This window comes from Pseudomonas sp. UF-293 (assembly GCF_058245595.1).
In genome coordinates this window covers 57672-112883 of the sequence record NZ_JBSICA010000005.1, presented here as the reverse complement: position 1 = coordinate 112883, position 55212 = coordinate 57672, and the positions used below count along the sequence as shown (strand labels likewise).

Sequence of the window (55212 nt, the reverse complement as noted above, 5' to 3'; positions counted from 1 at the left end):
TTATGGCTGCCCGGCTGGCTGAGGGCGGCGGCGAGTACCTGTTCCTGGGTCAGCTCATGGTTGACGAAGTCGCCGCGCAACTGGCCTTCGCCGATCACCAGCACGCGGTCGGACACGCCGAGTACTTCGGCCAGTTCCGACGAAACCATGATGATCGACACGCCTTCGGCGGCCAGCGCGCCCATCAACTTGTAGATTTCATACTTGGCGCCGACATCCACGCCTCGGGTCGGCTCGTCGAGAATCAGCACGCGCGGTTTGGCCAGCAGCATTTTCGCCAGCACGGCTTTCTGCTGGTTACCGCCCGACAGGCTGGTGATCGGCAGGGACGGACTTGCGGTCTTCAGATGCAGCCGGGAGATTTCCCGGTCGATGCAGCCCAGTTCGGCTTCAGCATCGATGCGGGTCATTTTCGAATAACTCTCGAGCACGGCGAGGGTGATGTTCTGGCCGACACCGAGATCCGGAATGATGCCCTGGCGCTTGCGATCTTCAGGCACCAGGCACAGGCCGGCGCGGATCGCTTTCAGCGGCGTGCGCGTGTCGATCGGCTGGCCGTCCAGCCAGACTTCGCCTTCGTGGCGGCCGGGGTAGGCGCCGAACAGCGCGGTGACCAGTTCGGTCCTGCCGGCGCCGACCAGCCCGGCAATGCCAAGAATTTCGCCGCGCTTGAGGCTGAAGGAAATGTCGTCGACCCGTTTGCGCTTGGGGTTGTCGACGTCGTAGCAGGTGATGTGGCGCGCTTCGAAGATCACCTCGCCAATCTCGTGTGGCTCGCTGGGATAAAGGTTGCTCATTTCGCGGCCGACCATTTGCGTGATGATCTGCGGAATGTCCATGTCGGCCATGGCGGTGGTGGCGATGTGTTTGCCGTCGCGGATCACCGAAATGGTGTCGCACACGGCGGCGACTTCATCGAGTTTGTGCGAGATGTAGACGCAGGCGACGCCCTTGGCTTTGAGGTCGCGGATGATGTCGAGCAGCACTTCGATTTCCGATCGGCTCAGGGCCGAGGAGGGCTCGTCGAGGATCAGCAGACGCGCCTGTTTGTTCAGCGCCTTGGCGATTTCCACCAGTTGCTGGTAGCCGCCGCCGTACTGCGAAACCGGCAGCGACACGTTCATGTCCGGCACTTTCAATTCACGCATCAACGCTTCGGCGCGGTGGATCATCGCCGGGTAGTTCATGCGCCCGCCGGGCAGCGTCAGCTCATGGCCCATGAAGATGTTTTCCGCCACCGACAGGTCGGGAACCAACGTCAGCTCCTGATGGATGATGACGATGCCGGCGGCCTCGGTTTCGCTGATCGATTGCGCCCGGAGCGGTTGTCCGTCCCAGAGGATTTCGCCGTCCCAGGTGCCATGGGGATAGACCGCCGAGAGGATCTTCATCAGCGTCGACTTGCCGGCACCATTCTCGCCGCACAGGCCCACGCATTCACCGGGGCGGACCTTGATGTCGATGCCGTTCAGCGCTTTGACACCGCCGAAGGTTTTGACGATGCCGTTCATTTGCAGCAGATAGTCGGACATGGAAAAGGCTCGTATATCGAAGACTCACACACCACGAGACCTGTGGGAGCGAGCCTGCTCGCGAAAGCGTCAGTTCAAGCAATGCATCGCTGACTGACACTCCGCTTTCGCGAGCAGGCTCGCTCCCACAGGTCTGACCAGGATTTATGGCCGGATCACTGCCCGGCGATCTGCGCCTTGGTGTAGAAGCCATCCTGTTCGAGCAAGTCGATGTTGTCCTTGGTCAACGGGGTTGGCGTGAGCAGGATGGTGTCGACCTTTTTGCTGCCGTTGTCGTACTGCGAGGTGTAGGCGGGTTTCTCGTTGCGTGCCAGTTGCACCGAGAGCTTGGCCGCTTCGGACGCGATGAGTTTCAGCGGTTTGTACACGGTCATGGTTTGCGTGCCGGCAATCACGCGTTTGACTGCTGCGAGGTCGGCGTCCTGACCGGAAATCGGCACCTTGCCAGCCAGTTGTTGCGCGGCCAGTGCCTGGATGGCGCCGCCGGCGGTGGCGTCGTTGGAGGCGACGATGCCGTCGATTTTGTTGTTGTTACGGGTCAGGGCGTTTTCGACGATGCTCAGCGCTTCGGTCGGGTTCCATTCCTTGACCCACTGCTGGCCGACGATCTTGATATCGCCCTTGTCGATGGCCGGTTGCAGCACTTTCATCTGGCCTTGGCGGAGGATTTTGGCGTTGTTGTCGGTCGGCGCACCACCCAGCAAGAAGTAATTGCCTTTGGGCGCCGCTTTCAGCACGCCGCCGGCCTGCATCTCGCCGACCTTTTCGTTATCGAAGGAAATGTAGGCGTCGACATCGGCGTTGAGAATCAGCCGGTCATAAGACACCACTTTGATCCCGGCTTTCTTCGCCTCGGCCACGGCGTTGGTCAGCACTGTCGCGTTGAACGGCACGATGACGATTACATCGACGCCGCGAGAAATAAGGTTTTCGATCTGCGAAATCTGCTTCTGCTCGTTGGCGTCCGCCGATTGCACGAAGACTTTGGCGTCCATTTTTTCCGCCGCCGCGACGAAGTAATCGCGGTCGCGCGACCAGCGTTCCAGACGCAGATCGTCAATGGAGAAACCGATTTTCGGGTGGGTGGCGTCGGCCATTACCGGCAGGGCCAACAACGCCAGGGCACTGGCCAACAGCGTACGTTTCAAGTTCTTCATGGTGGTGCGTCCTTTTATTTTTGTTGGAAAGACACGGCCTGACGATGAATCGGGCTGGTAGAACTGTAGAGAATCTGCCGACGCAGCAGGCACAGAATTGTCGTGCAATTGTCACAGCGTCGTTGCGTCGGCAGCCTCTTTTGGCGATCAGCGATACAGGTAACGGTTGACGATGTTTTCGAGCATTTCCTGACGGCCACTGACGGCTTGCGGGTTCAGTTCGTTGGTAAACGCGTGCTCGGCCAGCGACTCGAGATTGAAGTCGCCCGCCATCACCGCTTGCCCGAACGGCTGACGCCAGCCGGCGTAGCGTTGGTCCTTGAGCAGTTGCAGTTGATCGTTCTCAACCATCGCAGCGGCGCGTTCCAGCGACAGGGCGAGAACGTCCATGGCGCCAACGTGGCCGTGGAACAGGTCGATCTCGTCGAGGCTCTGCCGGCGCACCTTGGAGTCGAAGTTGAAACCACCATTCTTGAAACCGCCGGCCTTGAGGATTTCATAGGTCGCCAAGGTCATTTCTTCGACGCTGTTGGGGAACTGGTCGGTGTCCCAGCCGTTCTGCGGATCGCCACGGTTGGCGTCGATGCTGCCGAAAATTCCCAGCGAGGCGGCGGTGGCGATTTCGTGATGAAAGCTGTGGCCGGCCAGGGTCGCGTGGTTGGCTTCGATGTTGACCTTGATTTCCTTCTCCAGGCCGTACTGCTGGAGAAAGCCGAACACCGTGGCGCTGTCGTAATCGTACTGGTGCTTGGTGGGCTCCTGTGGCTTGGGTTCGATCAGCAGGTCGCCGGTGAAACCGATCTTGTGCTTGTGCTCGACGACCATGCGCATGAAGCGCCCGAGTTGTTCGCGCTCGCGTTTCAGGTCGGTATTGAGCAGGGTTTCGTAGCCTTCGCGACCGCCCCACAACACGTAGTTGGAGCCTCTGAGGCGATGGGTCGCATTCATCGCGCTGAACACTTGCGCAGCGGCGCAGGCGAACACTTCCGGGTCGGGATTGCTCGCGGCACCGGCGGCGAAACGCGGATTGCTGAAGCAGTTGGCGGTGCCCCAGAGCAACTTGATGCCGCTTTGTTCCTGATGCTGTTCGAGGCGGTCGACCATTTGCGCGAAGTGTTCGCGGTACTCCTTCAGCGAGTTGCCTTCGGGGGCGACGTCCGTGTCGTGAAAGCAGTAGTAATCGATGCCCAGTTTGCTGAAGAACTCAAACGCGGCTTCTGCTTTGCCGATGGCCAGTTGCATCGGCTCGCCGCTGCGTTGCCAAGGGCGTTTGAAGGTGCCGGCACCGAACACATCGGAGCCGGGCCAGACGAAGGTGTGCCAGTAGCAGGCGGCCATGCGCAGGTGTTCGCGCATGGGTTTGCCGAGGATCAGTTTGTCGGCGTCGTAGTGGCGGAAAGCGAGGGGCGAATCACTGTTCGGGCCTTCGTAGCGAACCGGCTCGATATTGGGGAAGTACTGCATGGACCTTGTCCTTGTTGTTCTTGGCGGTGTCTCGATACTAGCAACGGCCCCGTGCCCGCTGATTATGAAAAGCCTCAACTGCGAGTGCGATTTTGCGTATTGAGCTTCTGCGTCTTCGCGCCTAGTCTGTGTCCATCGCTGCCCTGACACGGCGGCCCGGAACAGTACAAAAACAATTTGAGGCCGCTTTCGCGAGCAGGCTCGCTCCCACATTTGATTCGTGTCATTCACAAAACCGTGTGGGAGCGAGGATGCTCGCGAATGGCTTGACGCCAAATCCGGATCCTGTATGAAAAGCCTACCGCCCGTGCACCGCATCGCCCTGTTGTTCAACGGCAGCAAGATCTACGACCGTGGAATCATCAGCGGCATTGGCAACTACCTGAGCAGCACCCGCGCTTCCTGGGACTTGTTTCTGGAAGAGGATTTTCTCTGCCGCCTGAAAGGCATCGAGCGCTGGCAGGGTGACGGGATCATTGCCGACTTCGACGATCCGCTGATCGGCGAGGCGCTGGCTGACATTCATTTGCCGGTGGTGGCGGTGGGCGGTTCCTACGAGGATGCGCGCGCCTATCCGAAAGCGATTCCCTACGTTGCCACTGACAACAACGCATTGATCACGCTGGCTTACTCGCATCTGGTCGAGGCGGGGTTGCAGCGTTTTGCCTGTTTCAGCCTGCCCGAGGCACAAGCCAATCGCTGGGCGCAGGAGCGGGAAAAAGCCTTTCGCAAACTGATGCAACGCGATGGCCTGCACGCGGAAATCTATCGCGGCATGGGCACCAGCGCGCCGCTGTGGGACAGCGCCGTGGAACAACTGATCGCCTGGCTGCACAGCCTGCCGAAACCGATCGGCATCATCGCCGTCAGCGACGCCCGTGCCCGGCAGTTGCTGCAAGCCTGCCTGACCGCCGGCATCGCCGTGCCCGAGCAGGTCGCGCTGATCGGCATCGACAATGACCCGCTGACCCGCAGCCTGACGCGTGTGCCGCTGAGTTCGGTGATTCAGGGCACCGAAACCATGGGCCGCACCGCCGCGCAACTGCTGCACCAGATGCTCCACGGCATGCCGTCCACCGGTACGCAAATCCTGATTCCGCCGGACGCGGTCAACGTGCAGGTGTCGAGCCTGCACCAACCGCTGGGCAATCCCTACGTCATGCAAGCGCTGCTGTTCATCCGCCAATATGCCTGCCAGGGCATCAAGACCGCGCAAGTGGCGGCCTATGTCGGCGTGTCGCGCTCATCGCTGGAAGCGCATTTCCGCGCCGAGCGCGGTTGCAGCGTGCATGACGAGATTCTGCGTTTCAAACTGGCGGCGGCTACCAGCGGTTTGAAGAACACCGATGCTGCGATTGCCGATATTGCCCAGGCCTGCGGCTTCAAGTCTGCGCAATATCTGCACACGGTGTTCCGTCGCGAGTTCGGCTGCACGCCCCGCGAGTATCAGCAGGGCGGGGCGTAGCGCTGCGAAGACTTACGCCAGCGCAGCGGCACTGGCTCTGGAGCGCCAGGCGAACGTCAGCACCATCAGCAGGCCCAGACCAGCCATCGCCGCGCCGGCCAAGGAAATCGCTGGATAACCCAGCCCGGCATTGATCACCGCGCCACCCAGCGCCGCGCCGATCGCGTTGCCGAAATTGAACGCACCGATGTTCACCGCCGAAGCCAGATTCGGCGCGTCCTTGGCCGCTTCCATCACGCGCATCTGCAGCGGCGGCACCAGAGCGAAGCTGGCGATACCCCAGATCAGAATGGCCACGGCGGCCGGCAGCGGCCAGCGCATCAGCACAGTGAATGCGAGCAACACCACAATCAATGCGCTCAGCGACACGATCAGGGTGCGGTCGATCGAACGGTCGGCAGCCTTGCCACCCCACATGTTGCCCAGGGTCAAACCGATTCCGAACAACACCAGCATGGCGGTGATGAACGCGGCGGAGGCGTGGGTTTCGCTGCTGAGAATCGGCGCGATGTAGGTGAACACGGTGAACATCGCACTCGAGCCGACCACGGTCAGGGCCAGCGCGGCCAACACCGGACCGCGGCCCAATACACGTATTTCCGCCAGCGCACCCGCGCCTTGCTCTGCTTTCAGATTGGGCAGGGCGAACCACAAGGCGATCATGGTCAGCACGCCGAGACCGGTAATGCCCCAGAACGCCGTGCGCCAGCCGAACAGCTCACCAAACCACGCCGCCAGCGGCACACCGCCGATAGTCGCCAACGTCAGGCCCATGAACATTGCCGCCACGGCGCCGGCACGTTTCTCTGGTGCGACCACGCTGGCGGCAACCACCGAGCCAACCCCGAAGAACGCACCGTGATTGAGCGAGGTGATCACCCGGGCGACCATCAGGCTGGAGTAATCGGTGGCCAGCGCCGACATCAGATTGCCCAGGGTGAAAATCGCCATCAGCCCGATCAGCAGATAGCGCCGAGGGATCTTGCCGGTGGTCAGGGTCATCAGCGGTGCGCCGAGCAGCACGCCCAAAGCGTAGGCACTGACCAACAACCCCGCAGCGGGAATGGAAACGCCGAGATCGGCAGCGATGCCGGGCAACATGCCCATCGGCGCGAACTCGGTGACGCCGATGCCGAAGGCGCCGACAGCGAGTGCAACAAGTGGTGGATTGATACGCATGGAAAGTCTCCTCATCTATGCCGCCAATGCTACGATCCATCGTTTTCCGGCGGTAGATGGCGATTTTGGCAATCACCTTTGCGTAAGAGGCACGAATGGACTTCAACGGCAGATCAGGGGAAATGAGCGTGTTCGTCACTGTGGCGCAGGAGGGCAGCCTCTCAGCAGCGGCGCGTGCATTGGGGCTGACGCCTTCGGCGGTCAGTCGGATCATCGCCCGCGCCGAACAGCGACTCGGCACTCGTCTGTTGCTGCGCACGACCCGCGCGCTGACATTTACCGCCGAGGGCGAAGCGTTCCTGCGCGGTGCCCGGCGGATTCTGGCCGACATGGACGAAGTGGAAGGCGCCATTACCGATCAAGGCGTACCCAAGGGCCGCTTGCGTGTCAGTGCCGCCCTTGGCCATGGACGGCTGACCATTGTGCCGTTGGTCGCAGCCTTCACCGCCCGTTACCCGAACATCGTCGTCGACCTCAGCCTCGGCGACGAAGTAGTCGACATCCTCGCTGGCCAGGCGGATGTCGCCATACGCTTCGGCCATCTGCCCGACAGCCCGTTGACCGCACGCCGGCTCGGCCACACCGGCCAAGTCGTGGTCGCATCGTCCGACTACCTGAAACGCCACGGCACACCTCTCGAACCGGAAGACCTGCTCAAGCACAACTGCCTGCGCTTCAACTTCCGCCGCGCCGAAGCCAACTGGCCGTTTATCCGCGACGGCAAGGAGTTCTCGCTGAAAGTCAGCGGCAACATCGAATGCAGCAGCGGCGAAGCACTGGCCCAGTTCGCCAGACTCGGCGCCGGCATTGCGCGGATTGGCGAGTTCACCGTCAGGGAAGACTTGCAGCGCGGGGATTTGATTGCGCTGCTGCAAACCTGGAACCCCGGTGATGAGGAACCGATTCATGCGGTGTTCGTCGGCGGCGCGGCGATGCCGGTGCGGGTGCGGTTGTTTGTGGATTTTTTGCTGGAGCAGCATCGGATGTAAGAGGTGGCATCTTTTCATCGGATCTGATTCTGTGCACGCAAATGCAATCATATTGCTATCATTTGCAGCTCTTCATTTTTCAGTCTGAATACAGTGAGTACCGATGTTCGTGAAAACGCTGAATGGATTGCTTGTCTTAGTGGTTTGCGGCGTACTGGGCGCTTGCGGAAAAACAGACCGTTTTGCCGACGGCTGGGATCAAGGCGGCAACCTGCATGACGTGAGTCTGCGCGAGTGGGCCTTTGCAACCGATGCCAATCGGCTTGCCAGTGCTGCCGATTTTGCCCGGGAATTTATTCCGGCGTTGCCAGCAGTGTCTTTGCCGCTCGCGAGCGCCCTTGTTGAAAAGTGCCTGACCGAGAGTGCGTATATAGCCGCTATCGAGGAGATTCGAGTGCGAAGCAGAATTGAACCCTGTATTGAATATGCTCAACAAACCGCCCAGCGCCTCTCGCAGGAATATGCCAAGCGCCAGGGTGTTTCCAGCCAGTAAACGGTCGCCAGCGAAGTATTGTCGAGTGTCGGCTCCCAGTTACAAAGGGCCACCGCAGAATGATGGACCCGGATGTTCTTTACTGGGCGCCGAGCGAGACAGATCGTTGTTTTCACTCGACGAATCTGAGGCATGCAAAAGCGGTTTTGATACGCAGTTGCTTGATGGGTTCGATGCTTTCCTGAGATCCGATTTTTTTGACTACGCCCAGGCCGCAGTATTGTTGATTGAAGGTGAAGATCGGGAGAAGGCCAGCCTTGGGTTCAGTCCAGTAGCCCGACTTCAACGTATAGCTGGCCCCAGCCTGAGGGGTGAAAGAGAAGGGTATCTGGCAAAACTTTCCACCAACTGTTTGCCGGTAAGTCAAAACCAGCTCTTTGCCGGCAGCTACCGGCGATTGGATAAAACCCTCGGTATAGGGCAAAGGCGTGAAGCCCGCGTAACATCCCGATTCGCTGAAGGTCATCGCGTCGAGATTAGTGCCGCTTTCATATTTAAGCCTGACCGTCGCCGAGGGTTCATCCTGCCGGGGAAATTGATACTGTTTACCCTGAAACAGTGAAGTACAACCGCTCAGTGCCAATGCTCCAGCCAAAAGCGTCAAGCCAAATCTGCCATTCCCGTTCATGTACTGCTCCTGGATACCATCGGACTTTTCAAAAGCAGATGATACCGAAAAGTGGCCACATGCTATTAAGCTTTACAAGATTCAGACAACCCAAGTTTCTCCCGTGCCCACTGCTCAGCCGTCGTGACATGAATCGCCCGCTGCTCATTGAACGTGCCCGCTATCGGCCACGCCACACCTCGGCCTTGGGCGAATACAGCGCGGTATTTTTTGATGTGGTGAGTGGGGTCTTTTTCCAGTTCCTGCATCAGGTGCGGCACTGTCCAGACGTTACGCTTGAAGGGGCGTCCGAGCACGCGTTCGAGAAGGCCCGCGACCTGTCCATAGGTCAGCGTGTCACCCGAGAGGTACACGATCTCGTTGCGAAAACGCGGTTCGAAGAAAACGATTTCTGCGGTCAGCTTGCCGATGTCGTCCGGGGTCGTGAGCGTCACGCTGGTGTCCAGGCTGCCCAGGGCGTTAACGGTGTCGTTGTCGAAATCAACGACTTCAAATACTGGCTCAAACAGGAAGCTGGTAAACATGCCGGTCGAGATGATCACCCATTCGGTTTTGTCCTGTGCGCGCAGCAGTTCGCGCACGTCGAGCTGACTGTCGAACAGATCCTGCGGACTGCCCCGGCCGATCACCTCGAAATCCACGCCAAACTGCCAGGGAAAGTAGCGTTTGATGCCGGACTTGAGCGCGGCGGTCGCCAGCTTCATCGGCGTCTCGCGACCAGCGACCATGCCGGCGCAGCCAATGACGGTATCGAACGGTGCGAAGACTTCGGCCAGTTCGTCGATTGAATCGTTGACCAGATCTGCCGCCACCATCTGCACGCCGAGACTGCGCAGTTCATCGATTTCGGCTTTCTTTTCCGGCACCTGACTGTTGATCGTCGAGGCCCTGAGCAGGACGCTGATCGTGCTGCCGGGCGAGCGCTTTGCCGCTCGTGCAAGGTTGCGCAAAACCGGCAGGCCGAGCTCGCCTGCGCCCAGGACGAGAATGGATTGCGCGGAAGGGTGGTTCGATTCGGTCATGATGTCTCCTCAGATCTGCATGTAAGATCGGCAAATGCTGGCACGATCGGGCAGCACTCAGAAGAAGGCACACGCGTGATACCAGGTGAAGAAATGACTGATCAGCAAGCGCTCAGTGAGGCAGAAGCGATCTGCCAGACGCTCAGACGAGACGATGATGGCGTGCGCCGCGAAGTGCTTGCACACGCCGGCAGTCGCTGGTCTTTGGGCATCCTGCATGCCTTGGGTGTCTACGGCACCATGCGTCACGCCGAGATCAAACGGCAGATGACCGGCGTGACTCAGCGCATGTTGACCAAAACCCTGCGTGCGCTTGAACGCGACGGCCTGCTGACCCGGCGCGAGCTCGACCAGGTGCCGCCGCACGTCGAGTACGAACTGACGCCATTGGGCATGGGATTGCTGGTGCGGATGTCGCCGATCTGGACTTGGGTGGTGGAAAACGTCGAGGGTTTCCGCGAAGCGCGACGCACGTTCGATAGCCAGACCGGCAAGAAACCCTCGTGGCAAATCCCTGTGCCGGCGCGGGACGATCCTGAAGCGTCAGACTGAGGTTTCGCGCTTCAGCTCAGCGGCACCGCGAACACGGCACTGGCGCGCGCAACCGTTCGCTCTCCGACGTGCAGACTGACGCCAGCAAACGCCAGTTGACGTCCCTTTTTGGAGTGTTCAAGACGCACTTCGAGCCATTCGTTGATTTGCACCGCACCGAGATAATCCAGGGTCATGCTCGCCGTGATCAACGGCTGCGGCGGATCGCTGGAGAAGGCCATGGCGTAGCCCATCCCCACATCCGCCAATGTCGCCAATACACCGCCATGCAAAGTGCCGCGACCATTGGCATGGCGGGAGTCGGTCAGCAAACCCAGTTCCAATTGTAGGCCGTGGCCTCTGGCGTAGATCGGGCCGAGCAGATCCAGCAACGGACTGCTGCGGGTGAATGGAGTGAAGCCTTCGGGAATGGCCGTGGTGTTCATGATCCCATCCTGATGCAGGTGGTTGACCTGTGTGATTGGGCGAGGAAACACAGAAGGGGGCAAGCACTATGCGCATGGGGAATTTGCTGCGATAAGTGCTGTACACGGAACTGACAAGCAAGGAGCTACTGGGTGGATATTCAAATTCACATCGCGAGAGATGCGGATGCATCGGCTATCAGTGAAACGATCATCAAGACGCTCCGTGAGAGCAATGCCCGCGACTATCCTCCCGAAATCATTGATCGAGTGATTGAAAGTTTTTCGCCCTCGAAGATCCTTCGTTTTTTGACTGAGCGTCAGGTGCTAGTCGCTACGCTCGACAGTCAAATCGTCGCAACGGCAAGTCTCGATCGAGACGTTGTTCGAAGCGTTTTTGTCGACCCGGGCTTTCAAGGAATGGGTGTCGGAAGACAGCTGATGAAGAGCATTCAATCACTCGCCATGGACACAGGTTTCAATCTGCTGCGCGTTCCTTCTTCAGTCACCGCAGAAGGCTTCTATGCTTCCCTCGGCTTCAAGAAAATCAGAGATGAGTTTCATCAGACGGAGCGCACGATCATCATGGCGAAGAAGTTGAAACGATAGCGTTCACCTAACGTTTAAGCCTGCCGAATGTGGCTTCCATCGCTGCCCGGTCATGGTCGAGCAACCAGGCATGATGTCGTTGATAAAGCTGCAAAAGTAGTTCGGCGTTGGCTCCAACCACGTCCATGCCTCTGTCGTCATAGGGAAAGACCATGACTCGCTTGGGCAGATTGAACAGGTAGACAGCACAGTTCGCACGCGGTTGGATAGCACCGAAGTCCTTGGCCAATGCGCACCAGAGTAATGCTTGAATGCTCGCGACAGACGCTTCGAAGGCGACGTTGACCCAATATTCCGGCTCTTCCTCACTGAACCATTCCTCGTTATCTATTTCTTCGCTCCAGATGCACAGCGCTGATGGAGTATCGATGCCAGCAGATTTAAGGGCGCGAAGAGTGCTGCGGTGGGCGAATCGATTGCGACCCGAATGAATGCGCAGGCATGCGGCAAACGATGCGTCCCCTTGGAAAATGTCGCCGCAGATGGTTATGGATTTGCGCATAGCGGTCAGGAATTGCTCGATCATTCCGCCCGTTTCGGAGAGTTCGAAACGCAATCCTCCGGGCCAGGAATAGAAAAGCGGACGGGCGAATGCCTGGGGTCCAAATGCGTTTTCGATCTCAGCTCTCAGATTCACTTTCTTCCCTTCAATGTGGATTTCTGTGTGTTCAAGACGCGGGTGAAATCAGTGCGACGACACAAACGGCGAAGCAGTCGTCGGTGCCGGCAGCGCATAGGCCTGTTTCATCCACGCCACTTCCGCCAACGGTGTGCGGCCGAAGAGGCGTTTGAAGTCGCGGCTGAATTGCGAGGCGCTTTCGTAGCCGACCAGAAATGCAGTTTTTGCCGCAGTCAGATCGTTACGCAGCATCAGCAATCGCGCCTGGTGCAATCGCGTCGACTTCAGGTACTGCATCGGCGAGGAATCGGTGACCTTGCGAAAGTGCAAATGAAAATTCGGCACGCTCATCTGCGCTTCCTCGGCCAGGGTTTCTACGTCGAGATGCTGGTGATAGCAACTGTGGATCTTGTGGATGGCGCGGGTCACTTTGCCGAACTGGCCCTGTTGGGCGATGGCGGCGCGCAGGGTGCCGCCTTGTTCACCGGTGAGGATACGGTAGTAGAGCTCGCGCAGCATCGCCGGGCCGAGGATTTGCGCGTCGGCATCGTTGTTCATCACTTCGAGAAAACGCAAGGTCGATTGGCGTAGCGGTTCGTCGAGCGGCGAGGCGTACATGCCCATCGGTTGGGATCTGGGGAAATCCCACATTTCATCGACCTGCTGAATCAGCTCGCCGGCCAAGGCGAAATCCAGACGCACGTACACCGCGAGCATTGGCTCGGCTTCGCTGGCGTCGGTTTCCATGGTGAAGGGTACCGGCACCGACACCACCAGATAGTGCTGAGCGTCGTAGACGTAGACTTCATCGCCGAGATAACCGCGTTTACGCCCCTGACAAAGGATCACGATGCCCGGTTCGTACAGCACCGGCGTGCGTGTCAGCGGGCGGTTGGAGCGCAGGAAGCGCACATCCTCCAGCGGGCTCAGGTTGTAACCCTCCAGCGGGGCGAGCTGGCTCATCAACCGGACCATGCGTGCCGTGAGCGGGTCTTTCGGTTTCGGCATTGAGGTTCTCCGCGTTGCTCAGCCATCCGTCGAGCGGCTGAGCGCTTGCCATTGCTCAATACTCTCCGCCGTCTGCTGCAACTTGTCACGCACCAGCGCCAGAGCATCACTGCCAAGCAGCAAGTGAGCCGGAGGGTTTGGACTGTCGATTATCGTCAGCATGGCCCGTGCAGCTTTCAGCGGATCGCCCAACTGACGGCCGCTTTTCTCCTCCCGGGTCTTGCGCACCGGATCGAAGCTTGCGTCGTAATCACTGATGCTACGCGGCGTGCGCTGCATCGAGCGGCCTGCCCAGTCGGTGCGAAACGATCCCGGCGCCACAGCGGTGACAAAAATATTGAAGGGCGCAAGCTCCTTGCTCAAGGTGTCGGAGATCCCCTCAAGCGCAAATTTGCTGCCGCAGTAGTACGCGATCCCGGGCATGGTGATATGGCCGCCCATCGAGGTGATATTGAGGATATGCCCCGCACGGCGCTGGCGGAAATACGGTACGAAAGCCTTGGTCACCGCCACTGCGCCAAACACGTTGACATCGAACTGGCGGCGCATTTCCTCCAGTGACGACTCTTCGAAAATCCCCTCATGCCCGTAACCTGCGTTGTTGACCAGCACGTCCACCGGGCCGTGACGATCTTCCACCGCAGCAACCACCCCATCGATGGCATCGAAATCGGTAACGTCCAGCAGCACCCCATGCGCACGCTCGGGCGATAGCGCTTCGAAAGCTGCCAGCGCGGATTCACTGCGCACTGTGCCGATAATCCTGTGACCTCGAGCGAGCGCTTCTTTGGCCAGAGCCTGGCCAAAGCCGCTGCTGACACCGGTGATGAAAAGGGTCTTCATGGATCAGTACTCTTGCAGGCAATTGGAGAGGCCATGCTAGGGCGGAACGCGCTGGTGGGCGATGCCGGATCGGATCCGAGTATTGCCTGTTCCTATCAATAAGGTTCTGGATCAGTTGTTCAGCGTTGGCCCCCAGAAGGCGGAAAAGTCCTGCAGGTCTCAAACCCGCAGGACTTTTCTGGTCTCAGCATCACGCGCTTAGGCTGCGCGACGACCCGGTGTGCGGTCGGATCCATCAGCGGCCAGGGCCTCACCCAGTGGGGTGCGGTTTGAGCCGTCGGCAGCGATGGCCGGGCCTTGGGGCGTACGCTGCGAACCGTCGGCTGCAACGGTCTGCTGTGGTTCGCTGACCTGGGTGAAGAAGCGATCTTCCTGATTGCTCGGTACGGCGAATGCGCTGGCGCTGAGGGCGAAGGTGGCTACAGCGATCAGTTGGCTTACAGTTTTCATGGCGGTGACTCCGGTCAAATCGGGATTGAGGTCCGGGTCGTTCAGATCAGTCTCTGGTTAACCCGTTGCAGTGGTGTGTTCTGCATGGGTTCAGATTAGGGGGCAGGGCGGTGTCGGCGTTAGGCGGATACTGTTGGCGATTTGCCTGATTCTGTTTATGAGGTGCTGGCGATAAAACGACAGTCACGACGAACGGTTGGAAATGTGACTAAGTATTTCAGTGATGGGCGAGGTCAAGTGCATGAGTCTATTTAGAGGTATCCAGATGAAATTCGCGCGCTTTTGCCAGGCACTCTCCAACTGGGCCGGCAGCCCTAAAACCTTCCTGACGGCAATCCTTCTGATCCTTGCCTGGGCGGGAACCGGGCCATATTTTCATTACAACGACACTTGGCAACTGATCATCAACACCTCGACGACGATCATTACTTTCTTGATGGTGTTCCTCATTCAAAATACGCAGAACCGGGACAACGACATTTTGCATTTGAAGATCGATGAACTGATACGCGCCACAAAAGAAGCCCAGAATGCCAGCCTGGGTCTGGAGAAAATGGAAGCGCGCGAGCTTAGAAAACTGCGCAATCAATATCGTGCCCTGGGTGAGTCCGGTCAGATTGATGTGGAATCAGTCAAAGAAAGTGGGGCCCGTTAGAGTTCTCTGAACGAGCCCACCGAGCTTTTTACCGACGCAACAAGTTGTCGACCGCACGTATCGCCAGCGCATAACCGTCGGCGCCCATGCCACAGATCACAGCATTGACCACCCCGGACATGATCGAGTGGCGATGCAATTCATCCCGTGCGTGGATGTTCGACAGATGCAGTTCGATCAGCGGTGTGCTGAGCAACTTCAGCGCATCGAGCACCGGGATGGAATGAAATGACAGGCCGGCCGGGTTGATGATCACTGCGGCGCCTTGATCAAAGGCTTCCTGAATCCAATCGACCATCACGCCTTCGTGGTTGGTCTGGCGAAACACGCAGTGCAGATCAAGTTCCCCGGCCAGTTGCTCACTGCTCAGACGAATTTGCTCAAGAGTGGTGTGCCCGTAGATATGCGGTTCACGGCGGCCCAATAGATTCAGATTCGGGCCGTTGAGAATAAAGACAGTGCGGTTCATGGTCGTCCTGCAGCGTTATTTGGAGAGAAAGGCGATGTGGCCGTTGCGTCGGCGTTGTCTGGCGTCACGGCGTTCAGGTCGACGCCCCGGGTTTCGGGACCGATCAGGATCATCGCCAGCGAAATCAGATTGATCACCGCGCACAGCGTCACCAAGGGCCATGGTGAATTGTTGGACTGGCTCATCAGCCACACGGCAATCATCGGCATGGGGCCGCCGATCACCAGGTTGGCGCCGGTATAGGCGAGGGCCGAGCCGGAATAGCGCACCTGGGTGGGAAAGGCTTCAGCAAACGCCACTGGCTGGATGCCGCTTTGAAACTGAGTGAAGCCGAGGAACAGGCCCATGATTGCCATGATGGCGGCAACGTTCAGCGTGTTGAGAATCGGGAAGTAGACGAACAGGATCAACAAGGTCATGCACGAGCCGAACGCCAGCGCTTTTTTGCGTCCCCAGCGATCAGAAAGGTAGCCGCCGGCCAACGCTCCGACAATCGCGAACAGGTTAGCGACCATCAGCGACATGAAACCCGTCGACTGACTGAAGCCGAGATGCTTGGTCAGGTAGCTGAGGGAAAAAATCACAATCAGGTAGAACAGCGCAGCGGGCGAGCAGAAAAACAGCATCAAACGCAGGATGGTTTTGTAGTGGCTGCCCATGGCCGATTTGAGCGGGCTTTTTTCCTGCTTGACGGGGTTTTTCTTCAAGGCAACGAAGGCGGGGGTTTCATCGACCTTCAGGCGGATATAGATCGCGACGATAACCAGCACGAAGCTGAGCAGGAATGGAATCCGCCAGCCGAAACTTTCAAACTGTTCGCTGGAGAGGGTGGCGGCCAGGCCCATCAACACGCCGTTGGCCAATATCTGACTCAGCGGTGAACACAGACCGAGCAACCCGGAATAGCGACCGCGACGATCACGAGTGGCATGTTCCAGCGCCATCAGTTGCGCCCCGGTGGATTCACCGCCGAGCGCGAAGCCCTGGATGATGCGCAGCAGCACCAACAGAATCGGCGCGAGAATCCCCACCTGTGCATAGGTGGGCAACAAGCCCATCAGCACCGACGCCAGGCCCATCAGGGTAACCGTGGCGAGCATCAGGTTGCGACGGCCCAATTTGTCGCCGAGGTAGCCACAGGTAATCGCGCCCAGGGGGCGGGCGGCAAGTCCGACGCCGAACGTGGCCAACGATGCCAGCAGCCCGGCGGTCGGTTCCATGGCAGGGAAAAACAGCTTGGGCAGGATAGTTGCCGACACCGCACCGTAGAGGGTGAAGTCAAACCATTCCAGCGCAGTGCCGATGGTCGCAGCGGTCACCGCTTTGCGAGGCATGCGCAAATCATGAGTCTCGTGACTGGTTGTGCTCATTGAGGGGCTCGTCATTATTTTTATGGTTACGGGGTCCCCGTACGATTCTGACCAGCGCTGGCCTGGGCAGATCGTCGAAGTCAGTAGACAGTAGCCCATCCGGCCTAGAGAATAATTATCGAAATTACGATAAATAGATAAGCCAGCCTTATGGATCATTGAAATGGAATTGCGTCATCTCAAGGCCTTTGTGGTCGCCGCCGAGCTTCAGCATTTCAGCCGGGCAGCCGAACAACTGGACATCGCGCAACCGGCGCTCAGCCAATTGATGCGTACGCTGGAGGCCGAGCTGGGGCTGGCATTGTTCCGCCGGGAAAACCGTAGCGTCGTGTTGACGGCCGCCGGCGAGGCATTCCTGCCACACGCGCGGCAGTCGATAGAGGCCAGTGAACGGGCGACGGCCGCCGCGCGACGTGCACGGCGCGGTGAGGTCGGCGAGATCAACATCGGTTATCACTCGGCGTTGTTCGAAGCCAACCTGCCGCAATTGCTGCGGCATTACTTCAGCACATTCCCCGAAGTCAAAGTGTCGCTGGTCGATGCCGGGATCCGCGCGCAGTTCGACATGTTGCTCGACCACAAGCTCGATCTGGCCTTTGCCCGCGTGTTCAAGGATCACTTGCCGGATCGTCTGCGTACCCATCATTTCAGCCAGTCACGCCTGGTCTTGCTGATCCCGGACAACCATGAACTGGCGGACCGCTTCAGCGGCGAGTTGGCGACACTGCGTCACGAGAAATTCGTGCTGTTGCAGGACAGCGCGGGCATCGGCCTGACCTCGCATACGCTACAGGCGTGTCGGCAGAACCAGCTGCATCCCGAGAACATCATGTATGTGCCGTCACTGATGAGCATCCCGGGCCTGGTGGCGGCGGGCATCGGCTTGAGTATCGTGCCTGAGGCAGTCACCCGGTTGAGCATGCCGGGCATTCGCATCATCCCGCTGAATCAGGCGGAAATGGTCAGTGAGCTGTCGCTGATTTCGCGCATCGATGAGCGTTCCAGTGCAGTGCTGCACTTTATCGAAGAAGCGCACGGCTGGGAGTGAGAAGGCCCGCCTTCAGTTCTGCACCCACGCCCCATGCAACTGCACAAACCGCACCTGCAGCCATTCGATAAACACCTGCACCTGCGCCGGCAAATGCGTGCGGCTCGGGTACAGCAGCGATACCGGCCGAGGCGTCGGGCGCAGCGGTTGCAGAATCTCTACCAATGCTCCGTTAGCCAGATGCTCGGCGACCGCGATGCCCGGCGCCTGGATAATGCCGAAGCCCGACACGCCACACTGCACGTAGGCGTTCGATTCCGTGACGGTAATGCCTTTGCGGCTGACGTAGGTTTTCTGTTTGCCCTCATCTGAAAACTGCCAGGGCAGAGTGCGGTTGTTCTGGCCCGAGAGAAAGTTCACGCCTTGATGGTTCGCCAGATCTCCAAGCGTTTCGGGTGTGCCGTGCTCGCGTAGATACTCCGGCGCGGCGCAGGTGACCATGGTCGCCAGGGCGATAGGGCGGGCAATCAGGGTTGAGTCGGGCAGCTCGCCGATGCGCAGCGCACAGTCGATGCCTTCGCCGACCAGATCAACCGCACGATCGGTGACGCCCAGTACCATGTCGATGCCGGGGTAGGAGTCGGTGAATTCGCGCAGGCTTTTGATGAATTCCAGCTGCGCGAACGCGGTGGGAATGTCGATGCGCAGGCGGCCGGACAGCGTGGTTCCGGTGCGATCGAACATTGTGGTGGCGGCGGTGATCTCGGCCAGAATTTCCTGGACCCGCTGATAGAAAAGTTCACCCTCGGCGGTGAGTGCGACTTTCCTCGTAGTGCGCTGGAACAGGCGCACGCCCAGCGATGTTTCCAGTTCCTGAATATAGCGAGTGACCTGCGGCCGGCCGATGTCCAGCGACTCAGCGGCTTTGGTGAAGCTGCCCAGTTCCGCCAGTCGGGCGAACAGGCGCATCGATTGCAGTAATTCCATGGCTTTTCCGCTGAGCTCAGTATCTGAATTTGTTGCCTGAGAATAGAACAATCCTGTCTGTTTCCAAGCATTTATTGCGCTGCAGTAAAAGCCAATCATGGACCCAAGGCAAACCTGCTGAGGGTTTGCAGCCAATAACGCATTTGGAGACTCACCATGAAAGCGTGGTTACTGAAAGATTTCGGGCTCGACAATCTGCAACTCGGCGAGACGCAAACGCCGCAACCCAAGGCTGGCGAGCTGTTGGTCAAGGTCGGCGCGGTGTCGCTGAATTTCCGCGACAAGGCCATCGTTGACGGTATCTACGAGCCGCACCTGGTGCCGAAACCGCTGATTCCAGTGAGCGATGCCGCTGGTACCGTAGTTGCAATCGGCGCCGGTGTTACTCGTTTCAAGGTTGGCGATCGGGTCAATTCGCATCTGTACTCGCGCTGGCTTGACGGCGAGCCGGGGCCGAACGAGCCGGATTATTGCTTCGGTTCGCCGCTGCCCGGTGGCCTCGCCGAGTACATGATCATTCACGAGGACAGCGCCGTCGGCGCGCCGGCCAACATGAGCGATGAACAGGCGGCGACGCTGCCTATCGCCGCACTGACCGCGTGGTACGCACTGGTGGATTTCGGCGCTATTCAACCGGGCCAGACCGTGTTGGTGCAGGGCACCGGCGGCGTATCGATTTTCGCCGTGCAGATCGCCACCGCGCTGGGCGCCAAAGTCATCGCAACCTCAAGCAGCGATGACAATCTGCACGCGGTAAAACGTCTAGGCGCGGTCGCCGGTATCAACTACCGCAGCACGCCGAACTGGGCAGACGAGGTGCTGAAACTCACCAAGGGCAAGGGTGTGGACCTGCTGCTTGATGTGGCGGGAGGCAATGGCATCAATCAGTCGGTAGCAGCGACCAAGGCCTCGGGGCGGATTGCGCAGATTGGCTTTCTGACAGGGCAGACCGTCGAGCTGAACCTGATGCCGCTGATCTTCCGCCAGACCACCATTCGCGGCATTGCGGTGGCACCGCGTTCATCGTTCGACCGGATGAACGTGTTCCTCGCCGAGCACGACATTCGCCCGGTGATCGACCATGTGTATCCGTTCGAACAGGCGCGCGAGGCCTATGAGCATCTGGCGAAAGGGGCGTTTGGCAAGGTGGTGATCAAGGTGGGCTGATCAGCGCAAACGTCAGACAAACCAAGGCCAGTCAGCTCAACTGACTGGCCTTTCTTACGTCTGCCTTAGCGCAAATCCTCCGGCTGCATCGTCAGAATAATCTTCCCGACATTCTGCGAAGACTCCATCCGCCGATGCGCGTCGGCTGCGCGCGACAGCGCGAAGGTACTGTCCACCACCGGTTCCAGGCTCGCCGCGCCGGCGAAGCGCTCCAGCCAATGTTCGCGAAAGCGCTGGATCATCGCGTGTTTCTCCGGCTGGGTGCGCGACTTCATCACCGTGCCGATGATTTGCAGATGTCGATAGAGGATGTGCTCGAGCTCCACGTCGACCTTGCCGCCGCCGCCAAGAATGCCGACCTGCACCAGGCGGCCGCCGTGGGCCAGCGAGGCGATGTTGCGGGCGAAGTAGGGTGCGCCGATGAAGTCGATGATCACGTCGACGCCGCGCCCGTTGGTTTTGTCGGCGATGACTGCGGCGAAATCCTCGGTTTTGTAGTCGATGGCCACGTCGGCGCCCAGATGTTCGACGCGCGACAACTTGCTGCCTTCGGTGGTCGCGTACACCGTGGCGCCTGTGGCGTAGGCCAGTTGCACGGCAGCGGAACCGACGCCACCGGCGGCGGCATGAATCAGCACCGAGTCACCTGACTTGAGTCGGGCGAGGTGCAGCATCGCTTCGTGAGCGGTGACAAACACTTCGGGAATCGCCGCTGCGTGCACATAGTCGAGCTGCGCCGGAATCGGCATGGCCATGCGGTAGTCGATGCGCGCCAGTTCGGCGTAGGCCCCGCCGCCGACGACGCCCATCACCCGGTCGCCGACGGCGAATCCGCTGACCTCGCTGCCGGTCTCGAGCACTTCCCCGGCAATCTCCAGACCGATGATCAGCGAGTCACCAAAGTTCGCATGGCCGTAGCCGCCGGTTCGGTGCGTCAGGTCAGCACGGTTCACGCCGGCCGCGTAGACGCGCACCAGTAGATCGGTCGGGCGCACTTCAGGGTCGGGTGCTTCGCCCAGTTGCAGCACTTCTGCCGAACCGAATTCTTTCAACTTGATGGCTTTCATCTCAGCGTTGCTCCGTGTCGGCAAGGGTGGCATTGGCGATGGCCGAGGCCGTGATGGCGCCCGGGAAACCGACGTAAAAGGCCAGGTGAGTGATCGCCGCCGACAACTCTTCATGGCTCACGCCATTGCTGACGGCGCGGCGCAGGTGCGCGGGTAATTCTTCGCAGTGGCCGCCGGCAATCAGCGCAGCGACAGTGATCAGACTGCGCTCGCGGGGTGACAAGGCGGGGTCATTCCAGATCTGCGGGTACAGCGTTGAGTCAACGAATTGCGCCAGTTTCGGGGTGAAGGCGCGGGCGGCTTCGCGTGGGCTGCTGAAATCGATAGTCGACATGGAAATCCCCTTAAACCTGGCTGATGAATTTGTTGGTGAGGTAGTGCTCGATGCCTTCGATGCCGCCTTCGGAACCGTGGCCGCTTTCCTTCATGCCGCCGAACGGCAACTCAGTGGCGACGATGCGGTACTGGTTGATGCCGATCATTCCGGCTTCCAGGCCATCGGCGACGTCGATCGCGGTGCGCGCATTGGAAGTGAACGCGTAGGCCGAAAGGCCATAGGGCAGGCGGTTGGCTTCTTGCAGCCCGTCGCTCAGTTCATCGAAAGGCATCAGTATCGCGATGGGGCCAAAGGGTTCTTCGTGCATGATTCGCGCACTCATCGGCACATCGGCCAATACGGTGGGCTGAAAGAAGAAGCCTGCGCCCGGCAACGCTTCGCCACCGGCCAGCACCCGCGCGCCTTTCTCGACGGCGTCGGCGATCAGTTGCTCCATCTTCGCCAGTTGCCGTGGGTTGGCCAGAGGGCCGACCTGGGTTTGCGGGTCCATGCCATCGCCGATTTTCAACGCCTGGGTGGCCGCGACGAAGTGCTCGACGAACTCGGCATAGGCCTCGCGCTGGATCAGGAAACGAGTCGAGGAAATGCACACTTGGCCGGTGCCGCGAAAGCGATTGGCGACGCCTTCCACAGCAGCCTTTTCGATGTCGGCGTCGGCAAACACCAGAACCGGGCCGTGGCCACCCAGTTCCAGGGTGATCGGCTTGACGCCTTCGGCAGCGCGGGCCGACAACAGCCGACCGATTGGCACCGAACCGGTGAACGTCACTTTGCGAATGATCGGTGAGGCAATCAGATGGCTTGAAACTTGATCCGGCACGCCGAACACCACTTGCAGCACGCCTTTCGGCAGGCCGGCATCGTCCAGCGCCCGGGCCAGGGAGAGGGCGGTGGAAGGGCTTTCCTCGCCGGGCTTGAGCACCACGCTGCAACCGGCGGCCAGTGCAGCCGAGAGCTTGCGCGCCGGGGTGATGGCCGGGAAATTCCACGGTGTGAACGCTGCGACGGGGCCGATGGCTTGGCGTTTGACCAGTTGCAGTACACCCGGACGATTGGCCGGTACGACACGGCCGTCGATGCGTCGTGCGCTTTCGGCGAACCACTCGAAATATTCCGCCGCACGGGTCACTTCATCGAGGCTTTCGCGCAGTGGCTTGCCTTCTTCCAGCGTCATTTGCGCAGCGATGTGCGGGGCGCGTTCGAGGATCAGGTCGGCGGCGCGCTTGAGGATTTTTGCGCGCTGGTCCGGCACGGTCTGGCGCCATTGGTCGAAGCTCAGTCGGGCCACTTCGAGGGCGTGATCCAGGTCTTCGGCGGTGGCCAGTGGCACCCGGCCGATTTCCTCGCCGGTCGCCGGGTTGACCACCGCAGCGGTCGCGCGGTCTTGGGCGGTGAGCCATTGACCACCGATGAAGAGATAGAGCGGATCGTAAGGAGTGTTCATGGATGTCGCCTTCATGGTTGAGGATTCATTCGGCGCCTTGTACGCAGTGGTTCAGGCGTCCCGTGGAATCCAGTCTATGGAAGGCGCGCCGTTTGATTTAGCCGGCCGCGAGGGAATCATTGTTGTCCCAGAAGGTAATATCGAGCGCAGGAGCGAGCGTGTAGCATCCGACGTATCCGCAGTGAGTGGCAGGTCTACAGGACGATCAGGATGGACAAACTTTCAAACATGTCGGTGTACATCAAGGTAGTCGAGATGGGCAGTTTCACTGCCGTGGCCAACCATCTCGACTCCACCGTCGGTAACGTATCGCGTGCGGTCTCGGCGTTGGAAAACGTGCTCGACACCCGCCTGTTGCAACGCTCGACCCGGCGTCTCTCGGTGACCGACGCGGGCCGGCGGTTTTATGAACGCTGCGTGAAGATTCTCGCTGAGCTGGAAAGCGCCGAAGCCGAGGCGAGCAATGCCGCCTTGCAACCACGAGGGACGTTACGCGTGCACTGCGTGCCCGGACTGGCCCGGCAATTGGTGACCGGCGCGGTGTTGGAATATCGCCAGGCGTTCCCCGATGTGACGGTCGATTTGATGCTCTCCCAACGCATGCCCAATCTGCTTGAGGATCAGTTGGACGTGTCCATTCTGATCGCGCGAACGCTGCCGGATTCGGCGTATGTCAGCCAAAAGATCGGCGTCAGTCACTGCGTGCTGGTGGCCTCCCCGCAATACCTGGCGCGGCATGGAGCACCCGAAACGCCGGAGCAGCTTTGCGATCATCAATGCCTGCTGCTCGGTACCGTGGATTACGTGCGCGATGAATGGCAGCTCAAAAGCAAGGCGGGCGACGCGACGTTCATCCCGAGCGGGCCGAGTTTCAGCGTGAACGATATGGACGCAATGGCCGTGGCCATTCGCGAAGGGGCGGGGATTGGTCTGTTGGCAGGCTTCACGGCGATCGACGATTTGCGTGCCGGCAGGCTGGTACGGGTACTGCCTGATTACCACACCTACGAGCGCAATGTTTATGCGGTCTACACATCTCGCCAGTTTGTCGATGCGAAGATCACGCGATTCATCGATACCTTGAAAAGTCGGGTCGGCGCGCAGTTGGCGAGCACTGCTCAAGCGCTTGTCGATTGAAGCGGTAAAAGCATTTGCGTCTCAGCGAGCCAACTCTGAGACGCAATGGGTGTGCGAGGTATTGGCCTGATCAACCGTTGCTGCAGCCGCTGCCCATGACCTCGTATTGCAGGATGTGCTGTTTGCCCTGGGAATCCTGATAAGTCATGTGCACCGGCACTACGGCGCAGACATCCGGCACGGGATCTTCCGAGATGATTTTGGCGACGTCGAGGTGACTGGCGTAGGTGTATTGCTCGACGGGAGGCGTGGTAGTCGAGTCCTGAGCCATGACCACCGAGCTGAAGCCGAAGAGTGCGAGGACGAGCATTGAGACTTTCATGGGTATTTTCCTTTGCTGAAGTTGAGTGTGCTGCTGGAACGAACTCTATGCGGCGGCTGGCGGGGGAAACAGGCGCGGATCGGGTAAAGACTGTTTACGGTTTGAGCCACAATCGGCATGGGGTGAACGATCGCGCAGGGTTCAGCGCAAACAAAAAAGGCGCCGGTGAGGGCGCCTTTTTTTGGTCTTGGTTTTACGGTTCGCCGCGCTCAACCATCGCGCGCCACTGCTGCACACTCGGACGTTGCTGCATGCGCGCGTGCCATTCGCGCAGTGCCGTGCAGTCTTCCGGGACTTCCAGCTCAACCAGCGCCGAGAAGATCATGCCGCCCAATACGGCGATATCGGCCATGGAAAAACTCGCGCCGGCCACGAACGGCTGATGACGCAGCAAGTTGTCGAAATAGCGCATGCCGCGCACAGCCTTTTCCCGCATGCGCATGCCCCATTCGGCGTTCTGGTACAGCTCCACTTCCGGGCCAAGTCCCGGGGTTGCATGGTGGAAATACACGCTGACGGCATCGAGAAATTCGATCTCGGCACGTTTGGTCATCATGTGGATACGTCCTTGCTCAACCGGTGTGCGGCCGGTGAGCAGGGGGTTGCCGTCGAGGACGTCCAGGTATTGCGTGATGGCCGTGCATTCGGCGAGCAGCGTGCCGTCTTCCAGCTCCAGCACTGGTAGCGTTCCGGAGTAGTTCAAGCGCAAGAACTCGGGGTTCTTGTGTTCGCCTTTCCACAGATTTACCGAGACGAATTCGGTGCGCGCCAAGAGCGATTTTTCCGCCAGGGCGATGCGTACGCGGGCCGGGTAGGGGCCGTTGTACCAGTCGTAGATTTTCAAGGCGCAAATGGATTGAGCATCGTTGTGAGTAGAGGTAGCGGTCATTTCAGTTGTCCCTGCCTGTCAGTTGGTAGGCAAAGATTGCGACCAGAATTTATTGCTGTCAATCCCCTACCTGCCAATTGGCAGGTAAATCTTTCGCGGGTACAATCCGCCCCATTGATCGATGGCCATCGAGGACACAGACATGAGCGTGAACGCACGCGAAGCGATTCTGGAAGCCGCCAAAACAGCGGCGCAGACCCACGGCTACAACGGCATCAACTTCCGTAGCATCGGCGAAGTGGTGGGCATCAAGAACGCCAGCATCTACTACCACTTTCCCAGCAAGGCCGACCTCGGCGCGGCAGTTGCCGAGCGTTACTGGCAAGACGCGGCCAAGGCGCTGGATGACATTCGTGAGGCCAATCCCGAGCCGCAACAATCCCTGAAGTTGTACCCGTCGATCTTTCGCACCTCGCTGGAAAACGGCAATCGGCTGTGCCTGGTCAGCTTCATGGCTGCCGAATACCAGGATCTGCCAGACCCGGTGAAGGACCAGGTGAAGAAGTTCGCAGAGGTCAATATCGGGTGGCTGACCCAGGTGTTGATCGCTGCTGGATCTGCCGACGAAGACAGCTGCAAGGCGCGGGCGCGGGCGATTTACGCGGCGGTGGCTGGCGCGCAGTTGATTGCGCGCAGCCGAGGGGATATTGCGTTGTTTGATGAGTTGATCGGCAGCTACGAAAGTGCCGGGCTGATTTCGGCGGACTTCACTGAGTAGCTCGCCACTCGTGCCGAAATCCACTGCCTGCTGTAAGCCAGCACATGTTCAGCAGTGGCCGTGGGGAAGTGAATGAAGCCATGCGGACACTCTGGCAGCACGTACATCTCCACCGGCGCCGCGTGTTGCCAGCGCTCAGCGATGAGCCGCGTGTCATCCAGCAGCGGATCGAGCTCACCGGCAAACAGCAACGCTTGGGGCAGCCCGCTGAAATCGCCATGCAGCGGCGACAGCGGTGGCTGGCGGCGTTGTTCGTCGCTGATATCCGGCGTCAGCAGGCGCAACGCTTCGACCATGCCGGGGCCGTCGAGCACCAGCGTATCGGCTGGCGCGGTGCGCACGCTGGGTGTGCCGGTCAGGTCGTAGACGCCGTAATACAGCAGGGCGCCGCAGATCCGTTGCAGCACTTCGGGCGAAGATTTGAGCGCGAGCAGGGTGGCCGCCGCCAGATGCCCGCCAGCCGATTCACCGACGACGACTGCGGGCAGCCCGGCAAATTCAGCATCGTTCAAGATGCCGCGAGTGGCCCGTAGACAGTCTTCCAGCAAGCCCTCGATTGGCGTCGACACGGCCAGCCGATAATCCACCGACACCACCGCCACGTCGCAAGTGTTGACGATGGCGATGTTGAAGTTGTCGTTCATCTGCGCATTGCCGATTACCCAGCCGCCGCCGTGGAAATCCAGTACCACGCCTCTGGCTTTGCCCTTGGGGCGAATGATGCGCACGGGCACCGTATCGATGATCTTCCGCTCGGCGGTCAGCCCATGTTGGTGCAGCTTGCCAGCGCCGCCGATCTGACCCGCCCGCAGCAATGCCTGAATCAGCCGTGGGGTGACTCGATTGCGCACCTTGAAGCGCGGCAGCCAGGCGAGCTTTTTGTTGAACGCGCGAATCTGCGCCAGTTCGCGCTCGCCTTGCGGCCATGGAAAATCGCTCACAGGCGATTCTTCATCAGGATCGAGCAGTTCAGCGCCAGCGCAACACACAGCCACGCCAGATACGGGAACAGAATCAGTCCGGTGACCACGTCCAGTTGCAGCGCGAGCACGACCATCACCGCGACCACCACCCACAGCACCGCCAGAATCACCAGCGCCGCCAGCACCTGATGCGCACCGAAGAACACCGGCGTCCACAGCGTGTTCAGGGCGATTTGCGCGGCCCACAAGGCCAGCACCGTTTGGCTGCCGGGGATCAGGCTCAGGCGATAACCGGCCCAGGCCAGCAGCAGGTAGATAATCGTCCAGGCCACAGGAAAGGCCCAGTTGGGCGGGGTGAAAGAGGGTTTGGTCAGCGATTCGTACCACGGGCCCGGTTTGAACATCACGCCAGTGGTTGCCGCCGCCGCGCAGGCCAAAAGGAATATGAAAAAGGTCATTGCCAGTCCTTAGCTGTGATCAGCTGTTATGGAGAGTTAAGAAGAGGACGCTTCGCTGCGCAAAAAGTTTGTTTGCAAACGCAAAATGGCAGTCGGGTTGAACTAAAAGCTGACCGTCGCGTCAGGATAAACACTGCCTTTTCCCCCGACGCGGACGACATCATGTACACCTATCACATCGAATACCGTTTCAACGGCGAGCCTCGTACTTATCTGCTCGAACTCAAGGAAGCGCAACTGGCCGAGCACGACGCGGCGATGCATCTGCTGGAACTGCATCTGGGCGACGCCGAAAACAGCCTGGTCATGCCCACGGCGGATTCGACGCCAGAACAGATTCTCGAGCAGGCCGAGCGGGTAGGGATTACACATATCCGGGTGGTCAGCCGCACCAATTGACCCTCGCATGCGGCGCAGGCGTTAGGAGAATATGCTCTGGATTCAGGCCATGCGCCGCAATACCAGCACCATCCCCGCGCCCACGAGGCCCATGCAGGCGATCAGCACGGGAAAGGACATCCACCATGGAACGCCGGACGTCATCATGCTGAACTCCGACATGCCACCGATGCCGGCGATCAGGTTCAAGGGAAGGAATACGACGTTGATCAGTGTCAGCTTGCGCAACGCCCGGTTCATGCTGTTGTTGGCAAGATTACCGTGGGATTCTATGAGGTTGGCGAACACCTTGGCGTGAATTCTGGCTTGCTGGAAGCTTTGTTCGTTTTCCACGATCAGATCGTTCAGCGCAGCCAGTTGACCGTCGCTGAAGCCCTGACGCTGACCGTGGTTGCGCAGCAGCGTCAACACCGCTCCGTTACTTTGGATCGCATTGACGTAGTAGACGAGGCTTTCGCTCAGGTTGTACATCTGCGCCAATTGCTGATTGTCCATCGCCCGGGTGAACTGCTGCTGAATCTCCCGCGCGATCTGTTTGACCACGCGCAAATGCCCGAGATAGTGGTGAACGCTTTCAGCGAGTAACGCCATCAGCACGTCCAGCGGCCCGGTCATTTGCGCATCGTGCTCCAGCCCCGAAAGCAGCGAGTTGCTCGCACAAATGACCACCAGGCGTTTTTCGCTCAGCACCACTCCGAAGGACGAAACGTTGAATGCGCGCCCGTCGAAGCTTTCCGGGCGCTTCCAGATCATAAACAGGTGATCAGGCTTGACCTCGATGCGGGCCACTTCGTCAGGGTCCAGCGACGACTCTATCGCTTGTGGGCCAATGCCCAGGCGTCTGTGCAGATGCAGTTGCTCGGCTGCGTCCGGGGCGACACACAGCCAGACAGTCGCCTGTTCTCCAGATGTCCTGTGCAGGGCACCGCAATCAATGCTATAGCCTTCAATCATTGCTCACCACGCTTGGCCACGGTGTTTGAGCTCGAGCCTTGCGTGAACGCTTGCAGCACGCGCCGATAGAGTTCGTCGCCCAGCACCGCGTCTTCGATGCCCGCATCGAGGTTGGGGTTGTCGTTCACTTCGATGACCAGGACCCGATCACCCGCCTGTTTGAGGTCGACGCCGTAGAGGCCGTCGCCGATCAGCCGCGCCGTCTGCACGGCGAGCTGCACGACTGCGGGCGGGGCTTGCTCGACGGGCACCGCCTCGCACATCCCGTTGATCTCGCCGGGCAGCGCTTTATGGTTGTAAATCTGCCAATGCCCTTTGGACATGAAGTACCTGCAGGCATACAGCGCCTCGCCATTGAGCACGCCGACGCGCCAGTCGTATTCGGTGTAGCAATACTCCTGCGCCAGCAGCAGCACCGAGTGTTCGAATAACTCCTGCGCGGCAGTAGCCAGCGCTTGTGCATCGGCGACCTTGATCACACCCCGTGAAAAACAGCCATCGGGGATTTTCAATACCAAGGGAAAACCGAGGCGACGCCCTGCGTTTTCGAGCTCCTGCGGACGATCCTTGTAGAGTATTTCCGTTGCCGGCATGCCCAGCCCGCGACGCTTGAGCAGGTCGGCCAGATAAACCTTGTTGGTGCAGCGCAGGATCGACGACGGATCGTCAATCACCACGAGGCCTTCGCTTTCGGCCTTCTTGGCGAACCGATAGGTGTGATCGTCCACTCGCGTGGTTTCGCGGATGAACAGCGCGTCGAATTCGGCGAGACGCGCGTAATCCTTTTTCTCGATCAGCTCGACATCGATACCCAGCTGTTCGCCCGCAGCGATGAAGCGCTGCAATGCCTCGGGGTTGGACGGCGGCAGGGCTTCGTCAGGATCATGCAGGATGGCCAGGTCGTAGCGGGCCACACGTTTGGAGGCGGGCTGACGCCACGTCCTGCGATTGAACGCATCCAGCGCATCAGCGAAAACATGCTGCTGTTCATCGCGAAGTTTGTGCAGTGCACCGGCCTTGATGCCTGCGATCTGCCAGCTCTCACCACGGCGGAATTCCACCAGCAGGATAGGGCAGGGGAACGCCTCGAACAGTTGACGGCCGATCTCTTGCAGCGGCTCGATCGAGGCCTTGCCAAAGTACAACGACAGCGTGAACGCCTCGGTTTCGCCGTATGGATGGTTGGCCAGCGCCCGCTCCAGGGTGCGTTGCAGATCATTCAGCCCGACCCCGTAAAGCGCTTTGCGCGCCAGCTCGCTAACGGTGCGCACCGAGGGAAAAACCTTGTGCCCGCGCGCCTCGGCGAGCAATGAGCAGTAATAGCCCTGACCGAGGTATTTGTAATTGCGGCAGAGGTTGATGACCTGGGTGCGATGAGGAAAATCATCGCTGTGTTCAAGGTAATCCTGAGCGAGCATCAGGCTCTCGCTGGGCAGGTAATCAGCCCAGTCATCCTTGCGTTCGACCAGTATGAGCAATCGACTTCCCGAGGGTTTGAGACTGGGAGGTTCCTCGCTGAGGGAGATTGTCGAATGCTCGGTTTTGTCTAATACTTCGTTCACGTTGGCTTGCACCGCTGACATGAGTAATGAATCCCTGTTGAAGAAGACGCCGCTTCAATAAATCACGGGCCTCTCGGTCTGTCCCGGTTCGTTACTCAAACTTTACGGTGCGGTCATGTCTTTTGATTTTCGCTTTGCATCCATGGACGATATCGACGATCTGGTCGAATTGGAGCGGGTGTGTTTTACCTTCGACCGGTTGAATCAGCGCAACTTCAGCTGGATGCTCAGCCGAGCCAATGCCGCGCTGATTGTCGTTACCTCGGGCGCAATCCTCTGCGGTTATGCACTGGTGCTTTTTCACCGTGGCACCTCACTTGGACGCCTGTATTCGATTGCCGTCAGCCCTGCGTGGCGCGGACATGAGCTTGGCCAGCGTCTGCTGGAACAGGCCCAGGCCTGTGCATTGGCGCGCAACTGTGCATGGCTGCGGTTGGAGGTGCGCGCTGACAATAGCGCTGCCATCCGCCTCTACGAAGCCAACGGCTACCAGCGCTTTGCCAGCGTCGAGGACTACTACGAGGACCACTGCGAGGCGTTGCGCTACGAAAAACGTATCCTGCGCGAAACACCAGCGCCCGCGCGCCAAGTGCCGTATTACCAGCAGACCACCGAGTTCACCTGCGGCGCCGCGTGTCTGCTGATGGCCATGTCTGCCATCGATCCGACCCGTGCCATGACCCGATCGGAGGAAATCCAGCTGTGGCGCGAGGCAACCACCATTTTCATGACGGCGGGGCACGGTGGCTGTAGTCCTCAGGGTCTGGCATTGGCGGCTTGGCGGCGCGGTTTCGATGTGCGCCTGGAAGTCAGTCACAAGGGCTCGCTTTTTCTTCACGGCGTACGCAGTACGGAGAAGAAGTCGATCATGAAACTGGTCGAGGACGGGTTTGCCCAAGACCTGGCGGCCACGCAAGTTGAGCAGGTGCTGGGGAATTATCTGGAGATCGGCGCTGCGTTGGCGGCCGGATACAAACCGCTGGTGCTGATCAGCAGCTATCGATTCACCCGCTTGAAAGCGCCGCATTGGGTCATCATCACCGGGTGTGACGAGGACTTCGTTTACTTGCACGATCCTGATGTCGATCACAGCAAACTCAAGCGCGGCCTGGACTGCCAGCACTTGCCGGTCAGTCACCAGGAGTTTCTGCGCATGACGGTGTTTGGCGTCCAGCGAGTTCGCGCAGCCGTGATGCTGCGCTCCCGTTGAGCAACGGTGGCTAGGCGCCGAGCACTTCATCGCCGAGACAGTAGCGATCCCTGCCTTGCTGCTTCGCTGCATAAAGCAGCTTGTCAGCCGACTCGATGAGAGTGGCGGGGGTCACTTCATGTTCGGCCGGCTTGCCCACCGCAATACCTGCACTGGCAGTGACGTGACCCTGCGGATGGGCTCTGTGTTCCATCCGCAAGGAGCGAATGGCCTCAAGAATCTCCTCAGCCACAAGCGCCGCCCCGCGAATACCCGTGTTGGGCAGCAGCACGGAAAACTCCTCGCCGCCATAGCGCACGGCGAGATCACCCGGCCGTTTTACCGCTTGCGCGATCGCTTGGCCGACGGCGCTCAGGCAATCATCACCTGCCGCGTGCCCATAGCTGTCGTTGTAGAGTTTGAAGTGATCAACGTCGATCATGATCAATGAAATCGACGACCCCTGTCGTCTGGCCAGGCGTATTTCGTCAACCAAGGCAGTGTCCAGTCGCCGACGATTGGCCAGCCCGGTCAGGCTGTCGGTCAAAGCCATGTCTTTCATGGCCTGGTGTGCCTTGCGCAGATCCTTTTCCATCACCATCCGTTGGCGCAGTTGCCTCAACACAATCAATCCGAAGACTGTGAACGCAGTAATCACCGACATCAGCACGAAGCCGGTTTTGATCAGGTCCCAGCGCCACGGCGCGATGATCGATTCGCGGGAAAGGCCGGTTTCCACCACCAGCGGATAGGTGCTCAAAGCTCTGTAGCCATACAGACGCTGGGTGCCGTCGACGACGGCTCTGACCTCGGCGATGCCTTGATTGGAATAGGGCAGGTAGTTCTTGAAAACCTCACTGTCGGCGAGGCTCTGACCGATTACCGAGGCGATGAAGGGACGACGTACAAGAATCGTTCCGTTGCGCAACGCCAGTACCAGCGCACCCTTGTCGTCGATCTTGAAATCGCCGTAATAGTCGACGAAATAACTGACCTTGATCGTCCCCAGCAGCACGCCGGCGAAGGAGCCGTCCGGGTTGTTCAAGCGGCGGGAAATCGGGATGATCAGGTCGTCGGTGGATTTGCTCTTGACGACATCACCGATACGCACATTTCGATCGGTGTTGGCGCGGTGATATTGGAAGTAGTCGCGGTCGGCGTTGTTCGCAGGGTCCGGGATCATTTCCTTGTCGGTGACGATCCATTTGCCGTCCGGGCCGTAGATAAACAGCCCATGCAACTGCGGCATCAATTTGGCCTGCTGTACCAGCAAGTTGTGGATGCGCGGCACGTCGATGTTCTGCAAGCCGTCACCTTCGACGCGCTCGCCCAGGGCGGCGGTCAGTACATCGACCTGGCGGATGGCGTCTTCGGCGTGCTGCGCAGTAGCCCGCGCGAGGTTGGTGACCGAATCACGCGCCGACGAGAAGGCTGCATGATAGTCACGCCAGGTTCGCCATCCCTCCACGCCGAGAAACGCCAGAATGACCGTCAGCATGAAGATGACTGTCAGGCGGAAAGCGGCGATCTCGCTGGCAGCTTTGATGGGAGCGGTTTCTGCGGCGTCATGCCCCTTGGTTTTGGGCATCTTGCGACCGAGCATTTGAAGGTCCTTATGCTTGTCATCTCTCGCATCTCTGAAAGATGACCATCCATTTCCACTGGCGATTCAATTTATTGCCCCGGTCAGGCGGCGGTCATTGGATCGTTCAAAGCCGTGCCGGGTCAACATCTGTAACTGCAGCGCGCTTTGAGGTGAGACTTGTGAGTGAAATCATCACCGCCCGAGACTTGAACATCGACCTGCAAAACGCCAGCGAACCCGGCCTGTTCAAATGGCTGCTGGCCAGTTTTCTGATGGGCAAAAGAATTCAGGGCGCCATCGCCGCCAAGGCGTATCAAGTCATAGTAGAGCAGCATCACAAAGACACCCCGCAAAAGCTTGCGCAGTGTACGCACCGTCAACTGGTGTCGATGCTGGGGCAGGCACGTTACGTGCGCTATGACGAGAGCACGGCGTCGCGATTACTCGCTTTGGCCAACAAGCTCAACAGCGAGTACGCCGGTAAGGTCACTAATATCGTGGCGGCGAGCGCGGATCGTAAGGCGCTGGAGAAGCGCCTGTCCGAGTTCGAGGGGATAGGGCCGATGACCGTTGAGATCTTCATGAGGGAAGCGGCTGGTGTGTTGTTTTGAATGTGCAGCAGCAACACAGGCTCACATAGCAATAAATTGTCCCGCCAGCTCGCTCATCATGATCAGCGTTCCGCCGGCGAATATCGCGCAGCCCAGCAGAAACTGGAGGCCGGGTGCGATGATCGGCCTAGAGGACCAACCGGGATTTTTAAGCGTTCTCATGTCGCGCTCCTCTTACCGATGAAAACGTTCGTCGATTGAACGGTTGCGCGCCGCCAATGCGCGCCTGGCAACTACTGGCATCGTGGGCAAGGCGTCGTCGACGGCTGAATGTTCGTCCGCTGGCGGGACGGCAGTCTCCTCAGCGAAATTATTCGGCAGCAGGGTGCCCAGGCCAAAAACATTCACCGCCATGCTGACCTTCAATCCTCGACAGGCCTGTTTGCAGTCCAGCTCAAAACCGGCGTATGCGTGCTCCATCAAACGTTGAAAATGTTCAGAGGTCAGTGCCAGGACTTTGCTGCTTTTCATGTTGTTCACCTTGAGCGAGTGGCGACCCCGGTCCGGGGCCGCCGGACTGGGTTCAGACATCTTTGCCTTGCACATAACCGGAGCCCAGATCAGCACCGGTCACCGGTTCGCTGAGTGGGTCGGAGGCCGTGCGGATCTTCATCGCCTCAAGCACTTGTTGGTCTTCGGCCGGAAGGCTGACGGTCGCCAGACCATCGCCGCCGTCGACCGCAGGCTCTGGGTTTTCCACGTACTCCCACGCACCGCCTTCGTTCCACGGCCCACGAACGTTGGGCTCGCCAGACATGTTGAAGTACTTATTGGTGAACTCCGGCATCCCCGGCAGTTTGCCCTGCGGGAAGTTCGGCTGGATCGAATGCAGGGCTTTTTCGAAGGACTGTTGATGGGCGATTTCCCGCGTCATCAAAAAGCCAAGCGCCTCTTTCACGCCCGGATCGTCGGTGATGTTGATCAAGCGTTCGTAGAGGATTTTTGCCCGTGCTTCGGCGGCAATGTTGGAGCGGAAGTCGGCGGTAGGCTCGGTGATCGAGTCAACGTAAGCCGCCGTCCACGGCACCCCGGCCGAATTGACCAGCGGCGCGCCGGCACCATAGAGCAGGCTGGTGATGTGCGAGTCATTGCCGGCGCCATTCAACGCGCGGTACAGCTCGCCTTCCTCTTGCACGCCCTCGGCAAGTTGACCCTTGGCACCCCTGTTGAGCATGACGATGATCGAGCCGACCACCTCCAGGTGACTCAACTCTTCGGTGGCAATGTCCAGCAGAAGGTCTTTTCGCCCCGGATCTTCTTCAGCCAAGGCTTGGGTGAAATAGCGCGCTGCCGCCGCCAGCTCGCCATTGGCGCCGCCGAACTGTTCCAACAGCAGATTGGCCAGACCCGGGTTGGGCTCGGCCACGCGAACGGTGTACTGAAGTCGCTTGTTATGTATGAACATTCAAATTTTCCTCAGACCAGGCTATCGCGCTTTTGCCCTGATGGGCGTTAGCGCATGCATAGTTTGTGAGGAGGGCGCGCAGCGGAAATTTCGTTTTTTGCAGAGTGGCAGGACGGGCGGCAGAGGGCGGAAAGTTCCGAAAACAGGACGGCTGGCTTAACCCCGTTCTACGACCATTGTGGGAGCGAGCCTGCTCGCGAATGCGGAGCGTCAGTCACCGATTTGGCGGCTGACCCGGCTCTTTCGCGAGCAGGCACGCTCCCACATGGGTTCGTTTGCAATCAAGCGATTTTAAGCGCCTTGAGCACAGGCAGCGTTTGTTGGGCGAACACCTGCGCCTGTGTGGTCAGTGCGGCGATATTGGCTTCTGCCGTGAGCAGTGGTTGGCCATTGTCGACCAGCACTTCACCTTGTTCGCTGATCACACCCCAGGCCAGTTGCGCCCACTCGGCCGGGTGCTGTTTGCCTTGCTTGATCGAGATCAGGAACAGCTGCTGGAAGCGGCTGACCGTCACGCCACCACCGGTGACCGGGCTGGCCAGGGTCTGGATATTGGCGCCGTACAGCGAACGTTTGCACAGTTGCAGATTGAGCGCGGCGCAGCGACCGCTGACCTGCGACTCGGCGGCCTCGCTCTGGCACGGAGCGACCGCGCCCATACCGATCAGCACGGCCAGGGCTTGTTCGAGGTCGTCGTAAGCCATCGCAGTCTCGGAGAGCAATTGGCGCATGGATTTGGCCGCATAATTCTGCGCCGCCAAGGCATCGAACACCGGGCCGTAGATTTCCGCTTGCAGGGTCGCTTCGCCGGCAGGGCCGGTGACCGAGCCCGCGACGGTTTCCCAGGGTTGCAGCAACGCGAAACGGCTGTGCAGCATCCTCGCCCGGCGTTCGGCAGCGGACAGGCGCGTCGCGCCACGTACGTACAGGTCGCGGCGGAAGTGCTGGTTGACGAAATAGTCCCGCGCTTGCTCACGCATGATCGGGTGTTCGATGGTTTCCAGAAAGTCCATGCCTTCGGCGCTCAGGTTGAGCGGGTCGACCGAATCCAGCGGCACTGCGGTGGTGGCGTAGTCGAGTTTGGCTGGGGCCAGCGCATCGACCATGTCGGAGAAGTACATGCAGTTCCAGTCGCGATTGAAATATTCGTGGGCGACGTAGTGACGATCCTGGCCCTTGATGCTCTGCAGCCGCGCGCCGAGGCTCGGCGCCGCAGCGGCATACTTCGGATTGGCCGCGAGCAGCGCTTCGGAAAACTGCAGCGCTGCGTCAATACGCCCATCGGAGCGCGCCGAGGCATTGGCAAAGCGATCGTGCAGACTGAACAGGTTGCGCAGCGGCGCCGACGGCGACCATCCGGGGAAGCAGTTGTAGCTGACGTAGAGCATGCCGCCCGGTTTCAGGTGACGGCGGGCGAATTCGACGATCAGCTTCTGATTGTCGCGGCTGACCCAGGTCCAGATACCGTGCAGGCTGATGCTGTCGAACTGCGGCAAATCATTGCGCGCCAGCAGCTGTTCGAAACTGTCGTCATACAGACGCGCGCCATTGTTGGCGGCGTTGGCGAGGTCGACGGCATGGGCGGCCATACCCGGATGGAAATCCGTGCCGACAAACGAGCCCGGGTTGGCGGTGGCGTGGATGTTGATCGACACGCCCTGACCGAAGCCCAGTTCGCAGTGCACGCCATCGCTGCTGTCCAGCGTGGCGAAACCGCGCAACAACAGGCAGTAACGCAGGAACACCGGATTGATCTCCCGGCTATAGCTGTAGGTGTAGCCTTCGTCGGTGAAATAACCTTCGTTCCAGGCGTTGCTCATGGGTACAGCCTCTTGTTATCGGGAGTGATGGCAGTCTTATAAGGGGTAGTCATTGCGTGCGACAAATTGAAAAAACGGATACTTCCCCAAGCCCTGTGGCAGCGAGCCTGCTCGCGAAAGCTTTTTTTCAGTTTGAATATAATCGGCTGACACAGCGCTTTCATGAGCCGGATCGCTCCCACAAGGATCCTCACCAATTTCGAGATTTGTGGACCAATCACGCACCCCACGGCCCATTCGCGCAGGCATTTTGTCGCGCCCTGAAACTGTCATATTCCTTCCCGCTCGCCTGCCCATAGTGACCAGCCCAACGCTGATTTCATGAGGCTGCACTGTGTTCCAACGTCTTCTGTGTTCGCTGTCCGTTCTGAGTCTGTCCATTGCCGCTGCCCACGGGGCCGAGCCTGTCACCCTCGACACGCCGCGCTTGTTCGGCATCGACAACTTTCGCGACATTGCCGGCACCACCACCGCGTACTCCACCGCCCACGACGGCGTTATGCGCAGCGGCGTGTTCTACCGCTCCAACGCATTGACGCCGTCGGTGGCGGACCTGGCGACACTCAATGGCCTCGGCATCAAAGCGATCTACGACTTGCGCACCCCGAGCGAAATCGCCGCCACGCCCGACACCATGATCAGCGGCGCGGCCTATCGCAATATCGACATTATCGGCAGCACCACGTCCGGTTCGAACATCACCAACATCTCGTTCCGCAGCGCCGCCGAGGCCGTGGCGATGATGGAAGAGACCAACCGCGCTTTCGTCAGCGATGCCGGCATGCGCGGGCAATTCGGCCAGTTGTTCAATGAGCTGGCCAGTGTCGACGCCGCGCAGTTGTTCCACTGCACCGCCGGCAAGGACCGCACCGGCTGGACCGCCGCCGTGTTGCAGAGCATCGCTGGCGTCGATGAGGCGACGATCATGGCCAATTATCTGGCGACCAACGACTACACCGCCGCCCGTGTCGCCGCTACCTTGAAAGCCTTGCCGCCGAGCATGGCCGCTGTCTACGAGCCGCTGCTCGGGGTCCAGGCCAGTTACTTGCAGGCCGGTCTCGACCAGGTCGCTGCCGAGTACGGCAGCATGGACAACTACCTCAAGCAGGGCCTCGGTATGTCCCAGGAAACCATTTACGTGCTGCGCGGCAAGCTGGTCGAGTACAACAGCTTGCCGGGGCAGGCCAGGCTGATCGGCAATGCCGCCGCTGGTGCCGAATTGCTGCGGCAGTTGCAGAACTCCGAGCTGTCCGGCACCTACAGTGCCTACAACTATTACCTGCAATCGGCGATCGACGCCGGCAGCCTGGGCGGTGTCGAATCGCAGGTCGGCGGGCAGGTTCACGCCGATGCGGCCAGCTACCTGCTGCGGCAGAACGCGATGATCGAACAAGCCGCCGCAGCGTTCGCCAGCGGTAGCGATTTGAAGGTCGGCCAATACCGCCTCTGGAGCACCGCGCTCGCCAGCTACGTCGGCACCGACGGCTCAGCCCACGCCGACAGCAGCAACGAGCACAGCCAAGGCCTGATGCTCGGCATCACCCAGCGCTTCAACGAACAACTCAGCGCACGCGGCGGCTTTGGCTACAGCAAGGGCAGAGTGGGCGGCGCGGGAGGCGAGGCCAATACTGACTTCACCTTCCTCAACCTCGGTGCGCGTTACGGCCTCACCAGCCTTGAGCGCGGCATGTTTGTCGATGCCAACGCCAGCGCCGGATACGTCGACTACGACAGCAAACGCGAGCTTGGCGGTGGTCTCGGCACTGCCAAGGGCGACACTCACGGCAATCTCACTGGCGCGACCGTGGCGTTGGGTTATCGCCTCCCGCTCAGCAGCGTGATTGTCGAACCGAGCCTGGGCTTTCGCGTCAGTCATCTCGACTTGCAAGGTTTCAAAGAGAAGGGCAGTGAACTGGCGCTCGACGTCGATGGCATCGAGCAGACCCGCCGTAGCGCAGTTGCCAATCTCGACGTGTCATTCGCCCCTGTGGTGTTGGGTGCGTGGCAGTTGGTCCCGGGCGTTCGCTTGGGCTATGAACGTGCGCTCGGCGATCAGCAAGTCGGCAGCGAAGGCCACCTGCTGGGGCTGGATATCGAGCAGCGCGCGGCGTTCGACAACCGCGATCAGTTCAGCGGCGGCGTCAACTTGATGGCCAACCTCGGCGCCCTGAGTGTGGGCGCTGAGGTCGGGGCCAACGGTGGCGGTGACAGCCATGGTTTCAATGGCGGACTGAAAGCCAGTTACGCGTTTTGAACACAGCGAGCCCGGCAGGTTGCCGGGCTCTTCAGTTCAAGCATGCTGCGCACGCGACGGTTGCTGCGTGCGGGCCGGCTGTGTGGTGGGTTCGGGCAGCGAGGCGACATGCACGGTGCGCGCCGGAAAGGCGAACGTCGCGTCCAGTTCGGCCACCGCTTCCATGATTGCCAGATTGATGCGTTGCTGCACGTCCATGTAGACGTTGTAGCTGGCGTCCAGCACGATGTACACCGTTTCGAATTCCAGCGCACTTTCACCAAAACTGCGGAAATGGCAGCGGTCGAAGCGCGCCTGTTTTTCGTTCTTGATGATGCTTTCAACGCGTTGAGTGATCTGGCGGATCTGTTCGCTGGTGCACTCGTAAGTCAGACGAAATTCGAACACCACTCGACGCTCCTGCAAGCGTTTGTAGTTCTGAATGGTGCTGCCGATCATGTCGGCGTTGGCCATGACAATCTGCTCACCGCCAAGACTGCGGATGCGCGTGGTCTTCAGGCCGACGTGCTCGACCGTACCGGCCAGCGTGCCGACGACGATGAAATCGCCCACCTCAAACGGCTTGTCGACGGCAATCGACAGCGAGGCGAACACGTCGCCGAGAATGTTCTGCACCGCCAGCGCCACCGCGATACCGCCGACACCCAGGCTGGCGACGAACGCAGTGATGTTGACGCCCAGGTTCGACAGCATCGCCAGCAGAATAACCGCCCACAGCAACACCTTGACGCCCCACAGGCTCAGGGTCGCCAGGGCGCTCGCCTGAAAAGTGCCGGTGGCGTTATGCCGCGAGAAATACCGATGCAGCCCCAGCGCCAGCGCGCAGTTGGTCCACAGGCCGACCTGCAACGCCGCCACTACGAACCATAAACTGCTGACCCGCCCGAGCCAGCGCTCCGGCAAATCCAGCAAACCAATGCCGACCAGAATCGACGCCAACAGCAGCAACGTGGTACTGGTCGCCGCCAGCACCTCGCTGGCCATGTAGGTCAGATGCCCATTGCCGGCGCTGGCCCGCGCCTGCACTTTGCGGAAAACGAAACGGATCGCCGTGGTGGTCAGCAGATAACTGAGCGTCGCGGCGAGAAACGCCAGTACCCAGTTCGCCAGTGAAATGCCTAAAATCGTGTGTGTCGTGAAAAAGCCGATGAAATCCTCGGTCATGGAAACCCCCTTGCGAAGCCTGCACCGACAAGCGCAGAAACGCACCGCCGGTCGCAGCCAGGTAAACGCCGCCTGAATCGGCTGTGCCGTCAAACGACCTGTCTGGGTTAGTCGCCCTGAGATTCCTGCTGTTCAATCAAATGCAGCATTCGCCAGACCGAATGGTCAACGCCTGGCCTTCAACTCCGCTGGACTTACGCCGTAAGCACTCTGAAAATACTGACAAAAGCGCCCGACATTGCTGAAGCCGAAACGCAACGCCAGCTCCGTCACAGAGGCTGCATGCCCGCGCACCAACGCCTCATAAGCGCGCTGCAAACGCACCTGCCGCTGATACGCCACGATCGACATCCCGACAAAGCGCCGAAAACCTTCCTGCAACGCGCGCTGGCTGACATGGCTCAACCGCGCCAGATCCACGCCACTGACCAACTGTTGCGGATGCGCCTGAATAAACTCCATCGCCACCTTCACATGTCGCGGCGCCACACACGGCGCAGGCCCCCGTAATGCCTGGGTGAAGTTGTGCGGCCACGCCTCCAGCACCGCATCGATCAACATCTCGCGCAACCGTGACGGCATCAGCGTGCCGCTGTTGATCAAGGCATCGAACTCAGTGCCCGTGGCCAGATCGATCAACGCCTTGAGGCCCTGAAATGCCGGGGTATTCAGATCCACGGTTGGCTCAAACACGATCTTCTGCACGACCGGTTTCTCCAGCAGCGCCGACAACCGCTCGGTGAGTTGTTGACGGTTGATTGAAATCCCGTGGTGCGCGTGATCATCAACAAAGCGCATCGAACGGATATCCGCCTTGTCGATTGCCAGACCGATGTGCGCCATGCCAATGGATTCAGTGACGTGATTGAAAACGATCTTGCCGGCGGTGGGGATGACGAAGGTGATTTCGTTCTGCGGATCGGGGAGGGCGACGCTGAAGTCGCCGTGGTAATGCATACGCCGAAAACTCACCCCGTCGTGCCGCCCGTAGACCCCGCCGATGATGATGTTGGAGGGCGGCGGCGGAGTATCGGCGTAGCGGTTGCCGAAGAGCCTGGAAAACAGGGCGCCGAAGTCGCAAGAGGTGAGGTTGTCGGAGCGCAGGATGATCTTTTGGCGGGGTGGGGAGTTGACGGTGATGGGCGGCATTTTGGAATGCGGGCTCTTGGGGCGACGGAAGGGATGAAGATTAGGAAATTGGCGTGACTTTCTGGTGACAAGGCTTTGGAGCATCGTCGGCGCGGCTTGGGAATCCTACGGTGAGCATCGCAAAAAAATTGCCAATTCAGAGCCATCACTACATGGTCAAGTTAAATGGTGTGCGAGTTCGAAACATGGAATAGCGGCGACGCTACCAAACTAATTAGGACTGTGTCCGAATGCTTTACAGTTTGGGGAGATATAGCTGGGAGTGCTATTGGCTTTATAGTGATCGAATATATTGTCGATGATTTCCTTATCTATTATCAGTTCGACACTTTAATTGCATTCCCATACGCGAAAGGGTGATAGTTATGAAAAATCTTATTTTTTGTGCGGTTGCCATTCTACTTATGATTGGCTGCGCTTCGTCCGGTAATCAAGCTGCACTCGACGCCCATGCGGACGCACCGGCGACCGCAAAGCAGCTAACGAGCAGCGAAATAAAAACTGCGGTCATAGGCCGAAAACATTCCAGCGTAACGTCCACTGGCTATCCTTTTTCTCAAGTATTAAGCGCTGACGGAACTGCACAAATTAAGATATCAAGCGAGTCCATGCAAACGGGGAGCTGGGTTGTCACAGAAGATGTGATCTGCATTACCTATCAAAAGTACGGCAAGGAATGCAGCAGGGTTTTGAGTGACGGGTCTGCAATTTGGTTTGTTGATAATGTGACGAATAAAACCAATAACAAGTTTATTGCCAATTGAAGAAGAGATCATTTAGGCGATTTGTTCTCCTGGACATCGGACGATGCTCAACGGCAAGGGTTCGGTTGGCGTCGTTACGGACGCTACGAGCGCACGGACGATCAACTGCAACGCGCGGTTGGCATCCTTTTATTTCCGGTGAACGCTTCGCCGCTGCAGACGTTTATGTTGGCTCCCACATTGGCTGGGGGTTAGGCTTGCAAACCTTACCGCCCAGGCCTGCGTTTCTCGCCTATGCCCAGAAGTTGACCACCCGCGACGCCTGCAAACGTGCGGTGGCAAAGATGAAGCGCTGTCGGGGGGCCAGATGACTGATGTGCCTGCCATGATTTTTCGGAAAACTCAGGGAATTTGATAATGCCGCTCAACCGACTCGACTTCACCACACGTTTGCTGATTGACGCGGGCATCGGCAAAGGAATGCGGATCCTCGACGTAGGCTGCGGTTCGGGTGATGTTTCTTTGCTGCTGTGTGATCTAGTGGAAAACGGGGAAGTCATCGGAGTTGATCACGACGCCGCTGCCATTGCCGTTGCACGCCAGCGCACCGCAGGACATGCGCTGACCTTTATCGAGGGAGACCTGCAGGAATTGCCAGACTCTATCGGCACTTTTGACGCCATCGTCGGCAGGCGCGTGCTCATGTATCAACGGGATGCGGTGGCGACGATCCGAGCGCTGTCGAAGTGTCTGCGTCCCGGCGGGATTATGGTCTTTCAGGAACACGATACGACGCTGGCGCCTGCCAGCGTCGAGCATTTCCCTTTGCATGAAAGAGCGCAACGCTGGTTACAGCAAATGCTTGCTCGCGAAGGAGCGGATTTGCACATCGGGTTTAACCTGCACGGCATTTTCACCCAGGCAGGCTTGACCGTTGAAAGCGTGCGCGCTGAGTGCCTGATACAAACGCCTGATACGCCCTACAGCCTTGGCGCCATCATTCGAGCATGCTTGCCGCGAATCATTGCGTTAGGTGTGGCCAGTGCAGAAGAGGTAGAAATTGAAACGTTGCAGGCGCGTCTGGATCAAGAGCGTTCAGCCTCTTCGGGCATCTACGTCGGCGATGTGATGTTTGGGAGTTGGGCTCGGAAAAATTGACTTCGGTCTTTTTTATCTGACACGAAGAGTGGCAGCCGGCCAAAAGCGGATCGCCCAAAAGACGCCCTCGGGGCAAAAAGGTCTTATCAGTGAAAATCCAGGCGAGAGTACATGGCACTTTGTAAAGGCGATCTCATAAAGCTGATCAGCGCCGATCAATCAAAAGTAATTTATACAGATTGGATAAACTCTCGAGGCCCGACACCGGGAGATATCGCTTTAGTTGAAGAGGTTTTTAGCTCAGAGGGTGGGCAGAACGTTCTGCTTCTGTGCGAGGGTCGCCCCGGATTTTTAGAGTGGCGAACGTGTTTTCATGAGGCAGGTTTGATCTATGAACTCCTTCCTGTCCTCACTTCAGCCCCGTCGCGTCCCTCATAAAATGAAGTTGACTGGTTTTCCTTCTGCGTAGCAGCATCACTGTAATCTCTGATTCGCTCATCGCATTTATCGAGGCTCCAGGTTCGGATTTTGCCAGTCAACCCTTGCTTGATAATGCGACGCCATTGAAGCGCGATGAGCTGGCTTTTCGCAGTGGGTAAACGGTTCTGTTGATACATTTCTTGAAGCAGCAGCTGCCTGGGCAACCGCTAGTGCTCGGAGTTCTCCGAGCACTTCAGAAACAAATATATGGCAGCGGTGTGCATCCATTCTGTTAGCTGGCAAATTCTATGAGTGAACCATGAGAGCCGACTCTGCGAACCTGCGGGAGCTCACCGTGTGTACAAGCTCTTTTTGTAGATTTGCCCTTCAGCGAGCATGAAACCTGGCGATAACCTGTCGGGCGACTCGGCCCCGAGCGTTGTCCTCCCAGTCATGAACGGATTGAAAATTGCGCAAGTTCTCGATTGCTCTATGCCTCAGCCTCTTGGCCTTTCTTCTTGTTACCTTCGTGATCGCACTATGGCGAAGCCCTTATGGCCTTCCTGTCTTGATCGCCTCAGCTTATGAGGAGGGTCTGATAGTCAGCCGCAACCCTGGCAAAGCCGCAGACTGGTACTTGAGCGCTGCCGAAAAAGGCGACCCTGTGGCGCAGTACAAGCTCGGCATCATTCAATACTACGGTCGAGGCGTCGAAGTTGATCGACCAAAAGGTATGCAGTGGATAACGGAGTCGGCCAATCAGGGAAACGCGGACGCACAATATTACATGGGGGTTGCAAGCATCGCGGGCGGAGATGTGGCCAGTGATTTTGTCCAAGGTGCACAATGGTTCAGCAAGGCAGCAGAACAAGGTCATACCAAGGCTCAACGACAACTCGCTATCTTTTATCACAAAGGTTACGGCGTTGAGGCTAACGACCAACAGGCCTTCAAATGGGCTAGCAAGGCGGGCGCCCAAGGAGATGCCGAGGCTCTTACGCTATTAGGCACGCTCTATATTTCCGGTCAAGGAATTCCAGCCGACCCTCAACACGCCGTGACATTGTTCAGCCAAGCGGCCAATGCTGGCGATAGCCTTGCATTTGAATTATTGGGAGCGGTCACTTTAGAAGGCACCGGTACCTCGAAAGACGTACCCACCGCATTGCGTTGGTATACCCGTGCCGCCGATCAGGGCCGGGTCAACGCCCAGTATGTCCTCGGTTATCTCTACAGCAGTGGCGGTGATGTACCCGTGAACTATCCACTTGCCAATCACTGGCTGTTGCAGGCAGCCATTCAAGGAAACGCTATGGCGCAGATTGCCCTCGCCGTTCATCTGGATAATGGGCAGGGCGTCCAGCGTAACAAGCTCAAGGCTTGCGGATTGTTGCGCGTGGCGCTCAAACAGGCGTTGCCGAATGATATTGCAGGCCCCATGCGCGAGCAGCTTGAGAAGGAAGAGAAAACACTTTCGCCGCAGCAATTGGCTGAGATATCGGCTCTGGAAAACCTCTATTCAAGCCCGGCGGGTCTCAGTGCACTACAAGGTGATCTGACACGTGAACATTAAGCTGCAATGGTGTCCCGCCTGATATCGCGTTTTCATTTACCATTCGCACGTCGCCTGTTCCGGCGGCGTTCAGCCCAACGGCTGCATTACGAAATTGAAATGGAAGGATTCCCGCGTCATGTCCAATACGTTGTTCCGCACACTGACTTTGTCCAGTCTGTTCGTGCTCGCCAGCTGCACCACTGAAACGCCAACCGCACCGACACCTGTCACTTCCAAAGCCATTGAAGCTTTTATCGACATTTGTCTGAAGACCGCCCCGTCGTTCGCCGGCTCGGCTGAAGCAGCCAAGATGAATGGCATCACCGACCTTGTGGACATGGGCTTCACACGCATCGGCTTCACCGCAGACAAAAATCTTTCCGTGCAACTTTCCGAAAAGGAGTGCGTCGTCGCCACTGATAGTCAGTCGGACGACAGCCTGACCCGGCAATTGCTGAGTGCAGCGCAAACTTATTCGCAAACGCCGGTTGCTGATCGCGTGCCGACGAAGGTGCGAATCCAGGACCACAACTTCATTCTTCAGCATGACCGCAAGGGCGGTGAGACGTATGTACTGTTGAGGAATAAGTGATCAGCGCTTTTACCTGTGCATGAAAAAGCCCGCTTTGCGGGTTTTTTCATGGAGGATTTGCTGAGTGGTGCGGCCCCGCGCGATAGCGATTCAGTTCCGCAGGAACATTTCGTTTTAATCGTAGGCAAACTGGTCAACTAACCCCAGGCGAGAAACACGTGTGTGGGGCCGCAACAAAGCACCAGGAGCGACCACGGCGTTTGCGCCAATCTTGCAGCCGTCACCCACCAATGCTCCGAACTTGCTGACGCCTGTGTCGATCACCTGATCTTCATGGCGGATCCTGATATCGGCCCCGTCCAGTTCGTTCCGGTAATTGGCGATGATCGCGCCGGCTTCAATATTGACCGCTTCGCCGATCAATGAGTCGCCGACGAAGTTGAAGTGAGCGAGTTTGCTGTCATCAAGCATAAAGGTACTTTTTAGCTCACAGCTGGGGCCAACAATGCAGTTGCTGCCGAGAAACACACCACCACGAAGATAAGCGCCCGCTGCTACAAAACAGCCCTCGCCGATGATGATCGCGCCTTTCAGAACAGCGCCTTGCTCGATGACGGCGGTTTCATGAACTGCGATATTGCCTTCACGCCGGTACCCGGAACCGAGCGTTTCGAGCAATGCAAGGATCCGGCTCTCGCAATCCTGGGTCACCGCCCAAGGGGCAGTCGAGCCCAAGCCCAGCAAAGGCCAGCGGGCGATGTAATCATCGATAATCAGTGTTTTCATAAGAATTTTCCGTACAACTGAAATTGGTATGCGATGTCCTGCACCATCATGGGCGCGGTCAAACTGTCGACGGTTGGAACGACCCACTGTGCCTGCTAGTCGTACCTGTCTACGAGCATTCTTCAGGTACGGCGCAATGGATAAGACAATCACCGTGGATCAACTGGCAACCACTGATCTTGAATCAATCAACGAGATATGGCTCGGCGGGACCCATACCCAGTTATGCCTATGGCGTGCTGAACAAGTCTTCACCCACGAAATGCTCAGCGAGGGAACCCATGATCAAAATGTTCGACGCCTGTGCTTGCAATTGGTGGATCCCGACGATCGTGCCGCAGTGGCCCGTGTTGAGGCGGTAGCGCGCGAACGACTCGAAGAAATGGGCAAGCAGGGCGAGTTTTACCCGGCCGAGGCGGCGGACACTCGTCAATAGTCACTGCGCATCTGATGAAAAGCGCTGCTGCTAAAGCAGCGCCTCAAGCGGGCTCCTCAACCCTGCGCACATCCCCCAACGAATCACGCTGCATCGATTGCAGATTCTTTTCGATGGTTTCGCACAGCGCTTCCATCTGAATCTGGTGTTCGCTGTGGCGAAACGGGCTTTGCAGGTCGGTGCCGATGCGCTCGATAGCCAGCAGCATGAATCCCACCACGGTCGACGCCAGCGGCGTGAACCAGCCGAGGGATTCGACCAGTCCTATCGGGACAATCAGGCAGAACAGCGAAATGAACAGACGCGGAAAATAAACATAAGGGTAGGGCAGCGGGGTATTGGCGATCCGCTCCATGCCGCCTTGGCTGTTGGACAAGTCCACCAGCGTCGACTCAAGCCGCGCCAAGCGAATACTGTCCAGATGTCCGGCCTTGTATTCGCGAGCGAGCAGCGTCGCCGAGCCGGTGAGGATATCGTTGGCAAAGTTATTGGTTGTGCCACTGCGGGCGAATTCTTCGGCGGGAATAAACGCCCGCACCTCGTCGGGACATGGCTGGCCCTGTAGGTGCGCGGCGAGGCAATTGACGTAGGCGACGTGGCGGCGCAACAGCGTGGATTTGACCGGATTCACTTCGCCACCAGCGTCGTCCAGCAGCGTCAGCACCTGCCGGGCGAAGCTGCGGGAATTGTTGATCATCGATCCCCACAGCGTTCGGGCTTCCCACCAGCGGTTGTAAGCGCTGCTGTTGCGAAAACTGATCAACACGATCAACGCTGAACCGAGCAAGGTCAGCGGCATCAACGGCAGGTTCAGTTTGGCGTTGAGAAACAGCATGAAGTCGACGGTGACGGCGATGTCCCAGAGCAGCAACCAGAACAAAGACCAGCCCACGTAACCCAGGGTCTTGATGATCAGACGGTATTTTTTGACGATGGCAGCTTTCAAACGGAAACCTCGTGGCGAGCAGTTTGCTTAAACGCTTAAGCTCGGACGATGATTTTAGGGGAAGGTTCGGCTGGCAAAATGTTCGTCATCGTTGGCGGACGGTGAAGTCGACGAAGTGTCGCCGGCTGTGCGACCGTTCAAGCTGATTTTGACGACGTTGGATAGCCTTGGCGAGGGGCCGAGATCCTTACAAAAAGGTTCGCTCCGAAATGTAAGGCGAGTATCACAATGTTTGAGTGCTTTCAGGGATGATGGATTATCTGGTGAGATAGGAGCCGCTTCCGACCTCAAGCAGACATCCAACCCTACTGATGGATATAGGGTCTACAGATCGCATCTGGCTTGGCAGGGCGCGGTTTTTGGGCAGTTGCCCTGATGCTGTGTATCAAGCTCTAGCATTGCAACGCTACTTCTTGCGCCTCCCGCAATGACCGAGGCTCCCACGGAGGCGCGGCACGCGAGTGAACTGGGTTTGAGTATTCCTCATAGTCAGGCATTGCTCAACAATATAAGTCTTCGCGAAACCCCGCTTTGGGTCTGATTTGTAGTCGTAACCGTTTGTGAAATCAGGTGGCGATTCGCAGAGGATAGGTCCAGAACGGTTGAGATAGACTGCAAAAAAGGAAAGTAAACTGTATCCTCTCCTCACCACTAAACTTCACACGGTCTGGCTGCCAAGGGTGGCGCATTTGCAACAAGCTGGAGCTCGCTCGCGCAGCCAGCATTGTTTCACAATACCCCGTCTGAGGCTCCGACCAGTCCACCGAGCCAGTATCTTGATGAGGCGAATATGTACATCCGTTCTCTGAGCGTTAAAAATCTTAAAAGGCTGCGTGACTTAACTCTTGACTTCACTGACTCGAACGGCAATCCGCGAATGTGGACGGCTATAATTGGAGAAAACGGAACAGGGAAAACCAGCATTTTGCAAGCGATTGCTTTAGCGTCGGCGGGGACTTTGCGAGTTAATGATTTAGCAAGTAACGCTTTTGCTCATCTCGTTGATCGGCGCCACAAGAATAAAGAATCTCTTGAAATTATAGCTCAATTCAGCTTCACTCCATCCTCTATTGCTGATCAGAGTTGCCATCCACTCTATGATGGAAAACCACCGTTAGATTTAAAGCTAACATCCCGCGTTAAACTTAATCCGAAAGAAACGTCGCTTCGCGCCGATGCATGGTATGGCGAAGAAAAAGACTACTCCGAAAAAAATCCGGACCCACTCGATAAAGCTAGAGCGCAAGAATCACACTTATGGTTCGTAATCGGCTATGGGGTGCGCCGAACGTTACCGCAGTCTGCTAGCGTACCACAACTAACCCGACCATCCGTTGACAGAATGAAACCTCTGTTTGATCCAGAGTACCCAATTGTCAGCACTAGTTTTCTTGTGCATTATGGCAGTCGCTCAGCGAAAGCCAGAATGTACGCAAATATTCTAAAGCGCACGATTATCGATACAGGCATCCTGCCTGAAGACATTGCTGATCTTGAAATGCGAGGTCAAGGGGGAGTATCTAAAGCCGCGGACCTTCTGGATCGCGACCGTTTTCAACAATCGATGGGGAAAAGCACGGTTAAGATTCCTGGCGTTGCATTAGCTCACGGCTATCAATCGACCATTGCTTGGATTGCCGACCTAGTGGGAAATATTCTGCTAGAAGCAAATAATAAACTCGAACCCCACGATTTTGAGGGGCTCGTTTTAATTGACGAAATAGATCTCTACCTTCATCCAACTTGGCAAGCTCGGCTAATCCCCGCCCTTAGAAAAACCTTTCCTAAGCTTCAATTTGTTGCTACTACCCATAGTCCAGTTGTTTTGGCCACTCTTGCTCCTGACGAGATTATTCGAGTCCAATCAGATCCCCTCTCAGGTGATGTTCATCGGATTGCTCCCGATACGCAAACAGGAGAATGGGAAGAGGTCGACGATTTTACCCATATCGACAATCAGCCGGATCCTCGCGCCATGACGGGTACAGAAATGTACCAAGAATATTTCGGGTTAGATCGACTTACGCTTAATGAGTACGGTGAAGAGCTACGCAGTTATACGGCGCTTGCTACTAATCCATATCGGACTAAACATCAGCAGATTAAAATGGCAGTTTTACGAGAGCGGCTAGTTACTGCGCTTGTAAATGACTTGGTTGTTCCTGTTGATGTTGAAACTGTGGATGAAAGCAAACGTGATTAGGCTCAATATGGGGGGTGAGCCGATTGAACTGACAAATGAACGGAACGTCCGATTGTCTGAGGCTATTGCTGCATTTAATCTTCATGGTCAGGATCACAAAATTTTTAAAGACCTTCTTGATGAGGGGTATAGAAAGTCGACGATAGATGAGTTGTATTCTCGGCAGCACCAGAAGTGTGCTTTTTGTGAAAGTAATGAAGAAAAAGTCTTTCGGCCGGTTGAGCATTTTCGCCCCAAAAAACTTGCTCAGGATAAAGTTAATGGCGAATGGGTTAGCGTCAGCACTCACTATTGGTGGATGGCATGGACTTGGGATAATCTATTTTTTAGTTGTCAGAGTTGTAATATGTCAGGAAAAAAAGGAAATAAATTTCCGATACGGCCTGGCACATTAAGAGTGGTGGCGCCGACAAGGCCGGTGGTTGGGGCCCTTCAAGATTTTCATTATGATTGCACGGCAGAGCAAAGGCTTCTTATTGATCCGAGAATAGACGATCCGTTTGATCATTTACAATGGATACCTACTGATCGTCGCTTAAATAAGACTGCTTGGAAATGGACGCTTGAGGGTCTAGATGATCGAGGCGATATGACGATAGAAGTTATGTCTCTTACAGATCGGATAGATGTGGTTAACCGACACTTGAAGGCTCTGCGACTTCTCTGGATAGAGGTAGAAAAACATATTGCCTATGGGCGCGGGTCCAGTGCAATAAGGAGTTGGGATAGTCTCGTAGCACATTTCATAGATGATCTATTTCAGCCATACCGAAACGCTGCTTGGTGGGCGGCCGATTCTTTATGCCCTAAAGATTACCGTACACGCCACGGACTGCGTCACCCTGTTCGACCTGTAGGCTAGGAACTTGCGGTTTGCTCTCCCTGTCAGTGTATGTTATGCGTGAGAAACTGATCAACCGGAATGCTTATGTGGCCGATAACAGTCGCTCCTGAACGACCGTTTCGGCCACTTAACGATTTGCGTGTCGCTGCATTCGAGGTCGTTGCAACTTGATCAACTCTTGTACTGTCGGTCGCTGCCATTGGTGCTGAGCATAATCCTCTAGCTCAGCCAGTACGGTGTCCCTGAGTATCAACCGCTTCAGCATCATTGGGAGATCAACATCGGCGATAGACCAAATACCAAAAGAATAGTTCGTGATGTTGGTGAGCAGATATTTACCGACATCATTTCTTGCTCCGCCTCAGCCGACGCTGACAAAGGGCCGCGTTTGAGGCCGTAAACGCACGGGTAGTGGAACGCTGCTTTGGAATGGGAACCAAAACGCAGCTTAGTCCCGCTTGAACTTGCCTCGCCGCGCCACGCTCTATAGGGGCTGAGGGTATACCTTTGCCTAATTTACTACTGCACTCAGTGGTTGCCGATCACTTCGATGACGCGAAGTCGCCAGCACGAGGATGGGTACTCTCTGCGTCAGCGAAAGACGGGCGTAAATATTTGCCTGGCCCTCCTTCATGTCCGGCCCAAGAAACTCATCTCCAACTCAGTCCCGTTTTCTCGGAGTGTTACAAAAGGCGACACTGCATTTATTTTATTTATTGCGGAACGTGGTGATGAAGCATAGTCGGGCGCCGTACAAGCGTTGGTGAAACAGTCAACCGTCAGTCAATCTGCCCAGCTTGGCCATTGGCAGGGCCAATGCTTTCGAGAAAAATCCTCGTCTGCCGATTCGACTGCAGATGAACCACCCGGCAGGCTAACGGCGCCGTCGACACGAAATGGCGGATTTTGGTTCGGGATGTGTTTCTCGTCTGCCACATGAACCGGAGGAACTCCGGCAGGTTCCCCAGCAATTCGGGGCAATTCTCCGGCAAGTCAGGCCGAGACTGACCGCGGTTGAGCAGGGTCCGGCGCAGTACGCGCAAGAATCGAAGCGTCGCCGAACGATCAATCCAGATCAGCAGATCAGCACGGGCCACGCGGTTTTCCCAAGTGGTTGAATGGCCACCTTCGAATATCCAGCGATCACGCGCCTCGACCTCCAGGCAGAGTCGGGTCTTCTCATCCGGGCTTCGCTCGATCCAGCCTGGCTGCCAATGGATCGTGTCGATATGCACGACCGGCAACCCCGTGCGCTCACCCAGCTTGCGCGCCAACGTACTTTTGCCAGACCCAGGCTGACCAACAATCATCACCCGTTGCATCGAAGCTCCTTCTCGCTCTGCAAGCTGATTTTTTGGGCGGGCGATTCTACGGCAATGCCTGTCTCAGTCAATGACTCTTGAACGCTACGCTGGGGTTTGCCGCGCTCCCGACACCCGGGCTCGGCGGTCCGCCCGTTCGCCGAGCCGCCATCCCAGCAGACCCCACAGCAGTGCACACAACGCGCCGACCAGCGCTGCCATGCCTGCACCCTGGCTTAGGGCGTCCAGCGCGCTTTTTGCCCAGGCACTGATGGCGTCGCCGGCGCGGTAGACCACGGTATCGATGAAGTTCTTCGCCTTGTACTTGCTTTCGGCATCGAGCGGGGCAAACAGCATCTCTCGGCCTGGGCGCACGAAGGCGTACTCACCGATGCGGCGCACGATCATCAGCGCGGCGATCAAGCCAAAGCTGGGCGCGAAGATCAGTCCGATAAACCCCGCGCACATGACCAGCGGCACCATGGCCAACAGCACGCCGACGCCGAGCTTTTGCGCGAGGCGCCCAGTGATGAACAACTGGCAGAGCAGGGCGCCCGCCTGCACGACGAAGTCGATGATGCCGAACACCCGCACCTGCGCCTCGCGGTCCGGGAAGTGTTCGGCGACGACGCGTGCCTGCTCGAAGTAAAGGAAGGTGGAGACTGTCGCCAGCAGCACCACAAAACCGCAGATGCCGAGCAGATAGGGTGATTTCAAAACGGCCGTCATACCGCTGAAGGGATTGCCCGGCAACGGCCTGCGAGGGCTTTCGCTCGGCGCGGCATCGGGGCGTCCTGCGCCACCCCGTTCACGCCACTGCATCAGCTGGCGCTTGAACCACATCGCAGCGCCCAACAGAACAGCGGCCAGCAACATCAGGCCGGACTCACCCAGCGGACCGATCAGCAAAGCGCTCAACGCAGGGCCACTCAGGCCGCCGACGCTGGCGCCCGCCGCGATGAACGCGAACAGACGTTTGGCCTGGGCACTGTCGAATACATCGGCCATCAGGCTCCAGGCGACCGATACGACAAACAGGTTGTAGACCGATATCCACACGTAAAACACGCGCGCCAGCCACGGGCTTTCCTCGCCCAGGAACAAGGCGGCGAACAACAACAGATTGGTGCAGAAGAATCCGTACACCCAGTCCACGAAATACAGGCGCGGCACGCGTGCGCTGAGCCAGGCGAACAGCGGCACGGCCGCCAGCATGACCAGGAAGGTCGCGGTGAACAGCCACTGCAAGTTCTCGACGCCGGCAGTGATGCCCATCGATTCGCGGATCGGACGGAGCATGAAATAGCCGGCGAACAGGCAAACGAACAGCAGAAAGCCGTTGAGCGCAGGGCGCAGCTCGTGAGCCTCGGCATTGATGATGGCGCCGGCGCGGTGGGCGAGAAGAGACGTATCCATGTTGCGCTCCTGTGGGAGTGGCGGGGCAATGGCACGGGGCCTGCCCGTGCCGGGCGGTCAGCGGTAGGTGACGCCGGTCAGTCGCTCGGAGAGTTGCCACAGTGTGGCCGAATTCGAGCGATCGGCAGCGGCCGGCGGCATCTTGGCGAAGCCCAGCGGCCCGCGCTTCTCGTTATCACCGGTAGGCCCGTAGTAGGCACCGCCAACCGCCTCCAGCGCCGTCGCCGCATACAGCGTGGGCAGCGCGCCCTGTGCTGCGGAATGATACATGTCCCGGTCTACCGCCCATTGTTTGCCGAATTGGCTGTCCAGGCCAGGCCCCCGGGCGATCAGCTCGGTCACGGCAACGCCGGGGTGCGCGGCGATGCTGCGTATCCCCCAACCGGCGGCATCGCTGCGCTGCTGCAGCTCAATACTCCACTTCAGAACCGCCAGTTTCGATTGGCTGTAGCTGGCGAAAGGGTCGTAACTGCGCTCAGCCTGCAGGTCATCAAAATTAATGGTTGCGCGCCCTGCGGCGATGCTCGACAGGCTGACAACTCGAGCATCGTCGCTTTTGCGTAGCAGGGGCATCAGCAGGCCGGTCAAGGCGAAATGCCCCAGGTAATTGGTCGCCAGTTGCATCTCGTAGCCATCGGCGGAAACGCCTCGAACAGGCGGCGACATGATCGCGGCATTGTTGATCAGCACGTCGAGCCTCGGCAGGCGCCCTTGCAGACGGTTGGCGAGGTCGCGCACCGATTGCAGATTGGCAAGGTCCAGCGTTTCGAATTGCACGCGCGCCTCGGGCACGGCTTGCTTGATCTTCGTGATCGCTTCGCGGCCGCGCTCGGCGTTGCGTGCGGCGATGATCACCTCGGCACCGGCGCGCGTCAGGGCCAGCGCGTCTTCATAGCCCATGCCGCTGGTCCCTCCGGTGACCAGCACGATGCGGCCTTTCTGGCTGGGCATGTCGTGGGTTGACCAGTCCGGCTTCGGCTCCGTTTGGGGAGTCGCCTGCGCAGCCAGTGTGCCGATCAGCGCGGAAATGGCGAACAGCGATCGGGCGGCCTTGAGAATGCGTTGGGTCGCGGTATTGCTCGGCGTAGCGGGTGAATGGCTCATCGGGGAAATCTCATTCGCGTGACAGGTTCCCGGTTGGCGGGGCGAGTGAGCAGTATCGGTGTACGAATGCGCGAGGATAAGCCGGGCATTGGTGGATGGCCCGTACGGTATGGCGTACAGTCGGCCGCTTGCGGAGGAAGCGTCCATGCGTAAACCAAATCTTACCGATGTGTCGATATTTGCTGCGGTGGTCGAGGCGGGGGGATTTCGTGCTGCCGCGCAAAAGCGCGGGCTGTCCGCCTCGTCGCTGAGCGATTGCATGCGTCGGCTGGAAAGCGACCTGGGCGTGCGCCTGCTCAATCGAACCACGCGCAGCGTCACGCCGACGGCGGCAGGCGAACGATTGCTCGAGCGCCTGCGCCCGGCCTTGCAGGAAATCGACGCCGCTTTCAACGATCTCGACGACGATGCTCAGCGCCCGGTCGGCACG

The 55212-nt window shown here is 58.5% G+C and carries 57 protein-coding genes and 2 pseudogenes (2 of these 59 running past the window's edge); 23 read left to right on the top strand and 36 right to left on the bottom strand.

Annotated elements, in window-relative coordinates; genetic code table 11:
* The 3 genes from xylG to xylA form a co-directional block, all read right to left on the bottom strand.
* A protein-coding gene (gene xylG / locus AC4IHP_RS08375; RefSeq protein ID WP_039758957.1) for a D-xylose ABC transporter ATP-binding protein crosses the window boundary here: on the bottom strand, positions 1–1532 show its 5' portion. Its footprint begins 25 nt before the window's first position; 1532 of the gene's 1557 nt are visible here — the first part of the coding sequence; its start codon is at positions 1530–1532; its stop codon lies beyond the left edge, outside the window.
* 155 nt (positions 1533–1687) lie between these two features.
* The gene (gene xylF, locus AC4IHP_RS08370; RefSeq protein WP_490831434.1) at positions 1688–2689 is read right to left on the bottom strand and encodes a D-xylose ABC transporter substrate-binding protein; all 1002 of its coding nucleotides are present in this window, start codon (positions 2687–2689) and stop codon (positions 1688–1690) included.
* 147 nt (positions 2690–2836) lie between these two features.
* Positions 2837–4153, bottom strand: coding sequence for a xylose isomerase (xylA, locus tag AC4IHP_RS08365; RefSeq protein WP_490831433.1), 1317 nt, complete (start codon positions 4151–4153; stop codon positions 2837–2839).
* A gap of 289 nt (positions 4154–4442) precedes the next feature.
* Between xylA and AC4IHP_RS08360 the strand changes: the two genes are divergently transcribed.
* Positions 4443–5618, top strand: coding sequence for a XylR family transcriptional regulator (locus AC4IHP_RS08360; RefSeq protein ID WP_016774329.1), 1176 nt, complete (start codon positions 4443–4445; stop codon positions 5616–5618).
* A gap of 12 nt (positions 5619–5630) precedes the next feature.
* Here AC4IHP_RS08360 and AC4IHP_RS08355 read toward each other — a convergent pair whose 3' ends face one another.
* Entirely contained in the window at positions 5631–6797 is a 1167-nt protein-coding gene (locus AC4IHP_RS08355) for an MFS transporter (protein ID WP_041480537.1), read from the bottom strand.
* Positions 6798–6892: 95 nt separating this feature from the next.
* Between AC4IHP_RS08355 and AC4IHP_RS08350 the strand changes: the two genes are divergently transcribed.
* Together AC4IHP_RS08350 and AC4IHP_RS08345 are read left to right on the top strand one after the other, a co-directional pair.
* Positions 6893–7786 (top strand): LysR family transcriptional regulator, encoded by an 894-nt coding sequence (locus AC4IHP_RS08350; protein WP_490831432.1) that lies wholly within the window; start codon positions 6893–6895, stop codon positions 7784–7786.
* A 103-nt stretch (positions 7787–7889) separates the two neighbouring features.
* Complete coding sequence (locus AC4IHP_RS08345) at positions 7890–8279, top strand: hypothetical protein (RefSeq protein ID WP_490831431.1); 390 nt, start codon at positions 7890–7892, stop codon at positions 8277–8279.
* Positions 8280–8391: 112 nt separating this feature from the next.
* On the opposite strand, the gene AC4IHP_RS08340 is transcribed toward AC4IHP_RS08345, so the two are convergent.
* Both AC4IHP_RS08340 and AC4IHP_RS08335 read right to left on the bottom strand, forming a co-directional pair.
* Entirely contained in the window at positions 8392–8907 is a 516-nt protein-coding gene (locus tag AC4IHP_RS08340; protein ID WP_490831430.1) for a hypothetical protein, read from the bottom strand.
* A gap of 65 nt (positions 8908–8972) precedes the next feature.
* Entirely contained in the window at positions 8973–9929 is a 957-nt protein-coding gene (locus tag AC4IHP_RS08335) for an aromatic alcohol reductase (RefSeq protein ID WP_490831429.1), read from the bottom strand.
* Between the two features lie 93 nt (positions 9930–10022).
* Between AC4IHP_RS08335 and AC4IHP_RS08330 the strand changes: the two genes are divergently transcribed.
* A complete protein-coding gene (locus AC4IHP_RS08330) occupies positions 10023–10481 on the top strand; it encodes a winged helix-turn-helix transcriptional regulator (RefSeq protein WP_460118532.1) in 459 nt (152 codons plus the stop codon).
* Between the two features lie 11 nt (positions 10482–10492).
* Here the strand turns inward: AC4IHP_RS08330 and AC4IHP_RS08325 are convergent, their stop codons facing one another.
* Positions 10493–10906 carry a PaaI family thioesterase gene (locus AC4IHP_RS08325; RefSeq protein WP_130888041.1) on the bottom strand — a complete coding sequence of 138 codons (414 nt, stop codon included), beginning with the start codon at positions 10904–10906 and terminating at the stop codon, positions 10493–10495.
* A gap of 132 nt (positions 10907–11038) precedes the next feature.
* On the opposite strand from AC4IHP_RS08325, the gene AC4IHP_RS08320 reads away from it, so the two are divergent.
* Positions 11039–11494, top strand: a complete 456-nt coding sequence (locus AC4IHP_RS08320) for a GNAT family N-acetyltransferase (RefSeq protein ID WP_460118534.1) — start codon at positions 11039–11041, stop codon at positions 11492–11494.
* Positions 11495–11501: 7 nt separating this feature from the next.
* Here AC4IHP_RS08320 and AC4IHP_RS08315 read toward each other — a convergent pair whose 3' ends face one another.
* From AC4IHP_RS08315 to AC4IHP_RS08300, 4 genes are all read right to left on the bottom strand, one after another.
* Positions 11502–12131: a DUF3885 domain-containing protein gene (locus tag AC4IHP_RS08315; protein WP_460118536.1), complete on the bottom strand. Its 630-nt coding sequence runs from the start codon at positions 12129–12131 to the stop codon at positions 11502–11504.
* Positions 12132–12179: 48 nt separating this feature from the next.
* Complete coding sequence (locus AC4IHP_RS08310) at positions 12180–13121, bottom strand: AraC family transcriptional regulator (RefSeq protein WP_490831428.1); 942 nt, start codon at positions 13119–13121, stop codon at positions 12180–12182.
* Positions 13122–13139: 18 nt separating this feature from the next.
* Positions 13140–13964 carry an oxidoreductase gene (locus tag AC4IHP_RS08305; RefSeq protein ID WP_460118540.1) on the bottom strand — a complete coding sequence of 275 codons (825 nt, stop codon included), beginning with the start codon at positions 13962–13964 and terminating at the stop codon, positions 13140–13142.
* Positions 13965–14162: 198 nt separating this feature from the next.
* Positions 14163–14414: a hypothetical protein gene (locus AC4IHP_RS08300; RefSeq protein WP_490831427.1), complete on the bottom strand. Its 252-nt coding sequence runs from the start codon at positions 14412–14414 to the stop codon at positions 14163–14165.
* A 265-nt stretch (positions 14415–14679) separates the two neighbouring features.
* Between AC4IHP_RS08300 and AC4IHP_RS08295 the strand changes: the two genes are divergently transcribed.
* Positions 14680–15069, top strand: a complete 390-nt coding sequence (locus AC4IHP_RS08295; protein WP_490831426.1) for a low affinity iron permease family protein — start codon at positions 14680–14682, stop codon at positions 15067–15069.
* A 28-nt stretch (positions 15070–15097) separates the two neighbouring features.
* On the opposite strand, the gene AC4IHP_RS08290 is transcribed toward AC4IHP_RS08295, so the two are convergent.
* Positions 15098–15538 carry a type II 3-dehydroquinate dehydratase gene (locus AC4IHP_RS08290; protein ID WP_460118546.1) on the bottom strand — a complete coding sequence of 147 codons (441 nt, stop codon included), beginning with the start codon at positions 15536–15538 and terminating at the stop codon, positions 15098–15100.
* Positions 15535–16908: an MFS transporter gene (locus tag AC4IHP_RS08285; protein ID WP_460118548.1), complete on the bottom strand. Its 1374-nt coding sequence runs from the start codon at positions 16906–16908 to the stop codon at positions 15535–15537. Before AC4IHP_RS08285 ends, AC4IHP_RS08290 begins: the two co-directional genes overlap by 4 nt.
* Before the next feature lie 163 nt (positions 16909–17071).
* Here AC4IHP_RS08285 and AC4IHP_RS08280 point away from each other — a divergent pair, with 163 nt between their 5' ends.
* A complete protein-coding gene (locus AC4IHP_RS08280) occupies positions 17072–17956 on the top strand; it encodes a LysR family transcriptional regulator (protein ID WP_460118550.1) in 885 nt (294 codons plus the stop codon).
* A gap of 12 nt (positions 17957–17968) precedes the next feature.
* Here the strand turns inward: AC4IHP_RS08280 and AC4IHP_RS08275 are convergent, their stop codons facing one another.
* Positions 17969–18883, bottom strand: a complete 915-nt coding sequence (locus tag AC4IHP_RS08275) for a LysR family transcriptional regulator (RefSeq protein WP_490831425.1) — start codon at positions 18881–18883, stop codon at positions 17969–17971.
* 156 nt (positions 18884–19039) lie between these two features.
* On the opposite strand from AC4IHP_RS08275, the gene AC4IHP_RS08270 reads away from it, so the two are divergent.
* Positions 19040–20050, top strand: coding sequence for a zinc-dependent alcohol dehydrogenase family protein (locus AC4IHP_RS08270; protein WP_490831424.1), 1011 nt, complete (start codon positions 19040–19042; stop codon positions 20048–20050).
* Positions 20051–20115: 65 nt separating this feature from the next.
* Here AC4IHP_RS08270 and AC4IHP_RS08265 read toward each other — a convergent pair whose 3' ends face one another.
* The 3 genes from AC4IHP_RS08265 to AC4IHP_RS08255 are packed head-to-tail and all read right to left on the bottom strand — an operon-like array spanning position 20116 to position 22898.
* Positions 20116–21117 carry an NAD(P)H-quinone oxidoreductase gene (locus AC4IHP_RS08265; protein ID WP_460118556.1) on the bottom strand — a complete coding sequence of 334 codons (1002 nt, stop codon included), beginning with the start codon at positions 21115–21117 and terminating at the stop codon, positions 20116–20118.
* A gap of 1 nt (position 21118) precedes the next feature.
* Positions 21119–21451, bottom strand: coding sequence for a carboxymuconolactone decarboxylase family protein (locus AC4IHP_RS08260; RefSeq protein WP_460118558.1), 333 nt, complete (start codon positions 21449–21451; stop codon positions 21119–21121).
* Between the two features lie 10 nt (positions 21452–21461).
* Positions 21462–22898, bottom strand: a complete 1437-nt coding sequence (locus AC4IHP_RS08255; protein WP_490831423.1) for an NAD-dependent succinate-semialdehyde dehydrogenase — start codon at positions 22896–22898, stop codon at positions 21462–21464.
* 210 nt (positions 22899–23108) lie between these two features.
* On the opposite strand from AC4IHP_RS08255, the gene AC4IHP_RS08250 reads away from it, so the two are divergent.
* Positions 23109–24035, top strand: a complete 927-nt coding sequence (locus tag AC4IHP_RS08250; protein WP_490831422.1) for a LysR family transcriptional regulator — start codon at positions 23109–23111, stop codon at positions 24033–24035.
* A gap of 70 nt (positions 24036–24105) precedes the next feature.
* On the opposite strand, the gene AC4IHP_RS08245 is transcribed toward AC4IHP_RS08250, so the two are convergent.
* Together AC4IHP_RS08245 and AC4IHP_RS08240 are read right to left on the bottom strand one after the other, a co-directional pair.
* Complete coding sequence (locus AC4IHP_RS08245; RefSeq protein ID WP_039758903.1) at positions 24106–24357, bottom strand: DUF2790 domain-containing protein; 252 nt, start codon at positions 24355–24357, stop codon at positions 24106–24108.
* Positions 24358–24550: 193 nt separating this feature from the next.
* On the bottom strand, positions 24551–25246 hold the full coding sequence (locus AC4IHP_RS08240; RefSeq protein ID WP_490831421.1) for a glutathione S-transferase: 696 nt from the start codon (positions 25244–25246) through the stop codon (positions 24551–24553).
* Between the two features lie 142 nt (positions 25247–25388).
* On the opposite strand from AC4IHP_RS08240, the gene AC4IHP_RS08235 reads away from it, so the two are divergent.
* Entirely contained in the window at positions 25389–25964 is a 576-nt protein-coding gene (locus tag AC4IHP_RS08235) for a TetR/AcrR family transcriptional regulator (protein ID WP_460118568.1), read from the top strand.
* Here the strand turns inward: AC4IHP_RS08235 and AC4IHP_RS08230 are convergent.
* A complete protein-coding gene (locus AC4IHP_RS08230) occupies positions 25922–26905 on the bottom strand; it encodes an alpha/beta hydrolase fold domain-containing protein (RefSeq protein ID WP_490831420.1) in 984 nt (327 codons plus the stop codon). The two genes, AC4IHP_RS08235 and AC4IHP_RS08230, sit on opposite strands and share 43 nt — an antisense overlap.
* Positions 26902–27345, bottom strand: coding sequence for a tryptophan-rich sensory protein TspO (gene tspO, locus AC4IHP_RS08225; protein ID WP_039758892.1), 444 nt, complete (start codon positions 27343–27345; stop codon positions 26902–26904). Before tspO ends, AC4IHP_RS08230 begins: the two co-directional genes overlap by 4 nt.
* Positions 27346–27507: 162 nt before the next feature.
* Here tspO and AC4IHP_RS08220 point away from each other — a divergent pair, with 162 nt between their 5' ends.
* Positions 27508–27744, top strand: coding sequence for a DUF6555 family protein (locus AC4IHP_RS08220; RefSeq protein ID WP_016774354.1), 237 nt, complete (start codon positions 27508–27510; stop codon positions 27742–27744).
* A gap of 42 nt (positions 27745–27786) precedes the next feature.
* Here the strand turns inward: AC4IHP_RS08220 and AC4IHP_RS08215 are convergent, their stop codons facing one another.
* On the bottom strand, positions 27787–28698 hold the full coding sequence (locus tag AC4IHP_RS08215) for a magnesium transporter CorA family protein (protein WP_490831419.1): 912 nt from the start codon (positions 28696–28698) through the stop codon (positions 27787–27789).
* A 3-nt stretch (positions 28699–28701) separates the two neighbouring features.
* Positions 28702–30281: pseudogene (locus tag AC4IHP_RS08210) on the bottom strand (RimK family ATP-grasp domain-containing protein).
* Positions 30282–30375: 94 nt separating this feature from the next.
* Between AC4IHP_RS08210 and AC4IHP_RS08205 the strand changes: the two are divergent.
* Entirely contained in the window at positions 30376–31470 is a 1095-nt protein-coding gene (locus AC4IHP_RS08205) for a GNAT family N-acetyltransferase/peptidase C39 family protein (protein WP_490831418.1), read from the top strand.
* 10 nt (positions 31471–31480) lie between these two features.
* Here AC4IHP_RS08205 and AC4IHP_RS08200 read toward each other — a convergent pair whose 3' ends face one another.
* Positions 31481–33052, bottom strand: coding sequence for a sensor domain-containing diguanylate cyclase (locus tag AC4IHP_RS08200; protein WP_490831417.1), 1572 nt, complete (start codon positions 33050–33052; stop codon positions 31481–31483).
* Between the two features lie 161 nt (positions 33053–33213).
* Between AC4IHP_RS08200 and AC4IHP_RS08195 the strand changes: the two genes are divergently transcribed.
* Complete coding sequence (locus AC4IHP_RS08195) at positions 33214–33645, top strand: DNA methylase (protein WP_460118580.1); 432 nt, start codon at positions 33214–33216, stop codon at positions 33643–33645.
* Between the two features lie 21 nt (positions 33646–33666).
* On the opposite strand, the gene AC4IHP_RS08190 is transcribed toward AC4IHP_RS08195, so the two are convergent.
* The 4 genes from AC4IHP_RS08190 to AC4IHP_RS08175 form a co-directional block, all read right to left on the bottom strand.
* Positions 33667–33807: a hypothetical protein gene (locus tag AC4IHP_RS08190; RefSeq protein ID WP_460118582.1), complete on the bottom strand. Its 141-nt coding sequence runs from the start codon at positions 33805–33807 to the stop codon at positions 33667–33669.
* A 12-nt stretch (positions 33808–33819) separates the two neighbouring features.
* On the bottom strand, positions 33820–34116 hold the full coding sequence (locus tag AC4IHP_RS08185; RefSeq protein WP_460118584.1) for a hypothetical protein: 297 nt from the start codon (positions 34114–34116) through the stop codon (positions 33820–33822).
* 52 nt (positions 34117–34168) lie between these two features.
* Complete coding sequence (locus AC4IHP_RS08180) at positions 34169–35050, bottom strand: manganese catalase family protein (protein WP_460118586.1); 882 nt, start codon at positions 35048–35050, stop codon at positions 34169–34171.
* Positions 35051–35331: 281 nt separating this feature from the next.
* Positions 35332–36870 carry a methyltransferase regulatory domain-containing protein gene (locus tag AC4IHP_RS08175; protein ID WP_490831416.1) on the bottom strand — a complete coding sequence of 513 codons (1539 nt, stop codon included), beginning with the start codon at positions 36868–36870 and terminating at the stop codon, positions 35332–35334.
* Positions 36871–37204: 334 nt separating this feature from the next.
* Here AC4IHP_RS08175 and AC4IHP_RS08170 point away from each other — a divergent pair, with 334 nt between their 5' ends.
* A complete protein-coding gene (locus AC4IHP_RS08170) occupies positions 37205–39124 on the top strand; it encodes a tyrosine-protein phosphatase (protein WP_490831415.1) in 1920 nt (639 codons plus the stop codon).
* 36 nt (positions 39125–39160) lie between these two features.
* Here the strand turns inward: AC4IHP_RS08170 and AC4IHP_RS08165 are convergent, their stop codons facing one another.
* Both AC4IHP_RS08165 and AC4IHP_RS08160 read right to left on the bottom strand, forming a co-directional pair.
* On the bottom strand, positions 39161–40288 hold the full coding sequence (locus AC4IHP_RS08165; protein ID WP_460118591.1) for a mechanosensitive ion channel family protein: 1128 nt from the start codon (positions 40286–40288) through the stop codon (positions 39161–39163).
* 165 nt (positions 40289–40453) lie between these two features.
* Positions 40454–41437, bottom strand: a complete 984-nt coding sequence (locus AC4IHP_RS08160) for an AraC family transcriptional regulator (protein WP_490831414.1) — start codon at positions 41435–41437, stop codon at positions 40454–40456.
* 365 nt (positions 41438–41802) lie between these two features.
* Between AC4IHP_RS08160 and AC4IHP_RS08155 the strand changes: the two genes are divergently transcribed.
* The 5 genes and pseudogenes from AC4IHP_RS08155 (at position 41803) to AC4IHP_RS08135 (ending at position 45806) form a co-directional block, all read left to right on the top strand.
* Positions 41803–42201, top strand: coding sequence for a hypothetical protein (locus AC4IHP_RS08155; RefSeq protein ID WP_490831413.1), 399 nt, complete (start codon positions 41803–41805; stop codon positions 42199–42201).
* A gap of 357 nt (positions 42202–42558) precedes the next feature.
* Positions 42559–43299, top strand: coding sequence for a methyltransferase domain-containing protein (locus AC4IHP_RS08150; protein ID WP_490831412.1), 741 nt, complete (start codon positions 42559–42561; stop codon positions 43297–43299).
* A 538-nt stretch (positions 43300–43837) separates the two neighbouring features.
* Positions 43838–43975: pseudogene (locus AC4IHP_RS08145) on the top strand (DUF7660 family protein); the annotation flags it as partial.
* Between the two features lie 153 nt (positions 43976–44128).
* Entirely contained in the window at positions 44129–45232 is a 1104-nt protein-coding gene (locus tag AC4IHP_RS08140; RefSeq protein WP_490831411.1) for a tetratricopeptide repeat protein, read from the top strand.
* A gap of 118 nt (positions 45233–45350) precedes the next feature.
* On the top strand, positions 45351–45806 hold the full coding sequence (locus AC4IHP_RS08135; RefSeq protein WP_490831410.1) for a hypothetical protein: 456 nt from the start codon (positions 45351–45353) through the stop codon (positions 45804–45806).
* A gap of 114 nt (positions 45807–45920) precedes the next feature.
* Here the strand turns inward: AC4IHP_RS08135 and AC4IHP_RS08130 are convergent, their stop codons facing one another.
* A complete protein-coding gene (locus AC4IHP_RS08130; protein WP_490831409.1) occupies positions 45921–46532 on the bottom strand; it encodes an LbetaH domain-containing protein in 612 nt (203 codons plus the stop codon).
* Between the two features lie 136 nt (positions 46533–46668).
* Between AC4IHP_RS08130 and AC4IHP_RS08125 the strand changes: the two genes are divergently transcribed.
* Positions 46669–46968, top strand: coding sequence for a hypothetical protein (locus tag AC4IHP_RS08125; protein ID WP_490831408.1), 300 nt, complete (start codon positions 46669–46671; stop codon positions 46966–46968).
* 43 nt (positions 46969–47011) lie between these two features.
* On the opposite strand, the gene AC4IHP_RS08120 is transcribed toward AC4IHP_RS08125, so the two are convergent.
* A complete protein-coding gene (locus tag AC4IHP_RS08120) occupies positions 47012–47914 on the bottom strand; it encodes a bestrophin family protein (protein ID WP_024012629.1) in 903 nt (300 codons plus the stop codon).
* 790 nt (positions 47915–48704) lie between these two features.
* Between AC4IHP_RS08120 and AC4IHP_RS08115 the strand changes: the two genes are divergently transcribed.
* Together AC4IHP_RS08115 and AC4IHP_RS08110 are read left to right on the top strand one after the other, a co-directional pair.
* Complete coding sequence (locus AC4IHP_RS08115; RefSeq protein WP_490831407.1) at positions 48705–50117, top strand: AAA family ATPase; 1413 nt, start codon at positions 48705–48707, stop codon at positions 50115–50117.
* Entirely contained in the window at positions 50098–50979 is an 882-nt protein-coding gene (locus AC4IHP_RS08110) for an HNH endonuclease family protein (RefSeq protein ID WP_490831406.1), read from the top strand. Before AC4IHP_RS08115 ends, AC4IHP_RS08110 begins: the two co-directional genes overlap by 20 nt.
* Before the next feature lie 109 nt (positions 50980–51088).
* Here AC4IHP_RS08110 and AC4IHP_RS08105 read toward each other — a convergent pair whose 3' ends face one another.
* From AC4IHP_RS08105 to AC4IHP_RS08090, 4 genes are all read right to left on the bottom strand, one after another.
* Positions 51089–51250, bottom strand: coding sequence for a hypothetical protein (locus AC4IHP_RS08105; protein ID WP_490831503.1), 162 nt, complete (start codon positions 51248–51250; stop codon positions 51089–51091).
* A gap of 490 nt (positions 51251–51740) precedes the next feature.
* Complete coding sequence (locus AC4IHP_RS08100; RefSeq protein WP_490831405.1) at positions 51741–52283, bottom strand: P-loop NTPase family protein; 543 nt, start codon at positions 52281–52283, stop codon at positions 51741–51743.
* 84 nt (positions 52284–52367) lie between these two features.
* Positions 52368–53678 (bottom strand): NTP/NDP exchange transporter, encoded by a 1311-nt coding sequence (locus tag AC4IHP_RS08095; protein WP_490831404.1) that lies wholly within the window; start codon positions 53676–53678, stop codon positions 52368–52370.
* Positions 53679–53735: 57 nt separating this feature from the next.
* Positions 53736–54782, bottom strand: a complete 1047-nt coding sequence (locus AC4IHP_RS08090; protein ID WP_490831403.1) for an SDR family oxidoreductase — start codon at positions 54780–54782, stop codon at positions 53736–53738.
* 145 nt (positions 54783–54927) lie between these two features.
* On the opposite strand from AC4IHP_RS08090, the gene AC4IHP_RS08085 reads away from it, so the two are divergent.
* On the top strand, positions 54928–55212 hold the 5' end (the start) of the coding sequence (locus AC4IHP_RS08085; protein WP_490831402.1) for a LysR family transcriptional regulator. Its footprint extends 633 nt past the window's final position; 285 of the gene's 918 nt are visible here — the first part of the coding sequence; it begins with the start codon at positions 54928–54930; its stop codon lies beyond the right edge, outside the window.

Coding starts and splice junctions, on each gene's coding strand:
- AC4IHP_RS08115 (WP_490831407.1), top strand. CDS start 48,705: ATGTACATCCGTTCTCTGAGCGTTAAAAATCTTAAAAGGCTGCGTGAC.
- AC4IHP_RS08165 (WP_460118591.1), bottom strand. CDS start 40,288: ATGACCGAGGATTTCATCGGCTTTTTCACGACACACACGATTTTAGGC.
- AC4IHP_RS08100 (WP_490831405.1), bottom strand. CDS start 52,283: ATGCAACGGGTGATGATTGTTGGTCAGCCTGGGTCTGGCAAAAGTACG.
- AC4IHP_RS08340 (WP_490831430.1), bottom strand. CDS start 8,907: ATGAACGGGAATGGCAGATTTGGCTTGACGCTTTTGGCTGGAGCATTG.
- AC4IHP_RS08280 (WP_460118550.1), top strand. CDS start 17,072: ATGGAATTGCGTCATCTCAAGGCCTTTGTGGTCGCCGCCGAGCTTCAG.
- AC4IHP_RS08135 (WP_490831410.1), top strand. CDS start 45,351: ATGTCCAATACGTTGTTCCGCACACTGACTTTGTCCAGTCTGTTCGTG.
- AC4IHP_RS08305 (WP_460118540.1), bottom strand. CDS start 13,964: ATGAAGACCCTTTTCATCACCGGTGTCAGCAGCGGCTTTGGCCAGGCT.
- AC4IHP_RS08110 (WP_490831406.1), top strand. CDS start 50,098: ATGAAAGCAAACGTGATTAGGCTCAATATGGGGGGTGAGCCGATTGAA.
- AC4IHP_RS08265 (WP_460118556.1), bottom strand. CDS start 21,117: ATGAAAGCCATCAAGTTGAAAGAATTCGGTTCGGCAGAAGTGCTGCAA.
- tspO (WP_039758892.1), bottom strand. CDS start 27,345: ATGACCTTTTTCATATTCCTTTTGGCCTGCGCGGCGGCGGCAACCACT.
- AC4IHP_RS08360 (WP_016774329.1), top strand. CDS start 4,443: ATGAAAAGCCTACCGCCCGTGCACCGCATCGCCCTGTTGTTCAACGGC.
- AC4IHP_RS08245 (WP_039758903.1), bottom strand. CDS start 24,357: ATGAAAGTCTCAATGCTCGTCCTCGCACTCTTCGGCTTCAGCTCGGTG.
- AC4IHP_RS08155 (WP_490831413.1), top strand. CDS start 41,803: ATGAAAAATCTTATTTTTTGTGCGGTTGCCATTCTACTTATGATTGGC.
- AC4IHP_RS08205 (WP_490831418.1), top strand. CDS start 30,376: ATGTCTTTTGATTTTCGCTTTGCATCCATGGACGATATCGACGATCTG.
- AC4IHP_RS08285 (WP_460118548.1), bottom strand. CDS start 16,908: ATGAGCACAACCAGTCACGAGACTCATGATTTGCGCATGCCTCGCAAA.
- AC4IHP_RS08260 (WP_460118558.1), bottom strand. CDS start 21,451: ATGTCGACTATCGATTTCAGCAGCCCACGCGAAGCCGCCCGCGCCTTC.
- AC4IHP_RS08235 (WP_460118568.1), top strand. CDS start 25,389: ATGAGCGTGAACGCACGCGAAGCGATTCTGGAAGCCGCCAAAACAGCG.
- AC4IHP_RS08300 (WP_490831427.1), bottom strand. CDS start 14,414: ATGAAAACTGTAAGCCAACTGATCGCTGTAGCCACCTTCGCCCTCAGC.
- AC4IHP_RS08330 (WP_460118532.1), top strand. CDS start 10,023: ATGACTGATCAGCAAGCGCTCAGTGAGGCAGAAGCGATCTGCCAGACG.
- AC4IHP_RS08200 (WP_490831417.1), bottom strand. CDS start 33,052: ATGCTCGGTCGCAAGATGCCCAAAACCAAGGGGCATGACGCCGCAGAA.
- AC4IHP_RS08355 (WP_041480537.1), bottom strand. CDS start 6,797: ATGCGTATCAATCCACCACTTGTTGCACTCGCTGTCGGCGCCTTCGGC.
- AC4IHP_RS08180 (WP_460118586.1), bottom strand. CDS start 35,050: ATGTTCATACATAACAAGCGACTTCAGTACACCGTTCGCGTGGCCGAG.
- AC4IHP_RS08095 (WP_490831404.1), bottom strand. CDS start 53,678: ATGGATACGTCTCTTCTCGCCCACCGCGCCGGCGCCATCATCAATGCC.
- AC4IHP_RS08125 (WP_490831408.1), top strand. CDS start 46,669: ATGGATAAGACAATCACCGTGGATCAACTGGCAACCACTGATCTTGAA.
- AC4IHP_RS08295 (WP_490831426.1), top strand. CDS start 14,680: ATGAAATTCGCGCGCTTTTGCCAGGCACTCTCCAACTGGGCCGGCAGC.
- AC4IHP_RS08325 (WP_130888041.1), bottom strand. CDS start 10,906: ATGAACACCACGGCCATTCCCGAAGGCTTCACTCCATTCACCCGCAGC.
- AC4IHP_RS08310 (WP_490831428.1), bottom strand. CDS start 13,121: ATGCCGAAACCGAAAGACCCGCTCACGGCACGCATGGTCCGGTTGATG.
- AC4IHP_RS08335 (WP_490831429.1), bottom strand. CDS start 9,929: ATGACCGAATCGAACCACCCTTCCGCGCAATCCATTCTCGTCCTGGGC.
- AC4IHP_RS08185 (WP_460118584.1), bottom strand. CDS start 34,116: ATGAAAAGCAGCAAAGTCCTGGCACTGACCTCTGAACATTTTCAACGT.
- AC4IHP_RS08175 (WP_490831416.1), bottom strand. CDS start 36,870: ATGAGCAACGCCTGGAACGAAGGTTATTTCACCGACGAAGGCTACACC.
- xylA (WP_490831433.1), bottom strand. CDS start 4,153: ATGCAGTACTTCCCCAATATCGAGCCGGTTCGCTACGAAGGCCCGAAC.
- AC4IHP_RS08240 (WP_490831421.1), bottom strand. CDS start 25,246: ATGACCGCTACCTCTACTCACAACGATGCTCAATCCATTTGCGCCTTG.
- AC4IHP_RS08090 (WP_490831403.1), bottom strand. CDS start 54,782: ATGAGCCATTCACCCGCTACGCCGAGCAATACCGCGACCCAACGCATT.
- AC4IHP_RS08130 (WP_490831409.1), bottom strand. CDS start 46,532: ATGAAAACACTGATTATCGATGATTACATCGCCCGCTGGCCTTTGCTG.
- AC4IHP_RS08270 (WP_490831424.1), top strand. CDS start 19,040: ATGAAAGCGTGGTTACTGAAAGATTTCGGGCTCGACAATCTGCAACTC.
- AC4IHP_RS08290 (WP_460118546.1), bottom strand. CDS start 15,538: ATGAACCGCACTGTCTTTATTCTCAACGGCCCGAATCTGAATCTATTG.
- AC4IHP_RS08345 (WP_490831431.1), top strand. CDS start 7,890: ATGTTCGTGAAAACGCTGAATGGATTGCTTGTCTTAGTGGTTTGCGGC.
- AC4IHP_RS08275 (WP_490831425.1), bottom strand. CDS start 18,883: ATGGAATTACTGCAATCGATGCGCCTGTTCGCCCGACTGGCGGAACTG.
- AC4IHP_RS08160 (WP_490831414.1), bottom strand. CDS start 41,437: ATGCCGCCCATCACCGTCAACTCCCCACCCCGCCAAAAGATCATCCTG.
- AC4IHP_RS08250 (WP_490831422.1), top strand. CDS start 23,109: ATGGACAAACTTTCAAACATGTCGGTGTACATCAAGGTAGTCGAGATG.
- xylF (WP_490831434.1), bottom strand. CDS start 2,689: ATGAAGAACTTGAAACGTACGCTGTTGGCCAGTGCCCTGGCGTTGTTG.
- AC4IHP_RS08190 (WP_460118582.1), bottom strand. CDS start 33,807: ATGAGAACGCTTAAAAATCCCGGTTGGTCCTCTAGGCCGATCATCGCA.
- AC4IHP_RS08150 (WP_490831412.1), top strand. CDS start 42,559: ATGCCGCTCAACCGACTCGACTTCACCACACGTTTGCTGATTGACGCG.
- AC4IHP_RS08220 (WP_016774354.1), top strand. CDS start 27,508: ATGTACACCTATCACATCGAATACCGTTTCAACGGCGAGCCTCGTACT.
- AC4IHP_RS08215 (WP_490831419.1), bottom strand. CDS start 28,698: ATGATTGAAGGCTATAGCATTGATTGCGGTGCCCTGCACAGGACATCT.
- AC4IHP_RS08255 (WP_490831423.1), bottom strand. CDS start 22,898: ATGAACACTCCTTACGATCCGCTCTATCTCTTCATCGGTGGTCAATGG.
- AC4IHP_RS08350 (WP_490831432.1), top strand. CDS start 6,893: ATGGACTTCAACGGCAGATCAGGGGAAATGAGCGTGTTCGTCACTGTG.